Here is a 45,207-nt window from a genome sequence, read left to right as displayed (position 1 = left end):
GTCAGCTCGGCAGCGAGCTTCCTGGTCGACTTGGTCGTCCACCGCAGCGGCGACATCGGATCTCCGCGCAAGTCCGGTTCGACCAGCGCCAGCAGCGCGGGCCGCAGCCCCGGATCGATCTCCGCGGCCCTCTTGCGACCACCACCGGGCCGACGCACCCGCCCCAAAGGTTGTTCGCCGGCCTCCAGCTCGTCCATGCCGTTGCGCACCGTCGCCTCGCTGACCTGGGCAGCCCGGGCAACCGCCCGGATCCCACCGTGCCTCAGAAGCCGGGCCTCCGCCCCCATCAGCAACCGCCGCTGCCGCTCGTCGAGATGCGGGAACAACACCTCGAACTTCACCGCGAGTTGATCGCGAAACTCATCAGGTATGCGCATACCACGCCAACGAGCCACATCACGGGAAGCAACACGTTGATTTTCTGCGAGCCCTAAGCGGTTGTGTGCCACTACCGTTCCTAAACAGTGTCCAGGAGTGAGCTTTGTATCCATGTCCCGGAACTGCGCGCATCTCGAACGGTTTTGGATGCGCTGGTCTCCCGCGTTCTCGTTGTCCCCGGCCGGTGGCGTGCATCGTGTGCGCGTTCCGTGACGGGTGGGCGGGTTTCCTCGCGTCCTCGGGTGCCCGGTGCGGCCTGGACGGTCCGATGCCCACGACGATCACTCTGGTCGTCGTGGGGCGGTGTCGTCCGTCGCCGGATCGGGTGCCCGAGGGCGCGTCGCCCGATCGCGATGCTCGCGGCATCGTGTCGGGACATCATTCGTCGCGGGCTGGTCAGTGGCTTGCGCCAGTGCTCGTCGCCCCACATGGAGGTGTAGGCCGGGTCCACCGCGACGATGGCCAGGCCCTGCTCGGCGGCCATGGACACCAGGCGGGCCCGGAGTTTGCCGGTGGGGATGCCGGAGATCAGCTGACGGAACCGCTTCTTGCGGCCGTGTTTCTCGCGGGTCTTCTCCGCGGTGAAGTCGAGGTTCTCGATCCCGATCGCGGTGATGCCGCACCGCTTCGTCCAGTGCAGCAGCCGGGTGATGGCGTGGCGGACCTGGGCGTCACGGTGATCGGCCGTCCCGGACAGGTCGTAGAAGAACCAGTGCGGGTCACCGACGGGGTTGCCGTGGACATCGAGCCGGTAGGCGGCGAAGTGATCGGCGTTCGTATCCACCCCGACCATCCCCGCCGCGCGCGCTGTCTCCAGGGGGATCGTCGTGACCACGGGCTTCTGCCAGGACGCGGTCAGGTACCAGGGCCCGCGGGTCACGTCGAGGTGGATGCGGTAGGCCACTGCCCGATTCGAGCTGATGCGGTCGGCCCACTCGTCGCCCCGGTGCGCGAACGCGACCTTCGAGGCGAGGACGTACCGGCCGTGCTTGGTGTTGGCCAGGTGGGCGAGCAGGGTCGGGAGTTTGATGGAGACCTCGCCGTCCGGGGTGACGCGGATCGTCTCGTTGCCGTACCGCTTCCCGGACTCGCCGTCAGCGGCGAGGAACCAGCGTTCGGCCTCACACCGTTCCAGCCACTTGGCCTCGGACAGTCCGGCTGCGGCGAGGTTGTGGCGGGTGTTCAGCAGGCGCCGGCCCCCGCGCACCACGTGCACGACACCGGCCTCGCGCTCGGCGCGGGCGACGTCGAGGCGGTGCTCCACGACCGCCAGGCGGCGGGACTTCTGGAACCACTCGCTCTTGGACCGGTAGCCGCCTGGGGCCCGCTTGCTGCCCTTCTCCCCGACCGGGAGGGACAGCCGGTGCATCAGCGTCCGCACCCCGACTTCGAGGCCCTGGATATGCGCGAGCTGACCGCGACGCGACAGCGCCCACTGATCATGCGACGCCTTCGTGATCGACCCCGCCCACCGCGACGACGAATCCGCGGTCAGGCCCTGCTTCCGGACCGCCCACGAACCGGCGTCGTGGTCCAGGCCCTGCCCGCAGCGCACGGCCAGATCCCGGGACGCGAGCCGGCCCAGATACTCACCGGCCAGGCGCAGCACCTGCTCGTCGGCGGCGGTGAGCTGCTTGAGGCGGGTCCGTATCGCCACCCCGGACGGGCCGAGCGCGACAAACGGTGCGTCGATGGGGCGGAGCTGCTTCTTACTCATCGGTCGCAGCCGCCTCAAGCGCCTTGCGGGCACGGTTCTTCGCCGACCGACGCCCATACAAACGGGCACAGAACGACGTCAGCACTTCCACCATGTCCCGGACCAGGTCGTCCTCGACCTCGCCCTCGTCCAGCACGACCAGACGCCGGCCCGTATCAGACAGCGCGGCCTCGACCAGCTCCACGTTCATCCGGCCCAGGCGGTCCTTGTGCTCCACCACCACAGTCGTCACCTGCGGGTCAGCCAGCAGACGACGGGCCTTGGTCCGGGCGCCGTTCATGCCCGAAGCAATCTCAGACTCGACACGGACGACCCTGTGACCGGCCTTCGCCGCCCACGCCGACAAGCGGGCCGTCTGCCGCTCCAGGTCCGCCTTCTGATCATGGGAGGAGACCCGGGCATACAGACCGACCCCGCCGGTCACTACGGGTGAGGTGTTCGACTCGATGTTCACCATGATCGTGCGCGGCCCCACTCGCTCCGCAGGGACCGGCAACGTGCCCTCACGGAACCAGCGGTACGCAGTACGCGGGGCGATCCCCTGTGCGCGTGCCCATTCCGTCAGGTTCATACACGCAAAATCATACGACACTCACGATACCTAAAGGACACTCATGGACACTCATTCGAGACCAGTTCCCGACCCCTCTCGGAGGGGTCTGGGGCCCGGGACAGTTACCCCGGGCCCCGTGAGACCGATGACAGCCGAGTTACTGCTTCACGTACAGCTTGGTCGGGTCAATATTGGCGTAGACGTTGTTATAGACCGCACCGCCGACCTTTGAACCGAATATCTGGAACTGCTTATAGAAGACCGTCGGCACTCCCGGCACCACTTCGGTAGCGATGTATTTATTGAGTTTGAACCACTCGTCACCGGCCTTGACCGGATCCGTGATCTTCGAAATCCGATCGATCTCCGAATTGATCCTCGTATCGTCGGTGTGCGAGTAGTTCGACCCACCGTCAGCGATGGTCCGACCATCGAAGAGCGGCGGGATTACGCTGAGCGCACTCGGCCAGTCGGCACCCCACGCGAGTTCGTAGACGTCATAGTCGTTGTCAACCTTGTTGACCACGTCATAATAGGCGCCAGACTCTATTCCCTTGCGCTGGACGACAAAGCCGGCCTTCCTGAGAGGGTCCGTGATCGCGAGCGAGAACTCCCGGCCCTGAGGCCCATCAGGGAAAGCGTACGTAATTTTCGTGTTAAGCTTTCCGGCCTTCTCGAGCAGTTCCCTGGCCTTGGCGGGCTCACCCTCAGGGTGAGCGACTTTACCTAGGAAGTCCGACTTTCGGTAGCCGGCGACGGTCGGGCTGAGGAAGCCGCCAGCGTACTCAGCACCGTAGGACGCGCCCATCGCGGCGAAGGTCGGCTTCGCCGGAATCGCGTAAGCGAGTGCCAGGCGGACATTCTTGTCCTTGATCTTACTCATATTGAAGAGGATCTGGCCGACGGCGGGCTGATATCCGCTTACCGTACGCTTCTTCAGGGCCTGGTTGCGCACCACTGTGGGGATGTTCATCGCGTCGATTGAGCTGGTGAAGCTCAATGCGGTCGCGTCATCGCCGTGGTCAGAGATCACGCGCTTGGTGTAGTGCCCGCCCTGGATGTTGAAGGTGATGTCGAACCTGTCGACGTACTGGTGGCGGGCCGCGTCGGTCTTCGGATCCCAGTGAGAGTTCTTGACCAGAGTCATGGACCTGCCGGACTTGAAGTCCTCGATCCTGTACGGACCAGAAACTACAGGGGCTCTGTCGTACCTCTCTTTGGTGTCCTTCGCTGCAGGCACCGCCGAGTACCCCGCCAGAGCGAGAACGTACGGCAGGTCCAGCCGCGGCTTCTTGAAGTGGAAGATGATGGTCTTGTCGTCCGGGGTTTCCAGGATCGAATCGGGAAGATGTCTGCCTTTGAAGGGGCCGTCCGGCAGTAGCGCACGATAGTCGGCGCCTGTCGTGTCAGCCAGCCACTGCTGTAGGTAGGTAGGGCCGCTGGTGACGAAAGGCGCGAACAGTCTCTCAACGGAGTGACGGATGTCCAGGGAGGTGATGGGCTTGCCGTCCTCCCACGTGATTCCGTCCTTCAAGGTGTACGTCCAGGTCTTCCCGGCATCGGACGGCGTCCCACTGTCCGTGGCCACGTCGCCGATGACCGTGTACTTGCCGTTGCTGTCGAGTTTGTATGTGGTCAGCCCCCGGTGAATCAGGGCGGCCAGCATGACCTGATCATTGGCGTAGATCTGCGCGGGATCGAGGTGGGCAAAGCTGGCGTACTGCAGAACGTTGAGTGTTCCACCGGTCTTGGCACCAGGTACGGGATCAGCCGGGCCGGTCGAGGATGTCGCGCCACCGAAGCTAATCTGCGCCTGCTGCGCGCTAGCGTCGAGTCCGCTGCCGCCTCTCGCGTTTCCCGTCTCGCCACCTCCTCTGCTGCAGGCGCTGAGTACGAGCGCCACTGCAGCGAGCACCACCAGCACAGCACGCGCCCTAGACATCTTGATGATCATGGTTGTAGCTACACCTGCCTGTCCATCGTTACCTGGCTGCTGCCTGACTCATCATCGGTGGGGCGGCAGCCACCCTTCCCATCCGGACACCAGAGCACCGACGTCAGATCGAATGGCTCATCAACTGGTCGCGGATGCAGCCCGCGAACCTTTCAGGATCGTCATCGTCATCACGTTCGCTCATAGTTGACCTCGCGCTTCCCCAGGAGACAGGGCGCCCAGAGCAGCGCGGGGATGCTCGGATGCGGTTTCGAGCGGAACTCTCGCCAGGTAATCAACCCACGTCAAGGGGGCCATGACGTGAGTTCCTACTAACGCGTGGACCTTAAGCCGATATTTCATAGAATGACACATACACCCACTTGACGTAGGTATCATCGAAGCAGTAGGGCGCCCCATTCGCTTTCAGTAAGTGAACGGCCGCCTCGACGACCCGGGGGAAAGGAAGTCGAGACGGCCGAACCCGAGTGGAAGTGGCACTCGGGGATGGGCTGCGCGGACATCTCCTCCACGGGCTGGCGTCCCTGGAACACGCCGCTCAGCTCAGCGGTTCACAGCACGCAGTGGTCGGCCCCACATCTCTTCAGCAGCAACTTCGGACCGCTCGTCACCCACGGGCTTCCGGCGGCCCGCCCGCCGCGCTCCCTAACATGTGCGGGCGTTGCTGCCGGCGCTCAGGCGGTGCAATTCACAGCCGCCTGAGCGGAGGCGATATGAGCATATGTCTTTACAAGACCGTCCCAATCCTGGCCCCTGTTGTGGAGCCGGATAACGAAGGTGTCTCCCTTGACGGGATGGATGCCAGCGCCCAGCCAACGGCCCTGATTGGACGCTTGATTCAGAGAAAACGAGGCGTAGAAGGTGTCGGACTTGACACCATTACGGATGGTGTAGAAGGCCGGTGCGCCGGCAACGGCGGCCGAGTCAGCGGTGGGGATGTACACGCGGACAGAGCAGTGCTTGGAGGCCCTGCCTACCTTGAACCACCACTCGGTGTAGGCGGCCGGGTCGTCTCTCCCTGCGATTCCTGACATCGGCATGGCGTCGAAGGTGCCATTGCAGCCATCACCGTGGTACCCACCTGAACCGACGCCGTACCAGCCGTCCCGGCCCGAACTGTACCGGCCAACGGCCAAATAGCCTGTGGAACCACGGCTGCCGCAACCATAACCTGCCACCCCCAGGAAGGTTGGAGGTTTGACGGGCCCCCGGGTCCGCGCGGGCGGCACAACGACGCTCTTGCCGGACGACGGTGATGACGAGGAGTGGGCCGACTTGATCGGGGAAGGACTCGTCTCGTCGCTGGGATCGGCAGTTGAGCCGCCTCCCACAGTCGTCGCCTCCACACCCTGGGTGGGAGTCGACTTGTCGGAGGGCTTCACTACGGCGCGTCCTGCCAGTGAGGTGTTCTCATCCTCCCGCAGACTGAAGGCGACAAGCATGCCCGCCACCATCACCAGCCCAATCACGCCGGCCGCGATCAGTACCGGGCCGCGCGTAGAACGAATTCGCTGGCGGAAGGACGAACCGCGGCGAGCAGCGGCGGAGTCCGGCTCCTCGTCCTCCCCGTAGTCGTCCTCCACGTAATCGCCCTCATCTCCACCGGAAGCGTCAGAACTCGGCTCGGCCGCCATGGGGACAGGGTCACCCGTGCTGGGTCCGCTGTCAGCCTCCTGCAACTCAAGGAAGAAGTCGTCAGCGTTGCTGCTGGGCGCAGATTCCCCCTCGTCGTCCTCTCCCTGGGCCGGGAGCGCGGCTGCGGTACCGTGAGTATTGCCTCCGGATTCCGACCTGACAGTGGGGCCGACAGGATTGTTCGGTCTCTCTGGCTCGACTGCACCAGCGGTGTCGCCGTCGAGCAGGTCGAGGCCGTCAGGAAGCCCGACCCGGGGCAGAACCAGCCCCCTCCCTTCCTGCTGGGGTGCTCCCCATTCGCTGGTGAGCTCGCTCATCGGTCCTCTCCTCATCGCGTGGGGCCGGCAAAGCGCCGCCGTTACGGCGGGACTCGCTGTCTTCCCGGCGTTACGCACCGGCCCAGTTCACGGTTCAGAAAGCCGGCTTGCGGACCTGCCCGAGCCGGGCACGAAGCCTTCGGGCCCGCCAAGCGCTCAGAAGCTCGACGGGTGTTCGCTGTTGCTGCGGCCTGAGCACTCGCAAGAGTTCCGCGCAATTGGGGAGGTCAACTTCTTTCCCGCACTCAGCGTAACCCGCACCGCCCTGCCCTCCTGCGAGGCCAGCGGCGACCGGGTGGTCACCGTCGCCAGCGTCGGTGGGCATTTCCTGGCTCGCACCGCCCCGTCGGCCGTCGTCCGCCTACCGCGCAGGCCGCCACCATCGTTGTGGAGGCACTCGCAGCGGACGCCACCTTCAAACATCTCCACGCCTGGGGCTGGGCGCGCAAGTCTCCCTCCCCGGACGCCCAAGGTTCACATCTCTGTGCAATACACCTGATACCCGGACCACTCAGACGCCCGCTGACGTACGGACAGGGTCATGCCTGGTTGTGCTGCAGTGCGCCGATGCGGTGGGCGATTTCGGCCCGTGAACGCGCACCGAGTTTGGTGAGGATGCGGGAGATGTGGGTCTGCGCTGTACGGCGGGGGATGCGCATGACCACGGCGATGTCCGGGTTGCTCAGTCCTTCAGCGACCAGCCCTGCGATCCGCATCTCGGTCCCGTTCAGTGGCCCCACCCGGGACCTGGCCGCCCGCCCACGCGCCCTCGCCCCGAGGCGCACCCCGTGCTCCCCCAGCCGTTCACCAAGCCTGCGCAGATCCCAGCTCGCACCTAGTCCCTTGTGAACGGCTGCGGCCTCCGCCGCGACCTCCGCCGCGCGGGAGCGGTCACCAGATGCTGCCAGCAGCACCGCGGCATCCTCCAGGACCTGCCCCAGTTGCGGCGGCCGGCCGGAGGTCCGATACGAGTCCGCCGCTGCCAACAGCGGCTCCGGGTCACCGGAGATCAGACTTTCACAGTGCGCTGATGCATTCTTCCACGGCGACAGCCCCGCATGGGCAGGCAGCGGACGGCAGGCATCAGCGGCCGTCCGGGCCGCGACCGGATCCTCCAGCGCGACGGCGAGACGTACTGCGTCAGGCAACCACCGGTAAGGCCAGTCCGACGCCTCGACATGGCCTGTAGCAAGCAAGGCAAGCAACTCATCCAGGGCAGCACGGGGATCCCCCCGCCGCTCGGCCTCCGCCGAACGGGCCATCACCAGACTCACACCCCAGCTGGTCTCCAGCGCACCGTCCAGCACCCGGCCGGCATGCGGCTCCAGACAGGCCGCAGCCGTAGCTTCGTCGTCGCGATGGACGGCGACCAGCGCCAGCAACCCGTCACTCAGGAGCTGCCAGACCGCCGGCCGTCTGGCCGCGGCCCCCTCGGCTCCTGCTCGCTCCATACCTGCGATGAGATCGTCCCACTTCCCCATCACGTACTGCGCCGGGCCGGCGTGCCTGGCAAACTCGGCGAGCCAGTAGTCACCAAGTGCTTCGGCCTGCTCCAACCCGGCGAAGATGACCTCCTGAGCCTGTTCCAGACGGTCGAGACCTGCGAGTAGCTGCGTACGGAAGCAGTACAGGACATGACGCAGATGCGCGTCCTTCATGTCCGGGCCGAGGATATGCAGCGCCCCTGTGTTGAGGTCGAGCGCCTCTTCGGGCCGGTCGAGGAAGGCAGCAGCTCCGGCCCACTCATGGCGGGCGAAAGCGATCGCGAAGCTGTCATGTGTCGCCCGGCTCAGCCGCTCCGCCTCCTGAGCCTCGACGAGCGCCTCCTCGTACCGGCCCTGCCAGAGCCGGACTCCGCATATGGAAGACAGCAGATCGGCGCGCCATTGCACGGAAACGTCCTCGCGCTGCGCGTGGCCGTGCAACACCCGGTAACTCTCGTCCAGCCGATCTGTGCGCATCAGGATATTGCCGAGAAGCAACGCCGCCTCGGCAGCCGTGTCAGCATGTCCGGTCTCCTCCAGCACCTGGCGCAGCACCGTTTCGGCCTCCTCGTCACGCGGCAAGGGCACGCGGGCCAGTGCGGCACCGTGCCGCAGTCGCAGCACATCGTGGTGCGGGTCAGCGGGATCGGTGCGCTCGCTCACCCGCTTCAACAGCGTGACAGCGGCCTCGGGTACGCGGTCCACCAACCCGATGACGCTGTCGCGCACCCACTGCTCCCCCCATCGGTCCAGGTCCTCACGGGCATGAACAAGATGGTGGGCGACAAGATCCAGCCCGGCTTGCAAGCCGGCCAACACCCGCGCGACATGCAGATGTCTGATTCTGCGATCACCAAGCTTGATGCTCTCGTACAGAGCCTGGCGGATCATCGGATGCCGGAACTCCGGCCTCCTCCCGGCCGCGCTCAGCAGGCCGCAGGAGAGTGCCTCCTCCAGATCCTGAAGCACCCACATCACCGACCGGTCCAGAACGGCCGCCAGATGCTCGGCAGCGAACTCTCCACCCAACACCGCCGCAACCTGCAAAGTCTCCAGCACCGAAGGCTTGAGATACTCAAGATGGGACAGCAGCACGCCATGAAACTCAGCAGGTACCGCTTCCGTCCTGGTATCCATCCCCCCCTCACCACTCGGCACCAGCTGCCCCTGGCTCCGCAACAGATCCACCAACGCCGTGGCATACAGCGGATTCCCCGATGCCCGGTCCAACAACTCCGACAACACCGGCCCCGGACGACCTCCCAACCGCTGAGCCGCCAGCTCCGAGACCTCCTCCCTCGACAGAGCACCCAGCTGATGCACCACCGCCCCGCTACGGCGGACATCGGCGATCAGTAGCTCCAGCTCCTTGACATGGCTGCCCGGCCGATAGCTGCCCACCAGCAGCAACGGAACATGCCGCGCGGCACGCCCCAATCGATGCCACAGCAACAATGTGTGCGTATCCGCCCAATGCAGATCCTCCACCACCACGATGAACGGACCCTTCACGGCCTGCGCGGTCAGGGCCCTGATCAACCGCTCGACCGCGACCGCCCCCGGATCACCCGCCCCCGCACGGCGTTCCTCCAACAAGAGCCGGACCTCCCGCAGCCCATCGGCCACTTCCTGGGGCACGGACGCGTCATTTCCGACGGAGATGAACGGATGCAACGGCGGCGTTGTCCCCTCAAATGGCTGCGCGCTCCACCACGCCACAGTGCAACCTGCCGCCACGGCATCGGCCACACAGCTACGGAGCAGTGCCGTCTTACCCACCCCCGCGTCCGCGCCATACAGCAGCGCGGCCCCCGCCCCCTGGCCCAGGGACTCCACACACTCGCCGAACGCCGCCCGCTCGGCAGCCCGACCAACCAGCGGATCCAGGTTGGAGCACAAGTACAAGGTCGTCATCGAGCCCTCCCCACAGGGCACGGCTGCCAATCCGGGCAGCTCGCGCGCCAACAAGGTATCCGCCCCACAAGCCGGTGAACAATGGGCTCGGAGCACTACCAATACCGCAAGCGCGGACGGCGTGACACCGGTGTGCCCTGCCTCCCCATTTACTTGCCTTGTCGGTCACGATCGCCAAAACACGATCTCGCTGACGGGCGGGTGGTGAGGGGCCAATCGGTGATCTCCATCACCCCGCCACACACCCACCCCGAGTTTCCGTCCGGTCGCCTAACTAACTGCCATTGGCCGTCCGACTTCGGTACCGCGCCACCACGGGAGCCGGTGCCTCCGCCTCCCATCGTCGAAGGCACCACGAACGCCACGGGCCCGCTCATACCGAGGACGAGCATGAGCGGGACCCAGATCCGGTGGAGAAATCACGGAAAGGTGACAGGCAACCTCCGTCTGATCAATCGGCAGTGTCCTGATCAACCAATTCGGGTGAATGCCGGCGGGCGTGGCGGCGGGTGCCGAGGAAGCCGACCAGACCACCTGCGAGGAGAATTGCGCCCGCCACCGCCGCGAGTTCGCCCGTGTTGCCTCCAGTCTGAGCCAGGGAAGGCTTGGTCGGGGTCGGGGTCGGTGTGACAGCCGTCGGCGTCGGGCTCGGGGACCGAGTGGGCGTGGGTGTCTTGGTCGGCGTCGGAGTCGTCCCCTCGCAGAGTGGCACATCACCCACGGGCAGTTCGACGGTCAGCTCAGCCATGCGAAGGGTCCAGGTGTCACCTGGACCGTACCAAGGCGCCGTGACGCGCTCGGTGCCCAGTGGCTCGACGGTGCCGCGGAACTCGACATCATCGCGGCCGTTCAGCCGAAGCGTGTAGTCACCCTCGTGCTTTTCGTGCTTGTTGATGACCTGCAACACCACGTGCTCGGGGTCCACCCGGCACTCGGTCTTGAGGTCCGCCTCTCCCTCGTCCCAGGCGAACGCGCTGCCCGCCGCACTGAACACTGCGAGCACTGCGACGCAGGTGCTGACGGCAATGGTCCTGATGCCGATACTGCTACCCATCATCGGCCTCCTTTGTGGGTATGTGCTGCATGAAGCTGTGGAAATTCGCAGCGAGGCCTGTTCTTCACGACCACGCTTCTTCACTGGCTACGCCGAATTCGAGACGCGAGTTCACACCCGCGTCAGTACTGACGCCGACGAGTTCATCCAGCGACCCCAGGGGCGGATCAGCACTCCAGGCCTACCCCGGGATTGCCGGCACTGCTCTGCCACCAAAGGTGCGAAGCGGACCATTTCGCCGGGTAACCGGTCAAAGCTCGCCCCATGGAAGAAGGTGGGAATCAGCTCTGCTGCAAAGCTGTCGGCTTACCGTCTCCGCGAGGGCGTTCATCCACCAGCCTGCCCCAGACCACCAATCGAAATCGCACGCTGTACGGCGGCGTGCACGTCGTCATGGTGAGGTAGCGCCCAGGGCGTTGAAAACCGGCACCCGCCGGAACCGGGTCGAGCACGGAGACATTCGACGGCGGAGTCTGCTCCAGCCTGCTGGTGATCATATACGTGTAGTAGTACGCAGCGGTCTCGACCACCACTGTGTCGCCCGGCTTGAGACGATCGAGGTTCCGGAAAGGCTCGCCATGCGTGGTGCGGTGGGCGGCCACAGCGAAATTCCCCTTCGGCTCCCAGGGAAATACCCCGTACATGCCCCCCGGGTAGTGTCCCACCTGGCCCTTATCCAGAACGGTGCGTTTGTTAACGCCTTCGGCAATGGGCGCCCGCACGCCCAGGCTTGGGAGGTGCACAATCGCGAAGATCTCACCCGGAGAAGGGCGTCGTGGCAGCTGCGACGCCCCGAGCTGGGGTCTTTCGGCCCACTGCCTGACGATGTCGGCTGTAGCGGCCTCTGTATTACGAGACGACTGGAGTCCGGTCCACCAGACCTCGTAAACCAAGAACAGCGCAACCATCAGCCCGACAGTGATCAGGAGCTCCGCGGCGACGTCGGTGGGCGACACCCGGGGACCCTGATGGCGCCGGTGCCGCCGCCCATGCCGGCCCGCTCGATTCTTGGACGACCGGCTCCTCCCTGCGATCCGGTGACTGCCAACAGCGGCTGCACTCTGCATATTCCTCCCGCGCTCGCTGGTCATGACGCAATCATCGGTGGTGCCGGAGCCAGCCCGTGCGTTTCGTCCAACACCCCTGGAAGCACTCCATGCCCCTTTCATGGCGAGACCTGCGTCCGTCAACTCCTGCAGAACCGGAGTCAGGTGAGCGTTCAGGAATATCGCTCGTCGATTCCTTTGCGCGCATGCCGTCCGAACGGGTCACTGCATGCGGACCACCAAAGGCGGAATCAGTAGCGCTCAACCATCGGGGGCTCCGAGAGAGGGGCGCCTGACTTGCCGAGCGTGGCGTTGTATGCCTTGCTCCAGTAGCCGTCGTGTTCCACGGCCTCGAGCGCGTCGTTGATCGCCTCGCGCAGCGCGCTGTCATCCTTGGCCAGGCCGATACCGTACGGTTCTTTGGAGAATGTCTTGCCAATGACCTTGAGCCGCCCCTCGTGCTGAGCGGCATAGCCCTTGAGTATTGCGTCGTCGGTCGTCACAGCGTCCACCGTGCCCGCCAGGAGCTTGCTCACGCACTGCGCCTCGACTTCGGCAGCGACGACTTCAGCGCCGTACGTTCTGATCTGATCGATCGAGGTTGTTCCGGCCACCGAGCACACCTTCTTTCCCTTCGTCGATTCCGTGCCGGTGATGTCGGAGTTGTCCTTGAGGACCAAGAGGTCCTGGCCCGCAAGATAGTAGGGGCCGGCAAACGAGACCTTCTCCTTGCGCTTCTCATTGATGGTGTACGCGCCGACGAAGTAATCGACCTCACCGCGCGAGATGGCCGTCTCGCGATCGGCCGAGGTGATGGTCTTCCAGGTGATCTGTGATTCTGAGAAGCCCAACTCCGCAGCAACCATCTTGGCGATCTCAATGTCGAAACCCGTGCGGGTGCCAGTTGAACGGTCCTCGTAGCCCAGGAACGGCTGATCGGCCTTCACACCGATCGTCAGTCCGCCACGTGAGATGGCCTTGTCGATTGTCGTCGACCCCTCGACCTTGGCATCGGCATTCACCAGATACCCGGAGCGTGGAGCGCTGCCGTCCGAGCCGGTCAGCGAACCGTCATCCCCGCAACCTGTGACGGTTACAGCCAGCAGCGCGGCCGCCGTCACTACGGCGTGATGATTTTTCATGAACCTTCCCTCCTCGGGCATCGCGCCCATGCGCCGAGGAGACGAGGGCGCCGGGCCAGCATGTGTGCTCGGGAAGCCCCCCAGCGCTCCGGATTACGACGCCCTGTCCACCGAGGTTCAGACATCACAGGGACAGACGGCGCTGGACAGGAATTTCTGCGCCTGCGCGGTGCCGTGAGCAACTCCTCGGGCTGTTGTGCTCCACGATTCGATCCCCCGTCATGAAGAGAACAGGCCGGCAGCGGCACGGGCGAAAGGCCCGCTCGTAAGTGACAACGCCATGGTCGTGCCGTCGGCGGCAAGCTGGTAGGCCCGGGCAATCGCCGTCCGCAGCTGCGCTGGCGAGCAATGCTCAGCACCTGTGGATCGGTCTCGGGTTGGACGCGAAGGGCGTACCTTCCCGAGTGATCGATTCAAGGTCACCGAGTAGGCCCGCGTTCGCAGCGCGGGCCGGAAAGGCACGCCCGTGCTCGACGTAGTCAATGCCGACGTCGGTCACCCCCGAGCGGCCCCCTGATCGACGAGATCGTCCGTGCAGGGGCGAGGCGGATACTGGCCGCTGCCCTGGCGGCCGAAGTCAATGCCTACATAGCCGAGTTGGCTTACCGGCGGGACGGGAACGGCCGCCGTCTGGCGGTGCGCAACGGTTATCTCCAGCCCAGTCGGTGACCACGGCCGCCGGGCCGGTGGCGGTGAAGGCCTCGCGGATGAACGACAAGCGCATGCTTTGGCCTGGGTAACCAAACGGAAGTCGGAGAGCGTGAGGCGCCTACTCAGACCGGCCACCTTCTGATCAGCCGAGCGGGGTCGGTACGGAGCATTTCGACTATGCGATCCACAACCAAGGTCTCGGGCGGGTCCTGCCGATAGTCTTCGGTCGGCGGAGGGGTTGGTTTACCGTCCTTGTCCACCGGCCCAGCCCCCGGCGGGAGGGCCGCGATGGCTCGACACTGTGCCCGTGGCACGTCGGGCCCCTCCAACCGGACCGTCTCCACCTCGCCCGAGTCCGCACTGACCCGGAACCCCGATGCGTCGTCGCCGCAGACCCCGATCAGTAGCAACGTCATTCCAGGCCAGCGACGCGCGACGCGCTGTGCGGCAGCGAGCAAACCCTCCGCCGCCAGTCGGCTCTCGACTGGAATGCGGCTCGGCTCCGCCGCCAGCTCATCGAAGCGACGGTGCCACCGCTCCAGTCTCTCCAGACGTTCGAATGAGTACACAGTCGCTCCTCATACCTCTTGCCCGGAGGGGCTCTCGGGATCAGCATGGTGCAGCGCCTCCCGGAGCACCGCCAGCAGTGCGTCCCGCACCGAGCGCCGGTCCCGGGCGTCGAAAGCAACCACAGGAACATTCGACTCCACGTCCAGTGCCCATCTGACGGCTTCGATGTCATGCTCGAGCAGACCGTCGAATAGGTTGACGGCAACGACGAATGGCAGCGACAACTCCTCGAAGTAGTCCACAGCGGCGAAGCAGTCCTCGATGCGTCGGCTGTCCACGATGACCATGGCCCCGATCGCTCCTCGCGCCAGGTCATTCCACATGAATCCGAAGCGGTCCTGGCCCGGTGTGCCGAACAGGTAGAGCTTCAGACTGTCGTCGACAGTAATACAGCCAAAGTCCATGGCAACCGTGGTGGTCACCTTGTTCGGGGTCTGGCTGGAGTCGTCCACGCCGGCAGCAGCTTCAGTCATGCGCGCCTCGGTGGTAAGCGGCGCAATCTCGGAGATGCTGGCCACCGTCGTAGTCTTACCCACCCCGAAGCCACCGGCGATGACGATTTTTACCGGAAGTGGTGCACGTCGCGCGGACCCTTCCGGTCGCGCACTAGCAGTAGGATTCGAGTGCACTGATGATCCTCTTGATAGTGACGGCATCACGCGATGCCTCGAAGTCGGGAAGGTAAACAGCAAGGCACCCACTCGTGTGAAGGTCCCCGACCAACACCTGGACAACGTTCAGGTGCAGTCCGAGCAGCGCTGCGGCCTCCGCCAGGGACTTCGGCTGCGCGCACAGCTCGACGATGGCACAGCACTCGGGACTCAGCAGCCGCGTCCCGTTACGCCCGATCAGTGTGGTGAGCACCTGGGTCTCCAGGGCCAAGGGGTCCTCGTCGGGGCGCACGCGGCCCGCGGTCAGTAGGAACGGTCGCAGTCGGGGTGCTACGGGTTCGGGAACGCCTGACTCCACCGGTCTGCGACGTCGGGACAGGTACGGGCGCATATTGGTGACTCCTTACCACCAGCAATCGCTCTGCGCGTCACAGCTGAGCGAAGTTCTTGAGTTCGTTGATGAGCTGGGGGGTCAGAACCGCTCCGGCCTGATTGGCGAAGAGGGTCATCTCGTAGGCGATGGTCCCCAGACTGGCGGACTTGGCTGCGATCACTGCGAGCACGGACGCAGCGCCCACCGCCATCACCAGCAGATATCCCTCCGCCAGATCGACGATGACCTTATTCAAGGGCCCGAGCCCGAAACTTCCCGAGGCTCCACCCGCTAGGCTCGTCATCCCAGAGACGATGGCAGCCAGCCGGTCGGAGTCCGCTCGTTCACGTGATCCCGACGCAGCGATGAGCAGTCCGTCCGAGGAGACGGCGATCGCGTCGGCAACGCCGCTCGTCCGGCCCGCGAATCTATTCAGCAGCCAGGTGAAGTCCCTGGCCTCTGTGCTGAGATCGTGAGACTGCTTGCTGTTCAGTTCCATCTTCCGTCCTCCGGTCCGGTTTTCTCCGTAGGCGAGGTCAGGGCACGTGCGACGCCTGCCTCGAACTCCTCGATCTCGGTACGTGCCACCTCAGGATCCGCCTGTGCCGTGGGCGAGTTCAGCCCGCGGGCCAGGGTGAGCCCTGGCGGCAGATTGGCGCCCCGCACCCTGCGCACCAGCCCCTGACTCTGCTGCTCGGATGCCGCCGGCGTCCGGTGCTGCCCGCGATCCTCACTGGGAGGCGCTGACTGTCGCTCATTGGCGCCGTGCGTTGACGCCATCGGACCGGGGCGGCGCTCCCGGGGACGTACCAGGGCCAGGGACTCAGGCCGGAGCACCGCGGCCGCCGCGGACCGCAGTACGCGAAGACGCACTGACTGTGACAACTGTCCGCCCGCGGCAACGGGCAGCGTTCCGGGGGCAGCGGCATCGGGAAAGGTAGCGCGCACCGCCTGACGTGCCTCGAGAAGCGGTGACTCCTGACCAGGGGCCAAGGTCAGTTCGCCTGGAACGGGGTCGCTGCGGGCTTGCAGCTCCCCGGCTTCGAACTGCTCGATCGCCTCTCGTACGGCGTCGGCATCGAAGGAAACGGGCTGCGGCCGATCAGGGACGGCGCAGCTGGTGTTCCCCTGCCCCGCCCACGTGCCCAGCCGCGCACCGCGCTGACGCCTGCGCAGGTTTCCCGGTCCGACGGAATCGTGCGGGTACTGAGTCGACGGTGGTGCGCCCAGGTGTGGCAGCTGAGGCGGCTCCGCCGTTGCGGGCGGGGACGTGGAAGCCTGGAGCGGCGGCGGTCGTTCAGGGAGGTGGACCCTTGTGGCCTGTGACCTCGGCCTGAGATCAGTCCGGGGAAGGGGGGCGGCCGGCACCTGGTCCAGCAGGTAGCGGCCGGGGATCTTCACGTGCGCGGTCACACCTCCGTTCGGTGTGTTCCCGAGCCTGATCTCGATTCCGGTCCGGCGGCTCAGTCGCCCGACCACGAAGAGTCCGAGCACATCCGTGGGAGCAAGATCGAGGCGCTCTCGGCGTACGAGTCGAGCATTCTCCTGGGCTAGTTGCTCAGGGGACATCCCGACCCCGTGATCGACCAAGGCCAGCCTGAGGCCGTCCTGGGTGACCTGTCCGTAGACCTCAACCTGGGTGGTGGGAGGCGAGTACGAGACCCCGTTCTCCAAGAGCTCCGCAAGCAGCAGGACCAGCGTTGGGCCAATATCGGGGCGAAGCAGGGCCGCAGGCGGTCCAGCCAGCGTGACACGGGTGTATTCCTCGATCTCGGCAAGTGCCGAGCGGATGACGTCGACGACCTCAAGTGGTTCCGAAGCGACGACCGGTTCAGCAGAGCCCGAGAGGACGACGAGGCTCCCCGCGTTGCGGCGCAAGCGGCTCGACAGGTGATCCAGGCGGTACAGCCGCTCCAGCAGATCGGGATCGGTGGCGTCTTTCTCCAGTGCGTCAATCAAGGCTATCTGGCGCCCGGTCAGATTCTGCGCGCGCCGCCCGATACTGCGGAACATCGATGCGACGTTCCGGCGGCTCTGAACCTGGCGCTCCAGCAGACGGGCAGCTGTCACCTGCACCTCGTCGAGTGCACGCGCCAGCTCACCGATCTCATCGGCGGAGGAGATCCCTACGGCGGCCAGTTGCGCAGGAGCACCATCCTGCTGTTCGTCGTCGGCCACGCGAGCCAGCTCAGCCTGGGCAACCTCCGCGACCTCCCGCGCTGCCTCAGTCAGCCGCTGGAGTGGGAACGCGATCGATCGGCCCATGGAGACAGCCAGAAGGAACACGCTGCCCGCAAGCAGCGACACAACTGTGGCCACAATGAGCGCGACAGTGAGAGCGCTGGACGCTTCGCGTTCGGCATCCCTGACCACATCTCGAACGATCTTGTCTTCGATCATGAGACGCAACCGGGCCTGTGCACTGACCATGTCGAAGAGTTCGCTGACCAACTCGGCCGGCTGGCTACGAGGTGGGTGCCCTCCCTCGGAGGCGGCGGAGATCACAGCAGCCAGGGCGTCAACACGTTGCGCCGTTGGCCCACCCGTGGCGAGCTTGAACAGGTCGACGTCTTCGGGCGCACCCAGCAAGAGAAAGCGGGAGGCATCGGACCTACCTGTCTCCGCCCGGGCTTCGGCGCGGGCCAGCGAGTCAGCGCGTGAGCTCGGCTCAGCGGCCGCGACCAGCAGATGGGCGCCTTTGCTGCTGCTGGCCAGGTTGCTGAGCAGGAGTGCCTCGAGCGCGGCACGTCGGCCGGCCGTCGCATCCTGGATTTGGCCTGGGTCGTACAGGCCCAGACTGCCGATGAGCGATCTGATGAATGTCTGGAACGAGGTGTTCACGGCATCCGGACCGATCGATCGCTGCAGGATTTGGGACCGCAGCGACGTCAGCTTCTTCAGGTCGTCCAGCGCTGCTCCCACACGCGGGGGAGTTCGGCCGCCCTCGAGCGAGCGGAGGATGTGTGCCTGGTTGTCGACTGCGGCCGATTGCTGGACCACCCGGGAGGGATGACTCCACCGAAACGCGACATAGGTCACCGACAGCAGTTGCTCCTGCTGCAACTGCTCGATGAGCAGATTGGCCTGGCCGACGCTGCGCATGAGCGAAGCTGTCGCTGCAGCGCTGCGCGCGTCTGCGACCTGCCGCCACACGACGGGAGTCGACGTGAGCAGCAGCGCCGTTGTGGGAACCAGGACGAGGACCCTGAGTCTTTGACGGACAAGCAGCCTACGGAAGATCATGTCAACTCTCCCTGCCTAGGTGCGGCTTCGGCAAACGATCCAGCGCCCGCGCTCCCTGGCGGCAACCACTTCGGCTTGCTCGCATCTGCGGAGGACTCCCGCTGCGCGTGGGCATGCCGCGCGGAACGGTGCCGGGCCTCGATCGTCGTAGGGGCGTCGTCCGCGTCCTTTTCCACCGGTGTCGGAGTGCTGTAACGCAGAGCGGTCCACAGCAGCCCCGTTCCGATCAGTAGACAGCCGCCGGAGCCGGCGAGCGTCCCGAGCCGCGTGGCTCCGATGTCTTGCTCCCTCATCTGCAGAAGCTTGTCGAGTTCGACAAGCCCGGCCTCGTCCAGCTCAACGATGGTGTCTCGAAGCTCCTGCCGAGACTCTGCGAGCGCAGCGGCCTTGGGAAAATTCGCGGGGGCGTCTACCAAGGAAGTGTCGGGCGCCAGAACAGCGGCCGCCTTGCTGAAGCCGTCAACTTTGCCCAGCAGAGCGGGGCCCAGGGAGCCACTGGACGTGGAGGTGAAGCTCTTCCGCAGGCCTGTCCCGACGGAGTCCGCGTTCCTCGCAATCTGGTAGCGCAGAGCAAAGATCTGGTCGCGGTCGGGGATGCCCTTCTTGCCGCCGGTCTCGGTCAGGTGGACCAGGTCAGCCAGGCGCCCGGCGTCCGTAAGGATCAGGGGCAACTTCAGCGAGAGGGTATCCATCATGTAGTAGCTGTCCAGACCCGGGTCGAGGATGAGGTTGGAGTTGTCGTTGACCTTGATCAGCAACTGCGTGACGAGGTCGACGACGATGGCGTAGTCCCGGTAGGCCGTGCGGCCCGTCTCGTCATGGCGTTCCAGCGCCTCGGCCCTCGGACGCAGATCCGCCCACAATTGGTTCACCTGCAGCTTTTTGCCCTCAGCAAGGTCAACGCCGTCCACAGCAGAGATCGCCGCGGTGAGCCTCTTCGGCGAGCGCGGACGGCTCTGAACAGCTGCCGACTGTTCGTCGGCCAAGACAGCGAGCAGACGGGTCAGGGGCCCCAGGTAGCGCACACCGCGGCGCTCCGCCTGCACGACCGACTGGTCGGTGCCGGTGCCTTGCAGCACTCCCCCGACTGTCAGAGCCAGGGGAATGACCAGCGCCACCGCGGCGCCGAGCACGATCCAGAACCTTTGCCTCTGCCGCCCCTTGCTGATTCGCGCCATAATCCCCTACCGAATTCCTAAAGCCGAGCCGACCGCGGTGGTGGCTCGGATGGTTCAACGGCCGGCTCGGCTGGCCGGTTCACGCTGATCACATGCCAATGCCGCTGCAGGCATGTGCCCGGGGGATGAACCACGCTCCGAAAGCGAGCGTTGAAGGAGGTAGCGATCGGGGAGCTAGAGCTCGGCGACCACTGCTGCGTCGTGTCATCGGCGGACGTATCCGGCTCAAGCGGCGCGCCGGTCCGTGTCAATTGATGCAGCCAGAGCGAGCCCGCGTGTACTGCCGGTCGGCTTCACGACGGGACAGATGAAGGGGCCCAGAATGACAATCGGCAGTCAGGCACCGCAGGCGGACAAGGCATCGCTGCGGACGGCTCCCGGCCGGTGCGACCATTCCGGATCCACCCATGTGTCCTGCGAGGACGTGGTACAGGTGCTGGGTGCGTGGGCCGAGGTCCACGCACCCTCCGCCACGATGAGTCAGCTCAGGGATCTGGCCATAGCAACCGTGCAGGCAGCATGGGGCCAGGCGCTCACCAGTCCCTTGCCGGGATCCCTGACGGCGCGGCCGCAGTCGCGCGGAGTTAGCGGTAGATTGACTTCCCGTCAGATCATGCTGCTGCGGTGTTTGGCCCGCGGATGGGGAAACCGGGAGATCGGCGAAGCCGTGTCGGTGGCCACCGACACGGTACCGAACCACATAAGGGCTCTCTGCAGGGCCATGTGCGCAGCCAATCGAACGCACGCGGTGGCTCTTGGTTTCAGTCGCGGGCTACTGGTCCCCCACGACCTGGACGCCTGATGCTGTGACTGGGAGGGTTGGGGGTCGAGTGAGAACAGACCACAGAAGCGGGCCCCCACCTGCCCAGGTCCGCGGGCAACTTTCAAGCCCACCGACGCCACCGGCTCGGTCCAGGCCGCCCGGCCGACTCGCCCGCAGCCCTCACCACCGGGGGTGGACCTCCTGGTTCGGCAACGCTGCCAGCCCGCCGATGCTGGGGCGGGGTCGGCCCTGCATCACACCCTGGCAGACAAGTCGACACTCGGGTCGGGCCGTTCGAGTATGGCCGTCACCCCCTGGCCGCCCGCCGTGCAGAGGGAGATGAGACCGCGGCCGGTCCATTGCGCTCTGCCAGCAGCTTGGCGAGGGTCGCGACGATCCGTGCGCCCGTCGCCCCATATGGGTGCCCCGTGGCCAGCGAGGAGCCGACCACGTTGAGCCGGCCCCTGTCCACCGGTGCGAGGCCGTGCTTCTCCCAGGCGGCGAGGGTGGCCAGCACCTGCGAGGCGAACGATTCATGGATCTCAAACAGGTCGAAGTCCTCGATGCCGAGCCCGGCCCGCTCGAGCATTCGTGGCACGGCATAGACGGGCGCCATCAGCAGCCCGTCCTGGCCCTCGACGAAGTCAACCGCAGTGGTTTCACAGGCCGTCAGGTAGGCGAGTGGCTCCACGCCGCGCTCATGCGCCCATTCCTCGCTCGCGAGCAGCACGACCGCGGCGCCGTCCGTGAGTGGGGTGCAGTTGCCCGCCGTCATGGTTGGCTCGTCGTAATCGAGGCCGAACACCGGCTTCAGCCGGGCGAGCCCGTCGGCAGTGGAGTCGGGACGGAGATTCTGGTCCCGGGTGAGACCTCGGAATGGCACCACCAAATCATCCAGGAAACCGCGCTCGTACGCGGTCGCGAGCCGCTGGTGGCCGACCGCGGCCAGGGCGTCCTGCTCCGCGCGGCCGATCCCCCACTGATCAGCCGTGCGAGCGGCGTGCTCACCCACCGACAGGCCGGTGCGTGGCTCGGTGGGTCTGGGAATCGAGGGGATGAGGTGCCGCGGCCGGATCCGGGCCAGTTCGCGCAGTCGTGCGCCCGGAGTCTTCGCCCGCCGAGTCGAGTAGAGGATTCGGCGCAGCCCTTCGTGCACGCTAAGGGGCATGTCGCTGGCGCTGTCGACCCCGCCTGCGACACCGCACTCGATCTGGCCCAGAGCGATCTTGTTGGCGACGATGATGACGCCTTGCATGCTGCTGCCGCATGCCTGCTGTATGTCGTAGGCGGGGGTACGCGGATCCAGCGCGCTGCCGAGGACGCTCTCGCGGGCGAGGTTGAAGTCCCGGCTGTGCTTGATGGCCGCTCCAGCTACGAACTCGCCGAGCAACTGGCCGCGCAATCCGTACCCTTCGACAAGGCCATGAAGGGCAGCGGTGAGCATCTCCTGACTGCTGACAGTGGCGTAGGGCCCACCGGCACGGGCGAAGGGGATTCGGCTGCCACCGATCACCGCGACCCGCCGGACGTTCGATGCGAGCAGTCCGGTCGACGGACGCAAGGGGGTACGGTAACTCATCGCAACCACCTCCTGATAGCGGTGAGGATCAGTCAATTTACGCCGACCAGCTGGCGTGGCCAATTCCTTACGTCGCCTTCATTTATTGAACGCGGAACTTGTCCACTCCCCGGGCGTGCCGGCTCAACCGCGCGCGGCTCGATGCAACCGCCCGGGAAGGCGGCCTGCCTCGACATAGCCTGCTGGAGGGGTCACGGTCAGACGACCGCACACAGCTCTCCCAGAGTTTCAACGAAAGTTGCGATGTTGAAACCTTGACGAGACGCTTGCCGGGGACTCTAATGCTCACGCGCAACCCACTCCCTTCAAGCCACCCAGGCCTGCGGCTCAATACCACTCGAGCACACCCTCCGGAGGCCCAGCGACGGCTAGTCATGACCAACTCTCCCTCGGAGGAAGCCGATGTGGACGGCAGCACATGAGGCTGAGTCCGGCCAGGACGCTCTATGCACCGGAGCCGGACCGGAAGCCAGACGATCTCCCAACCATGTTCCGTCAGAGGTTGTTATGACCGAAGAGCAAATGCCGGCATGGTGCGTGCTGTCACACCTGCTGGACGTGGCCACACGCTTCCCCGACCAGCGGTTGTTCACGTTCGTGGACGAAGGTGGACAGGATCAGGAGCACGTTACGGCAAGCCAGTTGGTGTCCGGCGTGAGCAGCGTGGCGGGGCAGCTGAAGGAGCACGGGCTGTACCCCGGCGACCGGGTTCTGCTGGCCTGTCCTCCGTCACTGGATTTCGTCCGGGCCTTCCTCGGGTGTCTGGCCCACGGCTCCGTTCCCGTGCCGGTGTACCCGCCCAACCCCATGCGGCCAGGGCGAGAACTTCGCGGTTTCGCCGCGATCGCAGCGGACTGCGAGGCGACCGCGGTACTGACCAACGCCGCCTACCAGCGCGCCCGTACCGCAGGCTCGCTCGCTGCGAAGCTCACCCTTGCATCAGCGAGTTCAGCCGGCTGGCCCGCACTGCCGTGGCATCGTATTGGCTCCCGCAGCACAGGCACAGCCACCGCCGCGCACCGGGCTTGGTACCGGCCGAGCGGACCGGCGGAGACCGCGTTCCTGCAGTACACCTCAGGGTCCACGACCGCACCGCGAGGAGTGGAGATCACGCACGGGAACCTGACGGCAGAAATCCGGGCCAATGCCGCCGACCTGGGGCTGGGAGCGGACGCCCGAGGTGTCTTCTGGGTGCCGCCCTACCATGACATGGGCTTGATCAGCGTGATTCTCAGTACCGCTGCGGGCAACGCACACACCTATCTGCTGTCGCCCTTCGCCTTCCTGGCTAGACCGGCAACCTGGTTCGACGTCATGTCGCGCGTACGGGCAACGCACACTGCTGCACCTGACTTCGCCTTCGACCTCGCCCTGCGACGGACGACTGCTGAGCAGCGCCGGACATGGGACCTCAGCGCACTGCGCGTCCTCATGTCCGCGGCCGAGCCGATCCGGCCCGACACCGTAGACGCCTTCCTTGACGCATTCGCCGTCTCAGGCCTGCCCACGGACGCCTTCTATGCCGCGTACGGACTGGCGGAGCACACCGTCAGCGTGACCATGGGCGGGCGGAACCGGCTCACGGTCGACCGTCAGGCGCTGGAGAGCGGTCAAGTGGTCGTCTGTGAGTCGCGTGCTCCCCAGTCCGGGGCCACCGTGCGCCTGGCCAGCTGCGGCAGGGTCACCAAGCAAGGACAGCGCCTGCAGATAGTCGATCCGGAAAGCCGACGGCGCTGCCCGGCTGGAGAGGTCGGAGAGATCTGGGTGGACTCCCCCACCAAGGCCGCGGGCTATTTCGGCCGGGAGGAGGAGAGCGCTGCCGTTTTCCAGGCCGTCCTGGAGCCCTCGGAGAAATCGTGCGGGTCAGAAGCGTCGGACGCAGCAGAGGCTTCCGAGAGGTCGGGCACCTTTCTGCGTACCGGCGACCTGGGGTTCCTCCACGACGGCGAGCTCTACGTCACTGGTCGAATCAAGGATCTGATCATCAGTTTCGGCCGCAACCTCTACCCACAAGACCTGGAGAACACCGTGCGGGACTGTCATCCGGCAATCCGCCCCGGCGGGGTCGCCGCCGTCACCGCGCATGCAACCGGAGAGGTCGATAGCGAGCCCGGTAGCGATGTCGTGCTCTTTGCGGAAATCCGCACAGCCAAACCCTCCGCGGCCCTCCTCGAAGAGGTGGGCCGCGCCGTGCGACATGTTCTAGCCACCGAGCACCACGTCGTCCCCCTGGCAGTCGTTCTGGGCCGCCCTGGTCTCGTCGCCAAGACCACCAGCGGTAAAGTGCGACGGCACGTCTGCCGGCAACACTTCCTGGACGGCACAGCGCTGTCGACTTCCACCACGTGGTGGGTGTGGGATCGGCGGAGCGCCCGTCAATCGTCCGATTCCCCAGCTGCCCCCAAAGCGGCGGGGAGGCCCCCCCAGTGACCTCGGCGTTCTCGCTCCCGGACTCCACACCTCAGGACGGTGCGGTGTGCATCATCGGCGCCGGACCGGCTGGGCTCACCCTCGCCGTCAAGCTGGAGCGAGCCGGATACACCGTCACCGTACTGGACTTCAAGGACGAGCTCGGTGGCTGGACAGGTGACGTCGTGCGCGTCGCCGGCCGCGAGTACGAGATCGAGTCCCCGCGGTTCTCGAGCGCCGACCGTCGAGTAGCAGCCCTCGTAACCGCCTGCCGTGCGCCGATCGAAGCCGCCATGCCGCCCGCGGTGCTGCAGCTCGACGGCACGGCGGCCAAGCGATCGACGCTTCGCCGTGCGGCCTTCGTCTATCTTCCGACGCGCGAGGCGCTGTTCCCCCATATCGACGAGCCTGGGCTGGCCCACTCGGAAACGGTCCTGGCAGCGCCGGCTGCCAAGTGGCTAGCGGAACAGGAGCTCGATGTGGTGGCCGAGGCACTGGGCCAGCGGTACACCGCCGAGGGGCACGGCTATCTTGACGAGGACATGCCCGCCCTCTACTTCCTCAGCTGGGTCGAGGCTGGAGGACAGTTGCTGGCCGGGCTGCCCGGCAATCCAACCGCATTGGGCAACGGGACGGACTTCCTACTCACCGGGGGCTGGCGGCAGCTGTGGGAGTGCCTGGCGGCATCGCTACGCGATGTTCGCTGCTCGGTCGACATCGAACACATCCGCCGTTCCTCCAGCCGGGTCACGGTACAGACCGGCATCGGCACGGTGGAGGCGAACCGGCTGGTCATCGCAGTGCCCCTGGACGAGGTGATTCACCTGCTGGACGCCAGCGGGCAAGAGAAGAACCTGGCCGCGCGGATCCGCAGAGTCGACTATCAGACGGCCCTGTGCAGCGTGACAGGCCTTTCGGCCCAGGCGGACGACGCCCTTCTGCTGCCCAACGCCACCTCTGCCGCCCATCGAGGGCACTGCGTGGCGCTGCGCCGTCCGTACCCCGATCAGGATGTCTATCTGGCCTCTTCGTACCTGGCACCAGGCCTGGGCGAACAGGAGCGCATCGAGTTGCTCCGTGAGGACATGGCACGCCTGGGCGGCCGGCTGGTCGAGGTCCACGCCCAAGCAGACCGACATGGCAGACCCTATTTCGGCCCCGACGACCTGCGGGCAGGGAGCTACCGCTCGCTGACCGAGCTCCAGGGACAACTGCGCACGTATTACGCGGATACCTTCCCGGCCTTCGGCTCGGTGGAACAAGTTTTGGCCCACGCAGAGCAGTTGGCCGAGACGTATTTCAGCGGCACGCGACCGCCGCCGTCGACTGCCGACCGGGATCGTTCGCCCTCGCCCACCCCGGTGCCCCCGTCCTGGTGCTCCCCCGTCGGAGGCGCAGAGCTATCCGGCTGGCTCCGTGAGCGAGTCGCCGGACTCACCGCGCTTCCGAAAGAGTCCGTCGACGCCGCTGCCCCTCTCGGTGGCTATGGCATGCACTCCCTCTCGATCGCGGAGCTCACCGCCGGCCTCACCTCCCTGCTGGGACGGCCGGTCGACTTCGCACTGGTCTACGGCGCCTCCAGCATCGAATCGCTGGTCACGGAGCTGACAGGGCCCGAGGACCCCCCATCGCAGGATCACCGACCGGACAGTCGCTAAGGAGATGCTCCATTGCGCGCCGAGCTCCATTTCAGCCCGATGTCGCCTTCCTTCGTCGCAGACCCCTATTCGTACTACCGGCGACTGCGCCAAGAAGACCCTGTCCACTTCGAACCAGTCATCAACGGCTGGTTGCTGACCCGCTACGCCGATGTCCTGACTCTGATGGGTGATCCGCGCCTGGTCATACCGCAGCAGTTCAACTCCACCTACATTCGCCTGTCCGACGAGACCCGGAAGGAGATGCAGGTCTACGCAGACCGCCTCGAGGGGCAGATGCTGCTCGCCAATCCGCCGCGCCATACCAGACTCCGCCAAGTCTTCTCCAGTGTGCTGAGGCCCGGCACCGTCGAAGGACTCCGGCCGCTCATCACGGGATTGGCAGAGGAGCTACTGGCCGAGATGGCCAGCCGCAGCCGTACAGACTTCGTCAACGAATTCGCCTTCCCGCTGGCCGCCCGGGTCTTCGGCGCTGTCACCGGCGCTCCGGAAAAGGACAGCGAGGCGATAGCGCAGCTGGGCCACGATGCCATCGCCATCGCCGGGGGCATCACCTATGGCACCAACCCTCTCGCGGCCGCGCAGACCCTCAACGACCTCACGACCAACGGATCCAACTACATCGCCAGCCTCATCACAGAGCACCGCGAGAACCCCACCGACGACGTGCTCTCAGCCGTGATCGCGGCCGGTGACCGAGACGAGCGCACGACCAGCCGCGAACTTATCGGCAGCGTCGGGCTGCTGTACACGGCAGCCGTACCCAAGATCGCGTACTACCTGAGCAACGGTCTGCTGGCCCTGATCCGGCATCCCGACCAGTATGCCGCACTGGGCGAAGAACCTGCTCTGGCGGAGTCGGCAGCCAACGAACTCCTGCGTTACGACTGCCCCGTGCATATCGCGGTGCCCCAGGTAGCCACTGCGCCCATCGAGCTGGACGGGCACTTGATCCAGCGCGGACAAGGAGTACACCTGGTCCTGGGATCTGCCAACAGGGATCCAGAGCGCTTCACCGACCCGGAGCACCTGGATCTGCGCCGGCCACCGATCCGACATCTGGGATTCGGAGTAGGACTGCACAACTGCATCGGAGCTAGTATCGCCCTGATCTTCGGTCAGGTGGTATTCCCCCGGATAGCTGCCCGTTTCCCAAATCTTCACCTCGAGGGTGCCAGCGCGGCAAAGGCTGCCGACACCCCCTCCGGCCTCGTCTACCGTCGGGTGGCCAATATCCGTGCTCTGACAGCACTTCCCGTGGCGCTTTGACCCGTCTCCCCCTGCACTACTGCGCCCAGCCACTGGGATTCCCTGCTCAATCGACCTCCGCCCGCGATCTCGTGACGACCCCGAACAGTGACGCAAGGAGTTCCTGCGATGCATGAGATGGTTACGGACCGCAGCACGGCTCGGGTGATGCACGACCTGCTCGAGCCGGTCCATGCGATCGTCTTCTTCGCTCCCGAAGTGGCCACCGCCTACCAGGAAGTGGGAATGCAACCGTGGTGGACGGGCTACTTCGCAGCCCGAGCAGCTCCCCTCGGCGCTGTGAACGCCGGCGTTGTGGCGGCGCTGTTCTACCATTTTCACCCAGAGATGGTTGCGCGGGAATTTCCCAAGATATGGGAGTCGCTGACGCCCGCTGAGGTGCTGGCGCGCCGCCTGGCCGGAGTGGATAGAGCACTCCGCCGCGTTCTGGCCGACGACCTCGACTCAGCAGAGCTGGCCGAGGCAGCAGAGCTGGTGACGGCGGCAGTCGCGGCGTGCGACACCCCGGGGCGCCCGCTTGCTGCGGCGAATGCCGTCCTTCCCGTTCCTCCACAGCCCCATCTAGCCCTATGGCAGGCGGCCACAACCCTCCGGGAATACCGCGGCGACGGACATGTGACCGCCTTGATGCAGGCGGGTCTCGACGGCGTGGAAGCGCTGGTGACCATTACCGCTGCCGGCGGAGAGGAACGCGCGAGCATCCAGCAGCGCCGAGGGTGGGCGGACCGGGAATGGGCTGCCGCCGAGGACCGGCTGACCGCCCGGGGCCTGCTCGATGACGACCGCAGCCAGACCGAAGCCGGCCGCATCCACCGGCAATCGGTCGAGGATCTCACCGACGAACTGGCGGCCGCGCCCTGGAGAGTCCTTGGGCAGCAACGCATCCGGCGCCTTCAGGAACTCCTCGCACCCCTGAGCACCAAGATCGCCGGATGCACGCCGTGAACCCAGCTTCTCCCCTCGCGGCGGCCGCCCCATCCACCTCGGCAGCCGACGGGACCGGTCACTGGGCTCATGGTCCCCAACACAAGGTTGTCGAAGATGTCCGGTCCGGCGACCGCCGAACTGCCAGCCGGGTGGGACGGGTCGACCGCCGTCCCTTGTCCGTATCCGCTGCCTCGACGATCCTGCGCAGCATCCTCAGCGCGTTGTGGGTGCGTGATTTCACTGTGCCCTCCGGGATACCGAGGATCTCGGACACCTCGGCGATGCTGCGGTCGGCCAAATAGAGCTCAACGACCACGGCGCGGTGCTTTTCCGGCAGTCGTCCGAGGGCCTCCCTGACCACCTGGCCCTCGATCAGGCGCTCGATTGCGTCGACATTATCGGCTTTGTCTATGACGCTACTCGTGTCCGCCAGGTCGGCCTCCTGCGGCCGGGTGGAGCGCCTGCGCAGCGTGTCGATGCAGAGGTTCCGGGCCACTTTGATTAGCCACGGCAGCAGGGTTTCCCAGTCACGCTCCAGCACCTCCGGGTGTTGCCAGGCCCGGATGAATGCCTCCTGTGTGATGTCCTCGGCAAGCGCCCGGTCGCCGAAAGTGCGACGGAGGACGTAGCGGAACAGTGGCCGGTGGTGCAGCTCCCACTGCCGTTGGAACATGTCGTCGGACATACGAGGCGGAACGGACTGGGCTGACGGAGTAACCTCCGGCATCTGCTCCCTCCGCTCCTTGCCAGGAAGCTCCTGCAGGGCGTGGAGGGGCCGGAATGAGATGGCGCCGGTCTGCGGCATGGGCAGGACGGGCGCAGTCACAGTGGTCATCTTGTTTCCCCTAAGCAGCGCGGATACGGCGGGTGTGCCGGTTTTGAGCCTCACTGAGGAGGTGTCGGCCGCACATCCGCCGGATGACCCCCCTGCCAGAGGGCAGGCGAGCGTCCCCGAGCGGCGAGAGCACAGAGGCACTGTGGGAGTAATGCGTAGGCATATTCGCGACCGACCCCCGCTGTGCTCGCTGACGGCGAGTTCTCGCAGGTCAATCGGTACGGCAGAGGCTCCAGAGCCACTCACGTCACGGAACAGGAGCTCATGAAGATCAACTTGATGCCCGACGCCCCGCCGGACCCGTTGTGGCACTTCTGACCTGCGATGATGCGCCATCTGGCGGACAGGTTGGCAGAGCTGGGGTGCCGCTCCCTCCCGCTACCCTCGAGATCGCGATGACGCCGTCGCGTACAAGGCCACTTCCCGGGCGATCTCAGCTCGATTTCGCGCCGAGAGTTTGCCCAAAATGCGAGAAACATAGGTCTGAACGGTCCGTGGCGACAGTCCCATGGCTGCGGCGATCTCCTCATTCGACCGCCCATGAGCCACCAGCTGGGCGACAGACTCCTCCCTGGGCGTCAGGTTCTCCCACCCCACTGATGAACGTCGCCGAGCCACCACACCACCGAGCCGCAGCCCGGTCGCCGCCGCGCGGGCCGTAGCGCGCCGAATGTCCCATCGTGCGGTCAAGTCCTCGTAGATCCGGAGCGCTTCGCCGAGGGCAGTTCGCGCCTCGCCAGGTTGGTCAGCTCGGGCCAGGAGGACCGCGGCGTCCTCAAGGGCCCTGCCCTGCTGGTGCGGCCTGCTGGCGTACGCGAAGTAGGAGGCGGCCTCCTGGAGCGGCGCAGGGTCCCCCGTCAGGAGACTGGTGCAGTGCAGCGCGGCCATCGCACGGTGTGGGCTCGACCGGTCCGTGGAGTCGAGGGCGCAGATACGGGAGGCCTCGGTAGCCAGGTCTGGCTTGCCCACCTCGATGGCGAGCCTGACGATGTCCGGCAACCACGCCCAGCGGTCTTCGAGCATGGGGGACAGGACCGGGTCCATGCCCAGGGCCAGGAGTTCCAGGGCCAGTTCGGGTCGGCCCGCCTGCTCGGCGGCCTGAGCACGGGCGAGCACCATGTAGTGGCCCAGACGCCGCTCCAGCAGCGTCCGCACGGCCTCGCCCGCTGGTGCTCCTTCAAGCAGGTCGGCGCAGGCACGCCGCTCATCGCGGTGTACGGAGAGCAGCGCATGCAAACCTTCGGCAGCACGTCGAAACGGGCCGGCCTGAGTGGCCGGCCGAAGCAGCAGCTGTGTCTCGGCGATTGCGTCCTCCCACTGCCCGGTACGCCACAAGAAACAGGCCAGGCGTATCTGCACCACAGGCGGGCGAGCACCGCCGAAGCGGTCGATGCGCTCCCGAACCCGGATGGCGACCTCTCGGGCCTCGTGGATGTCATCCCGCTCCGCAAGGGCGACCATCCTCAGGGCCAGGAGCTTGGCCGTCTCCTCGGAAGCGATCGGGGCCACTCCAGCTGGTAGGGCGCTGATCCCCTCGACGGTCGGTGGATGTGATTCGGCCGTGGGGCCTTCGTCATTGGCAGCGAGCTGTTCGAGGGCCTGGCCAGTGAGATCCAGGACTTCCTCAGAGGCCTGGAACAGTTCCCGGCATACCGCACGTGCCAGCAGCGAACGCACCGTGGTTATGCGGTCTCCGGCCTGCCGGCCGATGGCTTCGGCGCCCGCCGCGGTACGGACCGCTTCCTCGAAGCGCCCCTCCCACACCATCAGCAGCGCGTCGAGCGCCTGCAGGCGGCCCAACCAGGGCGCCGGAAGATCGACACGACGAAGCACATCACGAGTCACTGCCCTGGCTTCTTCGGTCCGGCCCAGCTCCTGCAGTGTGTCGCCGAGTTTCCAGGCGACCTCGCCAATCTCCGGCGGCCGGGACGCCGTGGCCAGCACCTGGCGCGCGGTGTCGACCGCCTCCCCTCCGCGTCCCAGGCACAGCATGGCGTCGATCAGCCGGCACCCGCACGCGAAGCGCAGAGCGTCGCCCGGAGGCAATTCCGTCCAGGCCCGGCTGAGCAGTTGCCGGGCAGTATCGGGTGCCTGCTCCAGCAATATCGGTGCGGACGACACCAGCCAGTTCACGGTCTCGCCGTCGGTTATCCCGTGTGCCAGGAGGAACTGAGCGGCGATGTCTGCCTCCGGGGCCCCGGAAGCGATCAGCACCCTCGCCGCCTCCCGGTGCATCGCATGCCGCCAGGCGAGCGGGATACTCAGCCGAACTGCTTCGCGGACCAGCGGGTGACGGAACGACAGCCGGCTGCCCTCCTGAAGGATGAGTCCGGCTTGCTGCAGCTCAGCCACGGGACCGATCAGAGCGAACGCCGAGTGCGAGAGCAACTCGGACACATCGACTAGTCGGAAGGTGTCGCCCAGCACGGCCGCGACTCTGACCACCTCGAGGGCCGTCGGTGACATCCGGGCCAGCCGAGTCTGCATGGTGAGGCTAAGTGCCTGCAGTACCCGGCCGGGTGCCGGATCCACCGTTCCGGACTGCACGTACGCCATGCTGTCCGACTCTTCGAGCAGCTCCAGCAGGGTATTCACATGGGCTGGGTTCCCGTGTGCCGCATCCAGGAGTTCCAGCAGCCCGGGGCCGGGCTGCGCACCGAGGCGCTGCTGCACGATGTTCACCACGGGCTCCCGGCCGAGCGGTCCCAGCACCAGGTGCGACACTCCGAGCCGTGGGAGTGCACCGAGGAGCCGATCGACCGGCGCGGCCCGCTGCCCGGAGTGCACGGTGGCGACCAGCGCGAGAGGAAGCCCGGGCGCGGCACGGGCGATCCGGTGCCACAGCCCAATCGACTCGCTGTCAGCCCAATGCAGTTCGTCGAGCGCTACCAGCAGCGGCTGCCGGGCGCACCGCGCACGTACGGCTGCGAAGAGCTCCTCTGCAGCAGCGGTGCGTCCGTCAGGCCATCCCCCCTCGGGCTCCGATGCCAGGCCCTGGTCCTCGTCATGGAGTGCCTCCCGCCAGATGTGCAGTGGTAGCCGCTGCGACAGTGGATCTCCCCTGCCGCTGACCACCTGGAACCCGGCTTCCGCGGCCAGCGTCCGGGTCTGCGCAAGCAGACTGCTGGTACCGATGCCCGGCTCACCCTCGATCACCAGTCCCCCGCCCATCGCGGCCCACGCGCCCCGTGCCAGAGCTGTCACGACGGATATCTCTTCAGCGCGTCCCACCAGTCGCTTTCGGGCCTCATCCATGGCTGAAAGGGTATGCTGATCCTCGGCTCGCGCAGTTCCTGGGCGAACCAACACCTCTCCCCGCGCTCGGTTGGTACCGTGCCGCGGCATTGAAGTACCCCCACAGCCGTTTCAAACCCCCATGTCACGCCACCCACCACGCTGGGAATGGCCAGCAACGGTGGCCGCGTGTACTGCGTAAAACCGCGAGGCCGCACGGATGCCGGGAACCGGTCACACGCCTATGACTCGACAAGAAGCAGCTAGCCCGCATGCCAGAACGCCAAGTCCCGCCTCTGTCCGTGCGGCACGGCGGGTTGGCGGGCGCTCCGAGCCCCGACTGATCGGCCGCGACGCGGCGGTGGCGCACCTGAAGTCCGTCCTGGCTAGCCTCTCGAGCAGGAACGGCGGCGCATTGCTGATCGAAGGCGAGGCCGGTGCTGGCAAAACCGCGCTGGCCAGACGCCTGGCCGACCTGGCTCACGAGCGGGGTGTCCGGGTGCGCTGGGGGGCCGCCAGTGAGGCCGAGCAGTGCTATCCGTTGCTGCCGTTCCTGGAGTGCCTGGCGCTCTGGGACAGCTTCGTAGACTCCGAGCGCCAGGGCATCATCGAACTTCTGCGCGGGAACGGCTCCACCGACAGTGACCCGCTCACGGCGCTGACCGGACACCTGACTGCCTGGTTGCAGCGCTTGTGCGCAGACTCCCCGGTCATACTCGTGGCCGACAACCTCCAATGGGCCGATGACGTCTCGATCGAGCTGTGGCACCGGCTGCTCCCCCTCACCGAACTGTTGCCGCTGCTCATGGTCGCGGCACTTCGGAGCGGACGTCAGCGGCCCGAGGTGGCCGGCCTGGCACAGGCCCTGGAGCAACGCGGCAGTCGACTCGCCGTTCCGGACCTCGACGACGACGCCATCCAGGAACTGATCAGCGATCACTCGGGCGCACCGGATAACAATCTGGTAACGGCTGTCAGCGCAGCTGGCGGAAACCCGGGCTTCGCCCTGGCCATCGCGGACGGGTGGATGTCCCGCAGAGCTGGCATCACTTCCGAAGGCGGCGACACCCGAATAGAAGGCGACCCCGTTTCCTCCGAGCTGGCCGACATGGTGCTCGCCAGGGTGAGGCCGCTCTCCCCTCAAGCCGTCGAGACCGTCCGCACGGCCGCCGTTCTCGGGACGGAATTCCGAGTGACCGACCTCGTCGGCTTGCTCGGCCGGACAGCCGGAGAACTCCAGGACGAGCTGGACGAGCTCGCCTCCACCGGACTGCTCGAACTGCTGGGTGACCGTGCCCGGTTCAGACACCGGCTGGTGACTGATGTGCTCTACCACAATGTCGCGGAGCCCATACGAGCCGCGATCCACCGGCTCGCCGCGGACATCTCCGCGAAAACCGGCGGCGCTCCGGCTGCCACCGCAGAGCATCTGCTGCGGGCGGGCGGGCCCCTGGAGGAGCGCTCGGCCAAATGGCTGCAGCACTCGGCTCGGGAACTGATCGACGCGGCGCCCGAGACCGCGGGCCGGCTGCTGGACAGAGTGCTGGGCGACACGCTTCCAGGGCAGCCGGAGCATGAGGCACTGGCCCTATTCCACATCGCCGCCCTGATCCGTACCCGGCAACACATCAAGGCGGAATCCGCCGCTCGCACGCTCCTGGCATCCACCACGGATCCCCAAACCGTCGGGGAATGCATCTGGCTGCTGGGCCACACCCTCCAGCGGACCGGCCGTTCCCATGCCGCGCTGGAGGCCACCCGAGATGGGCTCGCCCGTGCTTCGGCCACGGAGCCATGGCAGGCACGCCTCCACGCGCTTCAGGCCCAGCTGCACCTGGAGCTGGGTGCGTTCACAGCCGCCAAGCGGTCAGCCAACCAGGCCGTCGACATCGCTACGCGGACCTCGGACAGTCGAGCGCTGGGAGACGCTCTGGTGGTACAGGCGGCCGGACGCCGGTTGGACGCCGACCTGCTCGACGCCTTGGCACTGGCGGAGCGCGCCGAAGTCCTCCTGAGCCGTGACCGATGCCATTCCGACGCCAGGGGACACGCGCTCACCTCAATCCTGATACTGCAGTCGGAACTCGACCTGCTGCCTCAGGCAGATGAGACGGTCGCAGAAATCCGGCGTGTCCATACACTCTCCCGGCGAACGCCAATGCCGACCATGCTGCTTGGCATCGCCCGACTGCACTTCAGAACCGGCAGGTGGGACGAGGCGATGGCCGAGCTCGGTCCGCTCACCAAGGGCGAGTCCGGACCTCAGGGCATATCGGCCGAGAGCCACAGCCTGCTTGCCCTGATCTCAGCCCATCGCGACGACCGCTTGCGCTGCGCCGGGTATCTCGCAGCCACCGAGGCCCAGCTCATCGAATCGCCCGCGGGCCATCGGCACGTACAGCACCTGGCGATGGCCCGCGCGGTCACAGCCGAACAGTTGGGCCGGCCCCAAGAGGCACTGGCCATCCTCACGGAGGCGGTTGAGGCGTCGGCAGCCATAGGCTCGGAACACCTCTTCGACGCGCTGAGCCACCTGGTACGGCTGGCGGTCGCAGCCGAGGATACGGCTGTGGCCGTACGCGCCGCGGCGCGCTGCCGCGGCCTGGCCGACGAGGGCATTGCTGTCCCCTATCGGCAGCACACCGCAGACTACTGTGCCGGGCTGATCACCGCTGACCCCGACGGCGTACTACGGGCCGCGGAGTATTTCCACTCGTCGGGCCGCCCCCTGCAGTACGCCCATAGCCTCGCAGACGCCGCCGAGCTGCTGGCCCAACGAGGCCGCACCGACCAAGCCAGAAGCACGCTGAGTGACTCTGTCTCGGCATATTCTGCTCTGGGCGCCGCCTGGGACATCCGCCGTGCCGAGAGCCGACTGCGTTCCCTGGGTGTGCGGTGCGGACGGCACGAACCACGCAGTCGCCCGGCGACCGGCTGGGATTCCCTCACCCCACGTCAGCGCACGGTGGCGCGAATGATCGCAGGCGGTCTGTCGAACCCGGCCATCGCCGCTGAGCTGATGATCTCCGCCCGCACCGTTCAGAGTCACGTCTCCCACATCCTTACGAAGCTGGATCTCCGTTCCCGGGTCGAGATCGCGCACGCGGCAGCGCGGCAAGGCTCGGACGAGTGGTCCGTACCATGAACACGCCGGGCCCAGCCCACGTACAGCAGATGGGAAGGACTCTCCAGGGGAGAACATGAAGGCGCACGACACGGTCCCATTGGTGGGACGGGACGCGGAGAAGAAGACCCTCGCCACGGCTCTCGTCACGGCCTCGCTCGGACAGGGCACGGCCCTGGTGATCGAGGGCCACCCGGGAAGCGGGAAGTCCAGCCTGGCCGCCTGGTGCGTCGCCGAGGCCAAGCAACGAGACTTCATCGTACTGTCCGCGGCGGCAGAGGAGCTGGAGCAGCCTTTCCCGTTGCGTCCCTTCCTGGAGTGCCTCACCGGCAGCCCTCTACCGTACGAGGGCGGCGCCACGCCCCGCGCCCTTGAAGCGGCAGCGAGCGAGCAGCTGCTCCAGCGGATCCACGAGCTGTGCACTCGGTCACGGGTTGCCCTGCTGATCGATGACCTGCACTGGGCGGACGAACCATCTCTCGCCCTCTGGCACAGGCTGAGCGGGTTGGCCTCACAGACCGCGCTGCTGCTCATCGGGACTGTGCGCACCGCTCCCCGGCAGCACAGCGTTAACCTGCTGTTCCAGAAGCGCCGGTCGGCACACCTCGACCAGCTGCATCGGCCAATGCAGTCGCTCAGCCTCCGGTGCCTGGAACCGGCCGAGATTGCCACACTGGCCAGGGAAAGGCTCGGCTACCTTCCCGGTCCCGGGCTGACAAGCCTGCTCGAGCTCTCGGGCGGCAATCCACGCTATGCCGTCGACCTGCTCGAAGCCCTGCGGGACGAGGCTCGGTTGATCGTCGACGGTCCGAATGTCGACGCCGTGGGCACCACCGTCCCCGAGGCAGCCACCGACGCGGTACGCGCCCATCTGGGTTACCTGCCCCCTCAAGCGCTGGAGACACTCCGCGGGGCAGCGCTGCTCGGCACCAGCTTCCAGCTCGACGAACTCGCAGTGCTGCTCGGGCGCCCGCCGATGGCCGTCGCGTCCGTGCTCGAGGAGACGATCACGGCCGGGCTGGTCGCTCCGCAGGGCGACCGATTGACCTTCCGGCACCCTGTGGTGCGGGAGGCACTCACCCGCGAGATCTCCTCCGACCTACAGACCGTTGTCCGCCAGCAGGCCGCCCAGATCCTCGCGGCCCGGGGGGCGCGGGCAGAGCGGATCGCCGAGCACTTGCTCCTGGCCGACGGCGCGCTTGACGACTGGGTTCTCGAGTGGCTGGAACGGGCAGCCCCCGAGCTGATCGCGAGCTCCCCCGCGGCCGCCGCCGAGTTGCTGGAACGCGCGGGCCGAGACAGGTCCCGGCACGACGTACCGCCGAGACTACGAGCTCTGCTGGTCGAGGCGCTCCTGCGGACCGGCCGGCTCCACGAGGCAGCGGACGCAGCCCGTGGCTTGCTGTCATCGGCCACCGACCCGTTGATCGCCGGGGAGGCGGCCTGGCTTCTGTGCCTGGCGCTGCGACGACTCGGGCATCAAGCGGAGGCCCTGGCGGTTGTGGAACAAGCAGTGAGCAACGCCGGCACACTGACGACGTCCTGGGCGGCCAGGCTGCAGGCGGAAGCCGCTCTGATCCACTTGTCAGGGAACGACCTCGACCGGTCCGACCGGGCCGCCCGGCGCGCGATTATTCTGGCACAACCGGATGAGGACCCATACCCGTCCGCCCGGGCACGTTACGCCCAAGCCCAGACCGAGCGCAGGCGCAACCGTGCTGCCGCGGCGTTGCAAGCGACAGAGTGCCTGTACATGCTCGGTACCAGCCCGGACCACCTCGAACTCCGCTGCCTCCTCTTGCTGGAGCGCGCCCGGGCACTCGAAGCACTCGACCTCCTCGACGATGCCCAGGATTCCTGGGCACAGGCGGATGGCCTGACGATGCGTATGGGCGGCCGCGTTCGGCACAAGGCTGTACTCGCCGATGTCCGAAGACGGATCAGAAGCGGCGAGTGGAGTGGCGTTCAGGCCAGAGCGACTCCCGTGATCCAAGACTCCACCGCCTCTCCGGCATCGCGACGGCACGCGCACGCCCTCGTCGCCTTCGTCGCCGCGCACAAGGATGACCGCCAAAGCATCTGTGACCACCTGGCCCTGGCCGAGGCGGAGACCGACGGGGCAGCCGGCACCTCGGCGGACCATCATCTGCACGCAGCGCGCGCCATGGAGGCGGAGGGCTCGGGCGCACCCGACAAAGCACTCGCCATCCTGTCGGAAGCCCTGAGCTCTCAGCCGTCCGAGGAACCGGATGAAGCCCACGTCTGGCTCCCCGAGTTGGTGCGCCTGGCCCTCTCACTCCACGAGCCCGTAAGGGCCCGGCAAGCTGCCGAGTACTGCGAAACAGCAGCCCGCAAAGGCGACACCGAAGTCTGGCGACAAGTGGCCACGCACGGCCGAGCGATGCTCGACGGCGATCCGTCACTCCTCCTCCTCGCCGCCGACCGCTACCGCAAGGCTCAGCTGCCGTTGTACCAGGGCCGCGCCTTGGAGGATGCAGCGGTGCTGCTCGCCCGCCAGGGTGCCACGGCGCAGGCACGTCGAGTGTCAGCCCAGGCGATCCTGGTCTACTCAGGTTTGGAAGCCGCGTGGGACATACGCAGGACGGCATCAAGTCTCCACGACTACGGCATCCGGCCTGAGCAGGACGATACCGACCGCAACCCTCAAGGCTGGGACAGCCTCACGCCCGTCGAGCTACGGATTTCCGGACTCGTCGCGGAAGGCTTGTCCAACGCGGAGATCGCGGTGGTGCTGCACCTCTCCCGGCGCACCGTACAGAGCAAAGTCTCCAGCATCCTCGGCAAGCTCTCCGCTCGCTCGCGAGCAGAAATCGCCCGTGAAGTGGCCCGCAACCTTGATCACCTGGCAAATTAGACGAACTGGAAAAGTCCTCCCGAATCTGTACCACGACGTTCTCGACCCTGGTCACGTGCGGACACGGCTACGACTTGGGGAAATAGACAAGGATCCGACCGGCATTGGACGGATCGATCTCAACCCGCGCGTACAGCCTCTTGATGCGCTTCTGATCGAGGAAGGCGAGGACACGTTCCTTGAGCTGCCCAGATCCCTTGCCAGGAATGATTTCCACGACATGTTCTCCAGTTCCAACGGCCTTGAAGATCACCTGTCGCAGGGCGAGTTCGATGTCGCGATTACAACGAAAGAGCGGATGTAGGTCCAGGGTGAGCAAAGCGACGTCTCCTTACAGTTCCGGCCGCCGCGCAAAGTGACGGGCAACAGGCTGAACTACGGCCGCACGACTTGCAGAGTTCATCGGAGCGCAACTCTCTAGCTGAAGTGGGCATCGTTTCCGGGTCATACCGGTTGATGGCATCGGTGCCGCTGATAGGGCGTTCGGCGTCGCGAGCGGGGAGAACCTGGCGGGCAGAACGTTCGTATCGGTTCTTGGAGGTGAAGTGATGCTGCTGCTCCTCCGAGTCGGGCCGTTCGGCCGCACCACCGGGTCGAGCTGGTGCCGACGGCCACCGCCTTCTACGAGCAAAGCAGGGAATCACGATGACCGATTTCCACCCAGGCTCTGATGCTCCGTCCTCAGCCGGACAGCCCTATCCATGGGCTCAGGGACAGACGGACAGCAGCAGCGACCCGGACACCGCGGCCTTCTTCCATCGCCTTGGACTCGAGATCGATGCCCCGACTCCTCTCCCGGACGGACCGGTGCCATCGATGCCGGGGAAGCCGGGCGACTTCACCGATACGCCGGACGGGCGGGGCAAGCAAAGAGCGGCCATCCAGGTACCCACCGATGCCACATTCACCCGCTACGGCGATGAGCATGAGCAGGCGCCTCACCCGAACCTCTCTGTGCACTTCGCCGGTCCAGCGAACGGCTCGAACTTGGATGAGCTGGATATGTCGCCAGGCGCCGACGTGCTGGGCGGTGCTGACGCTGTGCCTTCGGGCGCCAGGCCGGCGCGCCTCGCCGTGCTGGCCTGCACGGTTCTGGCGGGCGCTGCTCTTCTTTCCGTCCCCCTGCTCCTCCCTGGGAGCAGTGCGGATAGCACCTCGGTCGCCGCTCATGGCGAGGGAGCGACCACGGATATTCCGCCGCAAATCCCCCTTGTGACCGGGTCCGCATGGACCGGCCCCACGGACTGGCCGACGAACAGCACGACGGCTGAGGCCACTTCGCCGTCCAACACTCACGGAAAGTCCGGAGCCTCGGGCGCACACCCGACAGCGACTTCGCGTAATCGCGCAACCACCCCATCGATGCACAACCCCGAGGTCGACGGCCCAAAACCGTCAACTACGCCGACCGAGCGGGTCACCTATGACTCGGTAGCCGGGTATGGCTGCCCGGCTGGAACCGGCAGCTATCGGCACGTCGGGCGATACGAGAACGGCCAAGAAGGCTGGTACACCCTCCCGTCAGGCGGTTTCGACGGCGGGGGGTGCAGCGGGGCATTCGAAGCCGTTCCGATGTCAGGTAGTGCGACCTCAGACGATCCGAATGCCTTCGCAGAGTGGACTTTCAGCGTCGGATCACCATCACGGGAGTGCACCATCAGCGCTTTTGTACCGTCAGGCGCGACGGAGCGCGACGCGGCCGGCGCGCCTGCGTTCTACACGATCCGCAGCAGTTCGACCGGTTCCGCGTATTCAACTTTCGCAATCGATCAGACAACCCGCAGGGGGCAGTGGGTGACCGGCAAGAAGGTGCAGCCCCAGGGCACCAACATCGTGGTGAGGCTGCACAACCGCGGCGAGGACTGGTCGGGTACGACGAGGACGAACGCGCATATTGGCGCTGCTCAGCTCAGTGTGCGCTGCACTGGCTGACGGGGGTCAAGGTTCGGAGGCCGGACCTGTGCAAGTGAACATTGGGTACCACCACTTCGTGTACAGAGTGTGCCCGGCCATCGGCGTTACGCGGACGTCGCCGAGGCTGGGCAACGTCTCCACATCGCGTGTTGAAGGAACCCAATGCCCACAGCACCCTCATTCGCTGCTCCGAAGTTGACGGGCCCGCACTCGGGTCCGTTGCCCTGCACCACCGACCCGGATCTCTTCCACCCCTACGAAGGCACAGGCAGTCGCGGCCGACCCGCAGAAGAGCGGATCCGCCGGGCGGTGGCTCTCTGCTGTAGTTGTCCCGTGATGCTTGCCTGCCGGGAATGGGCCCGGGAGCAAGGTGAGTACGGCGTCTGGGGCGCGGAAACCGACGCCGAACGCACCGAAGCCGGCTACCGGTCGCGTGTCCCCGGGACGGACCCTCGGCCACTCTGCGGCACCACGGCCGGCGCGCAATGGGAGCGACGTCACGGCACCGGCCGCCCCTGTGCCGACTGCACCGCCGCTGAGGAAGGAGCCAAGTTCCTCGGCCGGCGACGACCGGTCGCAGCTACGACCGCCGTGCGGGCACCGGAACTTACTCCCGGTGAATGCGACGTGCTTCTGGCACTGGCGTCGGGCCTCGACCGGAAGGGCATCAGCGCTGCCCTTGGGCGGAGCAGACAGTCAGTGACGAAGGCGATCTCCTGTCTGCGAAAGAAGCTGGGTGTCGACAACGAGGGAATCTTGCACGCTGCTTGGGAGGCCGGCCTGTTGCCGCACCAGTTCGCCCCGGCTGCCTGACGTTGAACTGAAGACTGTCCGCAGCAGCAGGCCACCCACGGCTGGGCGGATTTCGGAACCTGACAGAGCAGGTTGCGGTCGTAGTGAAGCCGTAAGGAATCAACATGGCGATTCCGGTCCGTGCGAGGCCGTCTCTCCCGTGATGGTGTTGAGGAGGTCTGCAGCGCTGGAGTAGCGCTTTGCTGAGCCGGTGACGGAGTATCCGTCCTCCTCCAGGAGCGGGCGGACCCAGACGATGGCGTTGCCGATCGTGCGTCGGCTCACGTCGAAGTTCGGCCACCACGTCACGGCTGCAGACTTTGCGCAGGCAGAGGATGGTCGCGAGGACGCGTTCGGCGTCAGTGATCTTCTCTTGGAAGGTGCCGCCGCGGGCTCCGAACTGCCGGTCTCCGCCTCGTTGTCGATACTTGCGGCGCACGGCCTCGGCGGCTTGCCGCACGGAAAGCCGTTCGATCAACCTGGCCAGGTCCTGGAAGCTCATCCCAGTCAGCTGCGGGTCGCCGAGGGTGGCCAGGCGGTTCGGCCGTGCTGGCATGGTGTCGGTGGCCAGGAAGGTCCTCAGGGTGTCGACGGTCAAGCAATTCCCCACGATCTGCATGATCAGCGTCAGGAAATTCCCCACCCCCGTGGTCACGATTCCCCACCGGGATGCTGACCGCGAGTGGTGCTGCTGACCGCGCTCGAACGGGCCTGATCTTCCCTGTTTCGGGTGGTTTGAGCCACGATTGGATCTTCCTTGCGAATCGGTCGGGTTCCCCAGGGGCATGCCGGTGCCCGGGTTGAGGGTCCTGACCTCTCGGAGCCGTCGCGGTCCCTCGACCTGCGAACCGAGAGGTCGACGGACGCACCGGATGGCAAGGAGAACGTTCACCGTGGTCGACATCGTCGAGATCTACGTGCACTGATACGCGGGCTGGTCCAAGAGCCAGGTGTCCGCCTCGCTGGGGGTGGACCGCAAGACGATCAGGAACTACCTGGCGCCGGCGGAAGCGGCCGGCATCACCCCGGGCGGGCCGCCCATGAGCGAGGCGGACTGGGCCAAGCTGCTCAAGAGCTGGTTCCCGGAGCTGGCCAGCCGCAGGCTGAACCAGGTGAGGTGGGGCGAGATCGAGCCGCACCGCGACTACGTCAAGAGCCTGCTGGAGACCACGACGGTCACGACGATCCACCAACGGCTCCGGGACGAAGGAAAGTTGAAGGTATCGCTGTCGACGTTCCGCCGCTGGGTGCACGAGAACCTGCCCGAGGAAGCGGCCCGGTCGAAGGTGACGGTGCTGCGGGAGAATGTCGAGCCGGGCTCGGAGGCCCAGATCGACTACGGCTTCCTCGGGCAGTGGATCAACCCAGCTACCGGGAAACGGCACCGGATCTGGGCGTTCGTGATGGTGCTGCCCGCCTCGCGGCACATGTTCGTCCGCCCGGTGGCGCACATGGACCGGCACGCCTGGACCGAAGCGCAGGTGGAAGCATTTCGCTTCTTCGGCGGTGCACCGCACCGGCTGGTGCCGGACAACCTCAAGACCGGGGTCGGCAAGCCGGACCTCTACGACCTGCAGATCAACAAGTCGTACTCCGAACTCGCTTCCTACTACGGCACGTTGGTGGATCCAGCCCGCGCATCGAAGCCGAAGGACAAACCTTTGTCATCGCACTGCACCTCATCGGGTCGTTGCGGAGTGTTCGGGGTCCAGGACGTGTCGGCGGGGTCTGCCGATGACGGGCCGGACCAGTTCGGGGCCGGGCAGGGGGTAGAGGTACTCGCCTTTGTCGTTGGCCAGGACTCCGGTGATGATGCCGTCTCGTCGCCAGTGCTTGACGGTTTGGAAGTGGATGCCGAGGTGGCGGGCGAGTTCGGAGACGGTCAGCAGACCTGCGTCGAGGAGGCGTTGGCGGTGGCTGCGTAGGTGGTAGGCCCCGCGAAGGTGAATGATCATGCCTCGGGTGAAGGGTCGGCCCATGCCGCTGGGCAGGCCGCGTTCGTTGAGGATGGCCGCGCTTTGGGCGTCGGTGTGCTCGTTGAGGAGTTCGTCGAGTGCGGTGATGACGGCCGGGTCGGTCTGCCGCAGTTCCCAGGCGGTCTGCGGGCGGGTCAGGGTGAGGTGGTGATTTTGTCCGCCTCGCAGGACGACGCCGACGGAGATGTGGTCGGTCTTGGTGAGGGTGACGTCGGTGACCAGGAGCCGGATCATGCGTTTGCGTTCCCGCATCGGGGTGGCCGGGTCGTTCCAGAGCCGGGGGAAGTCGGCGGCCAGCGCGGTGATCTTTGCGCGGGTTTCGGGCGAGAGCGGGCCGATGGCGGTGTTCTTCGCGCGCTCGTACTCCTCGGTGGCCTCGGCGAGTTCGCGCAAGGCGTCGTTCCAGTCGGCCTCCAGTGTGTCGGCGACCAGCCGGTTGGCGGGATCGACGGCCAGGTAGCGGCGCCGGGCCAGGTCGGCGCGGTAGCGGGCGCGTTCGACGCAAGCGGCGCGGAGCCGGTAGGCTTCCTCTGCGCGGGCGGCCAGCTCGTCGCTGACCCGCAGGGCGACCTCGAGGGTGAGCGGGGTGAGGGTGGCCAGCAGCAGTTCGCCGACGGCGGTGTCGATCTGGTCGCCGACCATGGTCTGGCAGATCGGGGACGCGTTGCGGATCCCGTCGAACTGGCAGAGGTAGATCGGTTTCCCGGTGCCTTTGTAGTGCTGGTAGCGCACGGTCATCCGCCGGCCGCACTTGCCGCAGGAGACCACGCCCTGAAGCAGCGCGGAACCCTCGCGGGGAGGGGAGGCTTTGCGGTCGGTGCCGTGGGCGGCGGCGGCAAGTTCCGCGAGCTGGGTCTGGTTGGCTTCGAACTCGGCCCAGGTCAGATAGCCCGGATGGGCATCGGTGATCAGCACCGTCCACTCCTCGCGCGGCAGGACGTGGCTGGTCGTCTTGCCGCCCGGACCACGGCGCTCACGCCGGCGTCCGAAGAAGAACGCGCCGGCATAGCGGGGGTTGTGCAGGACCTGCAGGACCCGGTGGTGCTGCAGGATGCCCCAGGTCAGCTCGCCCTTGTTCGGGCCGGTGCGGATCCGGCGGGGGAACTTCAGGCCCTCGTCGGCGAACGCCTTGACGCATGCGTAGGCGGAGCCGGTGGCGGCGAACGTGGCCAGCAGATGCCGGATCGCTTGCTAGACCGAGGTGTCCGGGTCGAGGACCACCCGCTCGGCGTGGTCATAGACGAGGCCGACGGGCAGCGGCTGGACCAGCTCCCCGCGCCTCGCTTTGGACAACACTCCGCCCCGAAGACGGGCCTTGAGCAGGTGCACTCCGCCTCGCTCATAGTCCCTTTGAGACCGAGCAGGAGGCGATCGTTGAAGTTGCCGGGATCGTAGAGGCCGTCTTCGTCCAAGATCAGCGTGCCGGCCAACGCGCAGATCTCCAGCAACCGGTGCCAGTCGGTGTTGTTGCGGGCGAGGCGGGACACCTCCAGGCCGAGCACGATCCCGGCGTGTCCCATGCCGACCTCGGCGACCAGCCGCTGAAAGCCGTCCCGGCCCTCGGCGGAGGCGCCGGACTGGCCCTGGTCGGTGTCGATGACGATGATCTGGGAGTGGTCCCAGCCCAGCGCGATGGCCCGGCCCCGCAGGGCGTACTGCCGCTGGGTGGACTCGGTGTTGTTGATCACCTGTTTGAGGGTGGACTGGCGGATATAGAGGTAGGCGTCACGCTGCAGATGTTCGCGGGTCACCTTGCCCGCCGCGGCCGTCGCGTCCACGTATGCCGTCAACTCCCTTTGCTTCCAGGACTGTTTGCTCCGTCCGTTCTTCGGGCGGGTGGAGGTGGGCCAGGGCCATCGCGGCCAGGATCCGTACGAGTTCGTCGCCGTCGCGGGCCAGGCTGGGTGGCGCCTGCCTCTCGTGGCGGGGCCGGACCAGCGGCTCGGGCAGGGACCGCCAGGCCGCCGCCCAGGCGGCCATGCCCTTGGCGGCGAGCACACCCCAGCCCAGCCGCCAGCCGCCGCCCGTGCCC

The 45,207-nt window shown here is 66.4% G+C and carries 30 protein-coding genes and 4 pseudogenes; 12 read left to right on the top strand and 22 right to left on the bottom strand.

From position 1 onward, the window contains the following. The 9 genes from ACWGI8_RS05350 to ACWGI8_RS05310 all read right to left on the bottom strand — a co-directional run. On the bottom strand, positions 1-377 hold a 377-nt coding region (locus tag ACWGI8_RS05350), incomplete at its 3' end, for an ISAzo13-like element transposase-related protein (RefSeq protein WP_453658770.1). Positions 378-457: 80 nt separating this feature from the next. Then, a complete protein-coding gene (locus tag ACWGI8_RS05345) occupies positions 458-2,095 on the bottom strand; it encodes an IS200/IS605 family accessory protein TnpB-related protein (RefSeq protein WP_453658766.1) in 1,638 nt (545 codons plus the stop codon). Continuing rightward, positions 2,088-2,666 carry an IS607 family transposase gene (locus ACWGI8_RS05340; RefSeq protein WP_453658765.1) on the bottom strand — a complete coding sequence of 193 codons (579 nt, stop codon included), beginning with the start codon at positions 2,664-2,666 and terminating at the stop codon, positions 2,088-2,090. Before ACWGI8_RS05340 ends, ACWGI8_RS05345 begins: the two co-directional genes overlap by 8 nt. Positions 2,667-2,805: 139 nt before the next feature. Next, positions 2,806-4,602: an ABC transporter substrate-binding protein gene (locus tag ACWGI8_RS05335; RefSeq protein WP_453658764.1), complete on the bottom strand. Its 1,797-nt coding sequence runs from the start codon at positions 4,600-4,602 to the stop codon at positions 2,806-2,808. Positions 4,603-5,276: 674 nt separating this feature from the next. After that, positions 5,277-6,554: a hypothetical protein gene (locus tag ACWGI8_RS05330; RefSeq protein ID WP_453658763.1), complete on the bottom strand. Its 1,278-nt coding sequence runs from the start codon at positions 6,552-6,554 to the stop codon at positions 5,277-5,279. A 539-nt stretch (positions 6,555-7,093) separates the two neighbouring features. Further along, positions 7,094-9,952, bottom strand: a complete 2,859-nt coding sequence (locus ACWGI8_RS05325) for an ATP-binding protein (RefSeq protein WP_453658762.1) — start codon at positions 9,950-9,952, stop codon at positions 7,094-7,096. A 451-nt stretch (positions 9,953-10,403) separates the two neighbouring features. Beyond that, complete coding sequence (locus ACWGI8_RS05320) at positions 10,404-11,090, bottom strand: LPXTG cell wall anchor domain-containing protein (protein ID WP_453658761.1); 687 nt, start codon at positions 11,088-11,090, stop codon at positions 10,404-10,406. A gap of 197 nt (positions 11,091-11,287) precedes the next feature. Next, entirely contained in the window at positions 11,288-11,962 is a 675-nt protein-coding gene (locus ACWGI8_RS05315; protein WP_453658760.1) for a class E sortase, read from the bottom strand. 341 nt (positions 11,963-12,303) lie between these two features. After that, complete coding sequence (locus ACWGI8_RS05310; protein WP_453658769.1) at positions 12,304-13,194, bottom strand: glutamate ABC transporter substrate-binding protein; 891 nt, start codon at positions 13,192-13,194, stop codon at positions 12,304-12,306. A 466-nt stretch (positions 13,195-13,660) separates the two neighbouring features. Between ACWGI8_RS05310 and ACWGI8_RS05305 the strand changes: the two are divergent. Further along, positions 13,661-13,919, top strand: a pseudogene (locus tag ACWGI8_RS05305) (IS256 family transposase); the annotation flags it as partial. Positions 13,920-14,423: 504 nt separating this feature from the next. Here ACWGI8_RS05305 and ACWGI8_RS05300 read toward each other — a convergent pair. The 5 genes from ACWGI8_RS05300 to ACWGI8_RS05280 all read right to left on the bottom strand — a co-directional run bounded on the left by ACWGI8_RS05300 (position 14,424) and on the right by ACWGI8_RS05280 (position 19,820). Continuing rightward, complete coding sequence (locus ACWGI8_RS05300; RefSeq protein ID WP_453658768.1) at positions 14,424-15,071, bottom strand: GTP-binding protein; 648 nt, start codon at positions 15,069-15,071, stop codon at positions 14,424-14,426. Next, entirely contained in the window at positions 15,022-15,417 is a 396-nt protein-coding gene (locus ACWGI8_RS05295) for a DUF742 domain-containing protein (RefSeq protein WP_453658759.1), read from the bottom strand. Before ACWGI8_RS05295 ends, ACWGI8_RS05300 begins: the two co-directional genes overlap by 50 nt. Positions 15,418-15,454: 37 nt before the next feature. Next, positions 15,455-15,898, bottom strand: a complete 444-nt coding sequence (locus tag ACWGI8_RS05290) for a roadblock/LC7 domain-containing protein (RefSeq protein WP_453658758.1) — start codon at positions 15,896-15,898, stop codon at positions 15,455-15,457. After that, entirely contained in the window at positions 15,889-18,501 is a 2,613-nt protein-coding gene (locus tag ACWGI8_RS05285) for a nitrate- and nitrite sensing domain-containing protein (RefSeq protein WP_453658757.1), read from the bottom strand. Before ACWGI8_RS05285 ends, ACWGI8_RS05290 begins: the two co-directional genes overlap by 10 nt. 137 nt (positions 18,502-18,638) lie before the next feature. Beyond that, positions 18,639-19,820, bottom strand: a complete 1,182-nt coding sequence (locus ACWGI8_RS05280; protein WP_453658756.1) for a hypothetical protein — start codon at positions 19,818-19,820, stop codon at positions 18,639-18,641. 307 nt (positions 19,821-20,127) lie between these two features. On the opposite strand from ACWGI8_RS05280, the gene ACWGI8_RS05275 reads away from it, so the two are divergent. Beyond that, positions 20,128-20,622: a helix-turn-helix transcriptional regulator gene (locus tag ACWGI8_RS05275; RefSeq protein ID WP_453658755.1), complete on the top strand. Its 495-nt coding sequence runs from the start codon at positions 20,128-20,130 to the stop codon at positions 20,620-20,622. Between the two features lie 215 nt (positions 20,623-20,837). Here ACWGI8_RS05275 and ACWGI8_RS05270 read toward each other — a convergent pair. Further along, a pseudogene (locus tag ACWGI8_RS05270) lies at positions 20,838-22,162 on the bottom strand (acetyl-CoA C-acetyltransferase). Between the two features lie 507 nt (positions 22,163-22,669). Here ACWGI8_RS05270 and ACWGI8_RS05265 point away from each other — a divergent pair. The 4 genes from ACWGI8_RS05265 (at position 22,670) to ACWGI8_RS05250 (ending at position 28,443) form a co-directional block, all read left to right on the top strand. Continuing rightward, on the top strand, positions 22,670-24,592 hold the full coding sequence (locus tag ACWGI8_RS05265) for a fatty acyl-AMP ligase (RefSeq protein ID WP_453658754.1): 1,923 nt from the start codon (positions 22,670-22,672) through the stop codon (positions 24,590-24,592). Next, a complete protein-coding gene (locus tag ACWGI8_RS05260; protein WP_453658753.1) occupies positions 24,589-26,229 on the top strand; it encodes an FAD-dependent oxidoreductase in 1,641 nt (546 codons plus the stop codon). Before ACWGI8_RS05265 ends, ACWGI8_RS05260 begins: the two co-directional genes overlap by 4 nt. A gap of 12 nt (positions 26,230-26,241) precedes the next feature. Next, positions 26,242-27,498: a cytochrome P450 gene (locus tag ACWGI8_RS05255; RefSeq protein WP_453658752.1), complete on the top strand. Its 1,257-nt coding sequence runs from the start codon at positions 26,242-26,244 to the stop codon at positions 27,496-27,498. A 108-nt stretch (positions 27,499-27,606) separates the two neighbouring features. Further along, positions 27,607-28,443 carry an SCO6745 family protein gene (locus tag ACWGI8_RS05250; protein WP_453658751.1) on the top strand — a complete coding sequence of 279 codons (837 nt, stop codon included), beginning with the start codon at positions 27,607-27,609 and terminating at the stop codon, positions 28,441-28,443. A gap of 67 nt (positions 28,444-28,510) precedes the next feature. Here the strand turns inward: ACWGI8_RS05250 and ACWGI8_RS05245 are convergent, their stop codons facing one another. From ACWGI8_RS05245 to ACWGI8_RS05235, 3 genes and pseudogenes are all read right to left on the bottom strand, one after another. Then, positions 28,511-29,260 (bottom strand): sigma-70 family RNA polymerase sigma factor, encoded by a 750-nt coding sequence (locus ACWGI8_RS05245; RefSeq protein WP_453658750.1) that lies wholly within the window; start codon positions 29,258-29,260, stop codon positions 28,511-28,513. A gap of 378 nt (positions 29,261-29,638) precedes the next feature. After that, positions 29,639-31,855 carry a LuxR C-terminal-related transcriptional regulator gene (locus ACWGI8_RS05240; protein WP_453658767.1) on the bottom strand — a complete coding sequence of 739 codons (2,217 nt, stop codon included), beginning with the start codon at positions 31,853-31,855 and terminating at the stop codon, positions 29,639-29,641. 282 nt (positions 31,856-32,137) lie between these two features. Next, a pseudogene (locus ACWGI8_RS05235) lies at positions 32,138-32,515 on the bottom strand (ATP-binding protein); the annotation flags it as partial. Between the two features lie 199 nt (positions 32,516-32,714). Here ACWGI8_RS05235 and ACWGI8_RS05230 point away from each other — a divergent pair. After that, the gene (locus ACWGI8_RS05230) at positions 32,715-35,639 is read left to right on the top strand and encodes a helix-turn-helix transcriptional regulator (protein ID WP_453658749.1); all 2,925 of its coding nucleotides are present in this window, start codon (positions 32,715-32,717) and stop codon (positions 35,637-35,639) included. A gap of 55 nt (positions 35,640-35,694) precedes the next feature. After that, on the top strand, positions 35,695-38,493 hold the full coding sequence (locus tag ACWGI8_RS05225; protein WP_453658748.1) for an ATP-binding protein: 2,799 nt from the start codon (positions 35,695-35,697) through the stop codon (positions 38,491-38,493). Between the two features lie 67 nt (positions 38,494-38,560). Here the strand turns inward: ACWGI8_RS05225 and ACWGI8_RS05220 are convergent, their stop codons facing one another. Beyond that, complete coding sequence (locus ACWGI8_RS05220; RefSeq protein WP_453658747.1) at positions 38,561-38,812, bottom strand: Smr/MutS family protein; 252 nt, start codon at positions 38,810-38,812, stop codon at positions 38,561-38,563. 326 nt (positions 38,813-39,138) lie between these two features. Between ACWGI8_RS05220 and ACWGI8_RS05215 the strand changes: the two genes are divergently transcribed. The 4 genes from ACWGI8_RS05215 to ACWGI8_RS05200 all read left to right on the top strand — a co-directional run bounded on the left by ACWGI8_RS05215 (position 39,139) and on the right by ACWGI8_RS05200 (position 43,124). Then, positions 39,139-40,425 carry a hypothetical protein gene (locus ACWGI8_RS05215; RefSeq protein ID WP_453658746.1) on the top strand — a complete coding sequence of 429 codons (1,287 nt, stop codon included), beginning with the start codon at positions 39,139-39,141 and terminating at the stop codon, positions 40,423-40,425. Positions 40,426-40,569: 144 nt separating this feature from the next. Further along, positions 40,570-41,220 carry a WhiB family transcriptional regulator gene (locus ACWGI8_RS05210; protein ID WP_453658745.1) on the top strand — a complete coding sequence of 217 codons (651 nt, stop codon included), beginning with the start codon at positions 40,570-40,572 and terminating at the stop codon, positions 41,218-41,220. 235 nt (positions 41,221-41,455) lie between these two features. Beyond that, the gene (locus ACWGI8_RS05205; protein WP_453658744.1) at positions 41,456-41,875 is read left to right on the top strand and encodes a hypothetical protein; all 420 of its coding nucleotides are present in this window, start codon (positions 41,456-41,458) and stop codon (positions 41,873-41,875) included. A gap of 274 nt (positions 41,876-42,149) precedes the next feature. Continuing rightward, positions 42,150-43,124, top strand: coding sequence for a DDE-type integrase/transposase/recombinase (locus ACWGI8_RS05200; protein ID WP_453658743.1), 975 nt, complete (start codon positions 42,150-42,152; stop codon positions 43,122-43,124). Positions 43,125-43,847: 723 nt separating this feature from the next. Here ACWGI8_RS05200 and ACWGI8_RS05195 read toward each other — a convergent pair. The 3 genes and pseudogenes from ACWGI8_RS05195 to ACWGI8_RS05185 form a co-directional block, all read right to left on the bottom strand. After that, a pseudogene (locus ACWGI8_RS05195) lies at positions 43,848-44,348 on the bottom strand (recombinase family protein); the annotation flags it as partial. Beyond that, entirely contained in the window at positions 44,282-44,953 is a 672-nt protein-coding gene (locus tag ACWGI8_RS05190) for a recombinase family protein (protein WP_453658742.1), read from the bottom strand. The gene ACWGI8_RS05190 and the pseudogene ACWGI8_RS05195, both read right to left, overlap by 67 nt. Then, the coding region (locus tag ACWGI8_RS05185) for a hypothetical protein (RefSeq protein ID WP_453658741.1) at positions 44,901-45,207 on the bottom strand (307 nt) is incomplete at its 5' end. The genes ACWGI8_RS05185 and ACWGI8_RS05190, both read right to left, overlap by 53 nt.

The sequence above is a fragment of the Streptomyces sp. NPDC054841 genome, assembly GCF_053611045.1.
Note: the sequence above shows the minus strand (reverse complement) of the source record. Positions and strands in the feature narration are given on the sequence as shown.

Bases quoted from the DNA above. Each gene is read 5' to 3' on its own strand.
- ACWGI8_RS05345 (WP_453658766.1), bottom strand. From the start codon at position 2,095: ATGAGTAAGAAGCAGCTCCGCCCCATCGACGCACCGTTTGTCGCGCTC.
- ACWGI8_RS05340 (WP_453658765.1), bottom strand. From the start codon at position 2,666: ATGAACCTGACGGAATGGGCACGCGCACAGGGGATCGCCCCGCGTACT.
- ACWGI8_RS05335 (WP_453658764.1), bottom strand. From the start codon at position 4,602: ATGATCATCAAGATGTCTAGGGCGCGTGCTGTGCTGGTGGTGCTCGCT.
- ACWGI8_RS05330 (WP_453658763.1), bottom strand. From the start codon at position 6,554: ATGAGCGAGCTCACCAGCGAATGGGGAGCACCCCAGCAGGAAGGGAGG.
- ACWGI8_RS05325 (WP_453658762.1), bottom strand. From the start codon at position 9,952: ATGACGACCTTGTACTTGTGCTCCAACCTGGATCCGCTGGTTGGTCGG.
- ACWGI8_RS05310 (WP_453658769.1), bottom strand. From the start codon at position 13,194: ATGAAAAATCATCACGCCGTAGTGACGGCGGCCGCGCTGCTGGCTGTA.
- ACWGI8_RS05300 (WP_453658768.1), bottom strand. From the start codon at position 15,071: ATGCCGTCACTATCAAGAGGATCATCAGTGCACTCGAATCCTACTGCT.
- ACWGI8_RS05295 (WP_453658759.1), bottom strand. From the start codon at position 15,417: ATGCGCCCGTACCTGTCCCGACGTCGCAGACCGGTGGAGTCAGGCGTT.
- ACWGI8_RS05290 (WP_453658758.1), bottom strand. From the start codon at position 15,898: ATGGAACTGAACAGCAAGCAGTCTCACGATCTCAGCACAGAGGCCAGG.
- ACWGI8_RS05285 (WP_453658757.1), bottom strand. From the start codon at position 18,501: ATGCGCAGCGTCGGCCAGGCCAATCTGCTCATCGAGCAGTTGCAGCAG.
- ACWGI8_RS05280 (WP_453658756.1), bottom strand. From the start codon at position 19,820: ATGGCGCGAATCAGCAAGGGGCGGCAGAGGCAAAGGTTCTGGATCGTG.
- ACWGI8_RS05275 (WP_453658755.1), top strand. From the start codon at position 20,128: ATGAAGGGGCCCAGAATGACAATCGGCAGTCAGGCACCGCAGGCGGAC.
- ACWGI8_RS05265 (WP_453658754.1), top strand. From the start codon at position 22,670: ATGACCGAAGAGCAAATGCCGGCATGGTGCGTGCTGTCACACCTGCTG.
- ACWGI8_RS05250 (WP_453658751.1), top strand. From the start codon at position 27,607: ATGCATGAGATGGTTACGGACCGCAGCACGGCTCGGGTGATGCACGAC.
- ACWGI8_RS05245 (WP_453658750.1), bottom strand. From the start codon at position 29,260: ATGACCACTGTGACTGCGCCCGTCCTGCCCATGCCGCAGACCGGCGCC.
- ACWGI8_RS05230 (WP_453658749.1), top strand. From the start codon at position 32,715: ATGCCGGGAACCGGTCACACGCCTATGACTCGACAAGAAGCAGCTAGC.
- ACWGI8_RS05225 (WP_453658748.1), top strand. From the start codon at position 35,695: ATGAAGGCGCACGACACGGTCCCATTGGTGGGACGGGACGCGGAGAAG.
- ACWGI8_RS05215 (WP_453658746.1), top strand. From the start codon at position 39,139: ATGACCGATTTCCACCCAGGCTCTGATGCTCCGTCCTCAGCCGGACAG.
- ACWGI8_RS05210 (WP_453658745.1), top strand. From the start codon at position 40,570: ATGCCCACAGCACCCTCATTCGCTGCTCCGAAGTTGACGGGCCCGCAC.
- ACWGI8_RS05205 (WP_453658744.1), top strand. From the start codon at position 41,456: ATGGCGTTGCCGATCGTGCGTCGGCTCACGTCGAAGTTCGGCCACCAC.